Below are 56648 nucleotides of genomic sequence, written 5' to 3' on the forward strand. Positions count from 1 at the left end.
GGCTCAAGTTGCCTGCAACTTGAGCCTCGCCGGCGATTGAGGCGCGGGGGTCCGGGGGCGGAGCCCCCGGTTACGGGAAGGGGCGGGGTGGGGAACAAGCCCGCCGCAGGCGCACCCGCACCCGCCCCCTCAGACCACCCCCGTCTTCCCCCTCCATGGCCTGCACAGCAGCAAGAAGCACAGCATCGCCCCCACCCCGCACACCACCTGCACCACCGCCATCGGCACGGCCGTCGACTCGCCCGCGATGCCCACCAGCGGCGAGGCGACCGCGCCGACGAGGAAGGACGCCGTGCCGATCAGTGCCGACGCCGAGCCCGCCGCGTGCGGGGTGCGCAGCAGTGCCAGCGCGTTGGTGTTGGGCATCGCCAGCCCCATCGCGGACATCAGGACGAACAGGCCCGCCGCGACGGGGAACAGTCCCACCTCCCCGAAGACGCCGGAGGTCAGCAGCAGCAGCGCGGTCGCCGCGAGCATGATCACGGCCAGGCCGAAGCCGAGGGCCTTGTCCAGGCTGACCCGGCCGACGAGGAGTCGGCCGTTGATCTGGCCGACGGCGATCAGGCCGATCGAGTTGAGGCCGAAGAGGAGGCTGAAGGTCTGCGGCGAAGCGCCGTAGATCTCCTGCACGACGAACGGCGAGGCCGAGATGTACGCGAACAGCGCGGCGAAGGCGAGTCCGCCGGTGAGCATGTAGCCGGTGAAGACCCGGTCGGCGAGGAGGCCGCGCATGGTGCGCAGCGCCTGGCCCACTCCGCCGCTGTGCCGCTTCTCCACCGGCAGCGTCTCGTCGAGCCATTTGACGACCACGAGGGTGAGCACGACGCCGACGACGGTGAGGACCACGAAGATGCCGCGCCAGTCGGTGACCCGCAGCACCTGGCCGCCGATGAGCGGGGCGATGACGGGTGCCACGCCGGATATCAGCATCAACGTGGAGAAGAACTTGGCCATCTCCACGCCGTCGTAGAGGTCGCGCACCACCGCTCGGGCGATGACGATGCCGGCCGCGCCCGCGAGGCCCTGCAACAGCCGGAAGCCGATGAGCAGTTCGGCGGTCGGCGCGAAGGCGCACATCGCCGTGGCGACGACGTAGACGAGCATGCCGACGAGCAGCGGCCGGCGGCGTCCCCATTTGTCGCTCATGGGGCCGACGACGAGCTGGCCGAGGGCCATGCCGGCGAGGCAGGCGGTGAGGGTGAGCTGGACGGTCGCCGCGGGTGCGTGCAGCGAGTCGGTGACCGCGGGCAGCGCCGGGAGGTACATGTCCATGGACAGCGGCGGCAGCGCGGTGAGGCCGCCGAGGACGAGTGTGACGAGGAGCCCCGCCCGGCGTGCGGCGGCGACACCGGCGGCCGGACCACTGACAGCCGGACCGGTGACAGCCGGACCGGTGACGGCCGGACCGGTGACGGAACCCGAAACAGGGGCGGAGCCGGAACCAGGGGCGGAGCCGGAACCAGGGGCGGAGCCGGAAACAGAGGCGGAGCCGGCAACAGGCGTCGCGGCCGCGGCCGTTGCGCCATCCCGCGGCGCGGGAACCGCGGCGGAGACCGGGGGCGCGGATGCCGGTCCGGGATGAGTGGTTCGTCCTTGTTTGCTCTGGCCGCTCTCCGGCATCTACAGCTCCTAATCCTATTTTCAACATCTATGCTCTCAGCTCGTCCGGACTGATCGAGACCTTTTCGGCGTGAACAGGGGTGGGCAAGTGACGAGCGACACCGTGCGGTGGGGCGTACTGGCGACCGGCGGCATGGCCGCGAGATTCGTCGAGGATCTGACGGCCATGCCCGACGCCGAGGTCGTGGCGGTGGCCTCCCGCACCGAGGCGTCCGCCAAGACCTTCGCCGACCGCTTCGGCATACCGCGCGCGTACGGGGACTGGGCCTCGCTCGCCGCCGACGAGGACGTCGATGTGGTGTACGTCGCGACGCCGCACTCCGCGCACCGGGCCGCCGCCGGACTCTGTCTGGCGGCCGGGAAGCCGGTGCTGTGCGAGAAGCCGTTCACCCTGAACGCGGCCGAGGCGGCGGAGCTCGTCGAACTCGCCCGCCTCCACGGCACGTTCCTGATGGAGGCCATGTGGATGTACTGCCACCCGGCCGTCCGCCGCATCGCCGAGCTGGTCCGCGAGGGCGCCATCGGTGACGTCCGCACGGTGCAGGCCGACTTCGGGCTCGCGGGCCCGTTCGCCCCGGACCACCGGCTGCGGGATCCCGCACTCGGCGGCGGCGCGCTGCTCGATCTCGGCGTTTATCCGGTCGCGTTCGCGCTGCTGCTGCTCGGCGAGCCGGAGCGCGTCCAGGCGGACGCGCTGCTCTCCCCGGAGGGCGTGGACCTCAACACCGGGATGCTGCTCGGCTGGCCGGACAAGGGGGCGACGGCACTGCTGTCCTGCTCGATCACGGCCGGCACCCCGGTCACGGCGTCCGTGACCGGGACGGCCGGCCGGATCGACGTCCCTGACGGATTCTTCTTCCCCGAGCGCTTCGTCCTGCACCGCGACGGCAAGGAGCCGGAGGAGTTCCTCTTCGACGGCCGGCGGGACTCGCTGCACCACGAGGCGGCCGAGGTGATGCGTGCGGTGCGGGCGGGTGAGAAGGAGTCGCCCCTCGTCCCGCTCGAGGGGACGCTCGCCGTGATGCGGACGCTCGACGCGGTGCGTGAGCGCATCGGCGTCCGCTTCCCGGGCGAGCGTCACGGCGGATGACGGCACGCACCACCGCCTGACCCCGACGGCCGCACGCCACCGACGGGCCGGCCGGGCCGTCCGGCACATCGCACGCCACCGACGGACCGGCCGGGCCGTCCGGCACGTCGCACGACGTGCCGGACGGCGGCTCAGGCCTGCTGAAGCCCCGGGCTCCCCGCCTGCGTCACGAACGACGCGGTCGTGGTGACGGGCGCGCCCGGCGTCGTCACGGCGGCCACCGTACGGAAGTCGGCGCGTGCCTGCTGCTGCTCGAGGGTGACCGTCACATAGCCGCGGCGCCCGTTGTAGAACTTCATGTGCGGGTTCGCCGTGGTGTACGTCTCCCAGGTGGCCGGCCTGTCGGCACCGTCCTTGCCGCTGGAGATGGACGTGGCCACGATCTCGGTGCCGACGATCTCCGCGCCGGGCGTCTCGTAGTCGCGCTTGATGTCGTAGGCGTACGCGACGTGCACGTCGCCTGTGAGGACCATCAGGTTCTCCACGCCGGCGGACTTCGCGCCGTCCAGGACCCGGTCGCGGGAGGCGGGGTAGCCGTCCCACGCGTCCATGCTGAGCTTGGGGTCGTCGGTCAGGTCCAGCCCGCGCCGCGAGAAGTTGACCTGCTGGGGCACGACGTTCCAGACGGCGGTGGACGCACGCCAGCCGTCGATCAGCCAGCGCTCCTGCTGCGCGCCGGTCATCGTGCGCGACGGGTCCTCCGACTCGGGTCCCGAGACGTGCGCCCGGTCGCCGTACGCCTGGTCCGAGCGGTACTGGCGGGTGTCCAGCACGTCGAACTGGGCCAGCTGTCCGAAGTGCAGCCTGCGGTAGAGCTGCATGTCCGGTCCGGCCGGCTGCTGCGGGGCGCGCAGCGGCTGGTTCTCCCAGTACGCCCGGTAGGCGGATGCCCGGCGCAGCAGGAACTCCTCCGGCGGCACGCCGTTCTCGGGCGTCTCGTCGGCGTAGTTGTTCTCGGTCTCGTGGTCGTCCCAGGTGACGACGAAGGGGTGCGCGGCGTGGGCGGCCCGGAGGTCGGGGTCGGACTTGTAGAGGCCGTACCGCAGCCGGTAGTCCTCCAGGGTGACCGTCTCGCGGTTGAAGTGGGCCGGCAGGACGCGGTCGGTGTAGTTGCGGGCGCCGCCCGCCGAGTTCACGGCGTACTCGTAGAGGTAGTCGCCGAGGTGGAAGACGACATCGAGGTCCTCGTCCGCGAGGTGCCGGTACGCGGTGAAGTAGCCGTCGTGGTACGCCTGGCAGGACACGGCCGCGAGCTTCAGCCGGCCGAGGACGGCGCCGGGGGCGGGGGCGGTGCGGGTGCGGCCGGCAGGGCTGATCCACGTGCCCGTGCGGAAGCGGTAGTGGTAGACCCGGTCCGCCTCCAGGCCGGCGGCCTCGACGTGGACGCTGTGGTCGAACTCGGGGAAGGCGGTGACGCTGCCCCGCTTGGCGATCCGGGCGAACGCGGCGTCGTGGGCGACCTCCCACTGGACCTGGACCCTGGCGTCGGGCATGCCGCTGCCCGGCTCGTACGGCCTGGGCGCGAGGCGGGTCCACAGCACGACGGACCCGGGCTGGGGGTCGCCGGACGCCACGCCGAGCGTGAAGGGGTTCTCGGTGATCTTGCGGCCGTTGACCGTACTGGCGTGCGCGGTGCCGGGCAGGTTCACCGCGAAGGCGAGCGCGGCGGCGGCGGACGTGGCGGTGAGGAAGGTGCGTCGCCCGAAGTGTCGGGCGGCGGCTCTGAGCTCGGGCGAGTGGGTCGTGTGCGCGGGTGTCATGTGGCCCTCCCCTTACGGCTGTTGTCAGTCGCATTGCAGCCGGGGCCGACGAATCCGCGTTGTCGGGGACACAACATCCGCATGGCGGTCGGATGAGATCCGTGTACGACGCATGCGCGTACGCTGCGCAAGCATGAACGCTGTAGTGAGAATCGCGGTGGTGACAGGTGCGGGCTCCGGCATCGGCCGGAGCGTGGCACTGGAACTGGCCCGGGCAGGACAGGACACGGCCACCAGTTCGACCGTTCGCCCGAAGTGGGCACTGGCGCTCGCCGGTCGGCGTAACGAGTCGCTGGAGGAGACCGCGGCGCTGATCCGTGACGTCCGGCCGGACGCGGACGTGCTCTGCGTGCCGACGGACGTGACCGACCCCGACGCGGTGTCGGCCCTCTTCACCACGGTGCGCGAGCGCTACGGGCGGCTCGACCTGCTCTTCAACAACGCGGGCACGTTCGGGCCCGGCGGCATCCGCTTCGAGGACCTGGAGTTCTCGGCCTGGCGCAAGGTCGTCGACACCAACCTGAACGGCGCGTTCCTATGCGCGCAGGCGGCGTTCCGCCAGATGAAGGACCAGGACCCGCAGGGCGGCCGGATCATCAACAACGGCTCCGTCTCCGCGCACGCGCCGCGCCCGAACTCGGCGCCGTACACCGCGACCAAGCACGCGCTGACCGGCCTGACGAAGTCCCTGTCACTGGACGGCCGTCCCTACTCGATCGCCTGCGGCCAGATCGACATCGGCAACGCGGCGACCGAGATGACCGGTGCCATGCAGTCGGGCGTCCTCCAGGCCAACGGCGAACTGGCGCCGGAGCCGGTGATGGACGCGGCCGACGTGGCCCGGACCGTACGGCACATGGCGGAACTGCCGCTGGAGGCGAACGTGCAGTTCGTGACGGTGATGGCGACGAACATGCCGTTCATCGGGCGCGGCTGAAGGGACGGCCGGCGCCGCGAGGAGGTCGGGGCCGGCCTCCGCTTCTCCGCCACCGGCCGCCGCACCGTGGCAGTCTGCGGGTCATGGAGAAGACGGACACCGGCTGGGAGACGATCGGCCGCCTGCACGACTGGCTGCACGCGCACACCAAGTACCCGCCGGAGCAAGAGGTGCTGATGCGCGTGCTGAAGCTCTCCGAGGAGGTGGGCGAGGTCGCGCAGGCGGTCATCGGCGCGAAGGGCCAGAACCCGCGCAAGGGCACGACACACACCTGGCAGGACGTCGAGGCGGAGCTGTGCGACGTGATCATCACGGCCATGGTGGCACTGCGCACGCTCACGCCTGACGCGGCGGAGGTCTTCGCGTCACACCTCGACCGCGTGGCGTCCCGCTCGCTGGAAGCCTGAGCCGCACCGCGCCCGTACGCATGGTTTCGAAATCGTCACTCTCGGAAGACTTCTGGATGGGGAAGGAAAGCATCGCGCTGTAACCGAGCCTCGGGGGGCCGGAGTTGGGCTTTCGATGCGCTGCCTGTGACGGCCCGGACGCCCGCCTGGACGCCGGCCGCCGCGCCGCGCTGTGCGGGCGCTGCGAACACCCCACGAGGTCCGGCCGCGATCCCGTCCGGCTGGGTGACATCCTGACGGCCACGGGTGACGCGCTGACGTACCCGACCCGGACGGCCGCCGCCGCGCCGAACCCTGCGACCTGCCGTGAATGCGGCGGTACGGCCGAGTGGCACCGCACCGCGCACGGCCGCTGGATGCTCATCGAGCCCGGCACCCTCGCGGTCACCACGGTCCCGATCGGCCACCGCTGGCGTATCGCGGGCGACGGCACGGCGGTCAGCCTGCGATCGGCGTCCCCCTCCGACACCTGCCGGGTGAGCCACGTCGACGTCTGCCCGGCCCGCCCGGCGCCCGCGCACTCGCCGGCGTTGCACGCGGTGTGGAGGCGGAACGCCCGGCAGGGCGTGTGACGGACGACCGGGCGGCCTGGGCCCTTCAGCCATCAACTCGCCGTGTCAGAAACCTGGTTGACACCTGTTCGTCGGCAACGGTTTGATCTGGACGCCCATCGAACAAATGTCTTCGGAAAGGGAACACTTCATGACGCGCAGCAAGGCGGTAACGGCCGGCATGGCCCTCGTCGCGAGCGGTGCCCTCGTGGTCGGCATGGCAGGTTCCGCCTCCGCGAGCGGCCTCAACGTGAGTGTCAGCAGGTCCTGGGGTACGGCGACGTTCTACCCCGACGGCGACTGGCTGTATGTGACCGACACGTCCGCGGACGGCTACTCGGTGCAGGCCAAGATCGAGCGCTGGCAGAAGATCAACATTGACGCGTGGGGCTGGCGGGACCACCGGACCGGCTGCTATGACACGACCAGCATCGGCCAGCCGGGCACCGGCATCACGACGTGCAACTACGACCTGACCGAGAACGACACGGTGCGGGTCTGCATCGTCCGCAGCAAGGACGGCGTCCGCTACGGCGACTGGCTGTGCAGCGGATCGACCAAGGCCTGATCACGGGCAGGGCCTCCGACCGGGTCGGAGGCCCTTCGGGCACAACACGCGAGTGGGGGCAGACGAGTCGGGCTGTACGCCGGGTTCTGTGCCCCGGGACCTCGCGGTCGTCGGGGCGACGGCCATCCATCTAGGACCGGCGTTGCCGCCGGCCTCGTGCGGTCTACCCGCGGACTCGGGCGGGCAGCCCTCGAACGTCCGCGCAGGACCACCTTGCGGCGGTCCCTCTTGACCTTGCTCCAGGTGGGGTTTACCTAGCCGCCTGAGTCACCTCAGGCGCTGGTGGTCTCTTACACCACCGTTTCACCCTTACCGAGGACCGAGATCCCCGGCGGTCTGCTTTCTGTGGCACTGTCCCGCGGGTCACCCCGGGTGGCCGTTAGCCACCACCCTGCCCTGTGGAGCCCGGACGTTCCTCGGGAGGATCACTGCTGATCCCCACGCGGCCGTCCGCCCGGCTCGTCTGCCGTGGTGACCATGCTACCTGCCCGGCTGCGGGAAACCGGCCGCCCGGGCGGGACGGAACGGCTCCGGGCGAGCCCCCTCGCGGCCCGCCGGTCGGCGCTTGACCTTGTCGCGGCGTCAACGTTTCTACTGAAGTCATGCGTATCGGAGAGATCGCCGCGATGGTCGGTGTGACCACGCGGGCCGTCAGGCACTACCACCATCTGGGGCTGCTGCCCGAGCCCGTCCGGCTGGCCAACGGGTACCGGGAGTACACCGTCCGCGACGCCGTGCTGCTCGCGCGGATCCGGCGGCTCACCGAGCTGGGGCTCGGGCTCGACGAGGTGCGCGACGTGCTCGCGGAGGACGCGGGGCGGGATCTCGTCGAGGTGCTGGAGGAACTGGACGCCGACCTCGGTCGGCAGGAGGCGCTGGTCCATGAGCGGCGGGCGCGGCTGGCCCCGCTGCTCGAGCAGGCGCGGGAGGGGCGGTTGCCCGCCGAGGGGCCGGTGTCCCCGATGCTGGCGGAGCTGTTCGGGGACATGGCACGCGCGTCCGCGGCGCTGCCCGGGCCGGAGCCGGCGATCGCCGCCAAGGACAGGGAGCTGCTGGCGCTGCTGGACACGGTGGCGCCCGCGGCGGAGCAGGAGCGGCTGATGGGGGCGATGCGCCGGATGACCGAGGCACCGGGCGCCATGGAGCGGGCCTACGCGCTGTACGAGGAGCTCGACACGCTCGCGGACGCCGACCCGGCCGACCCGCGGGTGGAGCGGACGGCCCAGGGGCTCGCCGACCTGCTGCCCGACGAGATGGTGGCGCAGCTCGGCACGGACGGCCCGCCCCAGGAAGGGTTCCTGGACGCGTTCCTCGCGGACTTCTCGCCCGCGCAGGCCGCCGTCGTGGAGCGCGCCCTGCGGCTGGTCATGGAGCGTGCCCGGTGAACCGGCTGCTCAGCGCCCTGCGGGGCGTGGCCTACGCGGTGCTGCCCGCCGAGCTGCTGCTCGCCATGTGTCTGGTGGGCGGTGTGCGGATCCCGGCCGTCGTCCTCGCCGTCGCCGAGGTGGCCGTCGTGCTGCTGCTCGCCGCGGAGGTGTTCGCCTTTCTGCGGCTGCGCAGGCGCGGGCTGACGGGGCGGGAGGCGCTGGCCGAGCTCGTACCGCTGCCCGTGCTGCGGCTCATCGGCCATGAACTGCGGCTGATGTACAGCCTGGTACTCCGGGTCGCGCGGCGCCGTGACGGCGTCGGGCCGGACGACCGCGCTTTCGGGCACGCGCGGGACCAAGCGGCGCTGATGTACGGCTTCACCTTCGTCTGCGCCGTCGAGACGGTCGTCATGGCGGTGCTGTTCCGGAACTGGCCGGCCGTGCACGCCGTGCTGCTCGTCGTCGACGTCTACACCGTCCTGTTCATGCTGGGCCTCCAGGCCGCTTCCGTCACCCGCCCGCACGTCCTGTCGGCGGACACGCTGCGGCTGCGCCAGGCCGGCCATGTGGACCTGCGGATACCGCTGGAGCGGATCGCGTCCGTACGGTACGAGCTGATCTTCACGCACGAGAAGCAGGACGAGGTCCTCGATCTGAAGATCGCCGGGCAGACGTCGGTGACTCTGGAGCTGTCCGAGCCGGTGACGTACACCGGTCTACTGGGGCGGGAACGGCCCGTCCGGACGGTCCGCGTCCACGCCGACGACGCCAGGGCGTTCGCGAAGGCCCTGCGGGATGCGGTCGGCGGGGAGCGCCCGGCCACGGCGCCGGTCATGCCGGCGTGAACCGCACCCTCGCCCGCCCGGGATCGGCCTCGGTGAGCCGCACCCTCAGCCGCTCCCCCAGCGGCAGCGCGCCGTCGCCGCCTTCGACGCGCGCCACCACGGCCGGGTCCTCGAGGTGGACGGTGCCCGCCGCCGGGTCGTTCTCCAACACGTCGACGACGACCGCGTCGAAGACCTCGCCGATCCGGTCCCGCAGCACGATCGCTTCGACGATGTCGAGGCATTCGCGTTCGACGGTGTTGCCGCGCCGGCCTCCTTCGGCCATCTCCTTGGGGAGGGTCTCCAGGGCGGCGGTCACCCACTCCGGCGGCTCCCGCCCCGCGACGGCGGCGAGGCACAGCTCGCCCGCGTAGCGGTCGACGAGCCGGCGCAGCGGCGCGGTGCAGTGCGTGTACTCGGCGGCGACCGCCGCGTGGACGGCCGGTACCGGCAGCACCCCGCCGGTGAACGCCGTGTACCCGGCGCCGCGCAGCAGCGTCGTGCACTCCTGGAGGAAGGCCGCGTTGCGCGGCTCGCGCGGATCGAGGGAGCGGACGAGGTCGGCGTACGAGACGTGGTGGGGCCAGTCGACGCGCAGCGCCTTCGCCGAGCGGCGCAGCCGGGCCACGGCCCCGTCGGGGGCGGTCGGCAGGGTGCGCAGGATGCCGGTGCCGGACGCGGTCATGAGGCCGGCGGCGGCCATGCCGGTGAGGAGGGAGATCTGCGCGTTCCAGCCGTCCGCGGGGCGCGGGGCGCGGTACTCGAGGACGTACCCGCCGTCCCGCTCGGCGACCTCCTGCTCGGGGACGTTGAGGGAGATCCCGCCGCGTTCCACCTCGAGCGCCTCGCGCAAGGTGCCGATGTCCTTGAGCAGCGCCAGCGGTTCCTCCGCCGTGCCGGTGTCGATCTGCCGCTGCGCTCCCTCGTAGTCCAGCCTGGCCCGGCTGCGTACGAGCGCCCGGCGCACGTCCGTGGCGACCGTGCGTCCCTCCGCGTCGAGGTCGAGCCGCCACAGCAGCGCGGGGGCGCTCTGGCCGGGCAGCAGGCTGGCGGCCCCTTCGGAGAGACCGGGTGGGTGGAGGGGGACCTTCCCGTCGGGGAAGTACAGGGTCTGCACCCTCCGGTGGGCCTCTGCGTCGAGCGCGGAACCCGGCGTGACGAAGGCGGCGACATCGGCGATCGCGTAGTGGACGCGATAGCCCCCGTCGCGGCGGGCGAGGTGCATCGCCTGGTCGAGGTCGACGGAACCGGGCGGATCGATGGTGAAGAGGGGGATGTCCGTGGCGTCCTCGGCGGGCAGCCGCGGGGCCCTGACAGCGGTAGCGGCCTCGGCGAGGACCGCTGCCGGGAAGTCCCCCGGCACCTCGAGCGTCGTGCGCAGCTCACGCAGTGCGGCGCGCAGCGGGGCCTCGGCTGCGCCGGTCGCTTTCATGTGGCGGCGGGGCATGGACCGAGCGTAGGTCGCGGCGGGGGTGGTGGCATTTCGGCGGGGCGGGGCGGCCTTTGTACTCTGGCGCGGGGCCGCACCCCCACCCCGTGTCCGTACGAAGGAGACCTGCCGTGCTTGTGCTGTTGCCGCCGTCGGAGGGCAAGGCCGATTCCGGCCGCGGGGCTCCGCTGAAGCCGGAGTCGCTGTCCCTGCCGGGGCTCGCGGAGGCACGGGCGGCGGTGCTCGACGAGCTGGTCGAGCTGTGCGTCGCCGACGGGACGAAGGCGCAGGAGGTCCTCGGTCTGAGCGAGGGACTGCGCGGCGAGATCGCGAAGAACGTGGAACTGCGGACGGCGGGGACCCGGCCGGCCGGGGAGATCTACACCGGCGTCCTGTACGACGCGCTGGGCCTCGCCACGCTCGACGCGTCCGCGCGCCGGCGGGCCCGGCAGTCGCTGCTGGTGTTCTCCGGGCTGTGGGGCGCGGTCAGGATCGGCGACCGTATCCCGCCGTACCGCTGCTCGATGGGTGTGAAGCTGCCGGGCCTCGGCGCGCTCGGGGCGTACTGGCGCGGACCGATGGAGTCGGTACTCCCCGAGGAGGCCGGCGGCGGGCTGGTGCTCGATCTGCGGTCGTCGGCGTACGCGGCGGCGTGGAAGCCGAAGGGCGAGGTGGCGAGCCGTACGGCGACGGTGCGGGTGCTGCACTCCCGGATCGATGAAGCGACCGGGGTCGAGAAGCGGTCCGTGGTCAGCCACTTCAACAAGGCGACGAAGGGCCGGATCGTCCGCAGCCTGCTGGAGGCCGGGGCGGCGCCCAGGTCGCCGGCCGCGCTGGTGGAGGCGCTGCGGGACCTCGGACACGTGGTCGAGGCGGAGCCTCCGGCGAAGGCCGGGAAGGTGTGGGCGCTGGACGTGGTGGTCTCCGAGATCCACTAGGCGTTGCGCTGTGCGCAACGCGCGTTGCGCGTGATGCTCGGGCTGGGCAGGATGGGCGCATGACCTCCGTGCTCGGCCTCGCCCCCGTGATCCCTGTCGTCGTCGTCGACGACGCCACCACCGCCGTACCGCTCGCGCGTGCCCTCGTCGCGGGCGGCCTGCCGGCGATCGAGGTGACGCTGCGGACACCCGCCGCGCTCGACGCGATCAGCGCGATCGCGGCGGAGGTGCCCGACGCGGTCGTCGGCGCCGGCACGGTGATCTCACCGGCCGGCGTCTCCTCCGCGGTGGCGGCCGGAGCGCGCTTCCTCGTCAGCCCCGGCTGGACGGACACCCTGCTCGACGCGATGAAGGCGTCCGGCGTGCCGTTCCTGCCCGGTGTGTCCACGACGTCGGAGGTGGTGGCGCTGCTGGAACGCGGGGTGACGGACATGAAGTTCTTCCCCGCGGAGGCGGCGGGCGGCACGCCCTACCTCACCTCCCTCGCCGGCCCGCTCCCCCAGGCCCGCTTCTGCCCCACGGGCGGGGTGTCGCTCGCTTCGGCCCCGTCGTACCTCGCACTTCCCAACGTGGCGTGCGTGGGCGGCACGTGGATGCTGCCCGCGGACGCGGTGCGGGCCGGGGACTGGGCCCGGGTCGAGGCCCTGGCGCGGGAAGCCGCGGGACTGGGACAGCCGTCGGGGGAATAGCCGTCGCGCCCCGGCCCCTCCTTCTCCCGCGGTCCGGCGGTGACCGGCCTCCGCCGGACGTGTGATCGTCGCGGTTCCCCCGGGAGGGACACCGCGGCCCCGGACGACGCGATGCCATGCTCACCTCTGTCCGCTCCCGTGAGCACACGAGGCCCGCCTACCGGCGGGCCGGCGATGACGGGACGCGCACGGCCCGCTTTCGCGGCAGTTGCTTCCCGGCGCCTGCGGGAGGCTGCCGTCCTGGTCGCCCCCGGACGGCTGCGCCGCAGGTCAAGGAGGAGAAACGGCAGTGGACTTCGACAAGTTGGCGTCACCGCTCGCGGCGGCGTACGAGCGGTACGTGCAGGAAGGCGGGAGAGGTCCACTCGTCCGGCAGTCCCGGATGCTAGGGATCGTTTCCGTGCGCGAGCGCGCCAAGCCGGTTCGCGTCGTGGTCTCCCTGCTGTGCGATCCGGACGCCATGCCCGACGTCACCTGGGGCGAGGGGATCGAACTCAACCACGGCGGCCATGAGGTACGGACCGCCATCGTCACCCTGGACGCGCTGGACCGCTTGGCCGGCAACCCCGCCGTCAAGCGCATCGCACCCGCCACCCAGCTGCGTCCCTGCCTGCACGCGGCACAGACCCGGACGGGTACGACCGCCTTCCGGACGGACTCCGGCCTCACCGGCCGTGACGTGGTCGTCGGCGTGGTCGACACCGGCATCGATCCCAGGCATCCCGTCTTCGCCGGCCGGATCGAACGGATCTGGGACCAGACGATGCCCGGGACCGGAGTCGCGGAAGGGGGATACGGCGCGGAGTTCACCGGCGCCGACCTGACCACGGCCCCGCTCTCGCGGGACACGGAGGGCCACGGCACCCACGTCGCCGGCATCGCCGCCGGAAAGGAGGGCGTCGCGCCGGATGCCCGCCTCGTGGTGGTCAAGACCGACTTCATGGATGCCCACATCATCGACGGAATCCAGTACGTCTTCCGCGTCGCGGACGAGTTGGGGCTGCCGGCGGTGGTCAACCTCAGCCTCGGCGGCCACTTCGATCCGCACGACGGCACCGACCTGATGTCCCAGGCGATCGAGGAGGCGTCAGGGCCGGGCCGGATCGTGTGCTGCGCGGCCGGCAACGAAGGGGACGACGACATCCACGCGAGGATCACCGTGCCGGACGGGGCGAAACGCACCGTCCCCTGCCATCCGGGCATCCTCGACGGCGCCCCCGACGTCTTCGCCCTCAACGGCTGGTACTCCGGGAACGACCGGTTCGAGATCGCCATGGTCTCCCCGTCCGGTGCGTCGACCCCGTTCCAGGCCGTCCGGCCCTCGGGGTCGCCGGTGTCCCGTCACCACCTGCCGGAAGGCACGGTCGAGCTCGTCACCCCCGGACCGGACCGCGCCAACGGTGACCACAACTTCTACGTGGGGGTGGAACCGACCGGCCTCGGCCCCGCCACCGCGCCGGGCGGATGGCGGCTCGTGGTGCGGGCCCGGGAAGTGGCCAGTGGCGTGGTGGACGTATGGATGCTCGGCAACGCGGACGCCAGACCGCAGGCGCAGTTCAGCGGCCGTGCCGTGCACGACGCACTCAAGATCGGCTCGCCGGGCGCGGCATCCTCTGCCGTCACGGTCGCCGCCTTCACGTCGCGCACGGAGTGGGACGACATCGACGGCGTCCCCCGCGAGGCGAGCTGGCTGGTGGCCGACGACATCGCTAGCTTCAGCAGCGAAGGACCGCGCCGGGACGGCGAACCCAAACCGGACATCGCAGCTCCCGGAGCCATGCTGGTCGCCGCCCTGTCCCGGGACGCCATCGGTGTCCGCCGTGAGTTCATGACCGACACGAAGCATGTGGCGATGCAGGGCACCAGCATGGCCGCACCCTTCGTCACGGGCATCACGGCTCTGCTGCTGCAGCGCGACCCCGAGCTCGGTCCGGCAGGGCTGAAGGAGCTGCTCCGTGCCGACGCCACGGTCATCGGCGGGACGCCGGGAGTGTTCGACCCGAAGTGGGGACACGGACTCGTCAGCGCCACGGGGCTGTGAGAATCGGCGAGTGGACTACGGAAAGCTCGACGCCCCCCTGGCCTCCGCGGTCGAGGCGGCCGCGCGCGCCCCGGAGAGCCGGAGTCTCCTCGTGGTCCTTCGCCTTACGGGAACTCCCTCGGACCGGGAGGTCGCCCGGCTCCGCGAGGCCGGCCTGGAAGCACCACCGCCGGCGGCCACGGTGCTGACCGGGGTCCTCTCACCCCGGGAGGTGGACGAGCTGTCCGAGGAGCCGTTCGTGATGTCGCTGTCCCTGTCGAGCAGCCGGCGTCCGCTGTCGGACGGGTAGCCGCCGTCGGGGCCGTACGGCCCCGGCCACGCGTCTCTCAAGGGGGCCGGGGGTGGCCGCTGCGCGGGGCGTTTTCCCCTACCCGCCCCTTCCCGAAACCGGGCTCCGCCCGGGCCCGGCACCGCGCTGCGCGCGGTGTTTCCGTGGGCTCCGCCCCCGGACCCCCGCGCCTCAATCGCCGGCGGGGCTGATTTCGCGGAGCGAAATCCAGCCCGCCCGGCGTTTGAGGGCACCGCGCGGAGCGCGGTACGCCGCCCGCAGGGCGGCACGGGGTCCGGGGGCGGAGCCCCCGGTTCGGGAAGGGGCGGGTAGGGGAACAGCCCCGCGCAGCGGCTACGCCCCCGCCGTCACCGCAAGTGCGACGTGTCGTTCAGCAGCCGCAGCGACGCGTTGCCGTCCGCGTAGTACGCCACCGCCGACAGCGACGCCGCCGACAGTTCCATCCGGAACAGCGACTCCGGCGGGGCGCCGAGGGCCAGGCGGACCAGGGTCTTGACCGGGGTCACGTGGGTGACGAGGAGGATCGTGCGGCCCTGGTGCAGGGCGAGGAGCTTGTCGCGCGTCGCGGCGACCCGCCTCGCCACCGTGGCGAAGCTTTCGCCGCCGCCCGTCGGCGCGGCCTTCGGGGAGGCGAGCCACGCTTCGAGGTCGTCGGGGTAGCGCTCCCGTACCTCCGCGTAGGTCAGGCCCTCCCACGCCGCGAAGTCGGTCTCGCGCAGGCCTTCCTCGATGCTCACGCCGAGGCCGAGCTTCGCCGCGACGGCGTCGGCCGTCTCACGGCAGCGCCGCAGCGGGGAGCTGACGATCGTCTGGATCGTGCCGCGCTCGGCGAGCGCCGCGGCGACGGCGTCGGCCTGGCGGCGGCCCACGGCGGAGAGCACCGGGTCGCTGCCGCCGCTGCCGGAGAAGCGCTTCTCGGGGGTGAGCACCGTCTCGCCGTGGCGGAGCATGACGAACGTGGCGGGCAGGCCCAGGTCTGGGGCGCCCCACCCGGCGGACGGGGCCGCCGGCGTCGCCAGAAGCTCCGCCCCCGCGACCGCGTCGGAGACGACGGGAGCGGCGGCCGCGGCCGCGCCCCCGGTGCGGACCAGCGCCGCCCGGGCCTTCGCCGCGCCGGCCGCCGCGTCGCCCACCACCCGCGCCGCCTCCGCGTCGCGTGCGTCGAGGGCCGCGGTGGAGCGCGACGGCTCCCACTGCTTGCCCCGCTTGCCCGCGTCCATCGCCTCGTTGGCGAGCCGGTCGGCGTGCTTGTTGCGCTCGCGGGGGATCCACTCGTAGGTGACCTGCGCGGGCGGGAAGACGCGTGCGGCCTCCGCGGCCAGCGGCTTCATGTCGGGGTGCTTGATCTTCCAGCGGCCCGACATCTGCTCGACGACCAGTTTCGAGTCCATCCGTACGCGGACGAGCGCCTCCGGGTCCAGGGCGTGGGCCGCCTTGAGACCGGCGACGAGGCCCTTGTACTCGGCCACGTTGTTGGTCGCCACGCCGATGTACTCCGCGGCCTCGGCGAGCGTCTCGCCGGAGACCGGGTCGAGGACGACCGCGCCGTAGCCGGCGGGGCCGGGGTTGCCTCGTGAGCCGCCGTCGGCCTCGACGACGAACTCGCGCGGTACGGGCACTACAGCCCCGATTCGGACGTGCGGACGAGGATCCGGCGGCAGTTCTCGCAGCGCAGGACCGTGTCGGGCGCGGCGGCGCGGACCTCGTTCAGTTCGGTGATGTTCAGCTCGAGCTGGCAGCCCTCGCAGCGGCGCTGGAACAGCCGGGCGGCGCCGACGCCGCCCTGCTGGGCACGGAGCTTCTCGTACAGCTTCAGCAGGTCGGCGGGGACGGAGCCGGCGACGAGCTCGCGCTCCTTGGTGACGGACGCGGCCTCGCTGTCGAGTTCCTGCTCGGCGGCGTCCCTGCGGGCGATGGCGGCGTCGGCCTTGGCCTGCACGGAGGAGACCCGCTCGGTCAGTTCGGCGACACGCTCCTGCACGGACTCACGGCGCTCCATGACCTCGAGGACGATGTCCTCCAGGTCGCCCTGGCGCTTGGCGAGGGAGACGATCTCCCGCTGCAGGTTCTCCAGGTCCTTGGGCGAGGTGATCGCACCGGAGTCGAGCCGCTGCTGGTCGCGGGTGGCGCGCTGGCGCACCTGGTCGACGTCCTGCTCCGCCTTGATCTGCTCGCGGGCGGTGTCGCTCTCCTCGGTCTGCGCGGCGACGAGCAGGTCCCGCAGCTGCGTGAGGTCCTTGGTGAGCGACTCGATCTCGGCGTGCTCGGGCAGCGACAGGCGCTTGTGCTCGAGCTGCGACAGGCGCCGGTCGAGGGACTGGACGTCGAGGAGTCGGATCTGGTCGGCGGGCGCGGCGTTCAGTTGGGGGCTCCAGAGGAATCGTGGTGGGAGGACCAGGGGTCGGTGACCGTCGTGGAGACGTGGACCCGCAGGTCCCAGCCGTTCCGGTCGGAAATGGCGTCGAGCTGCGCGGCGGCCTGCTCGCACCAGGGCCACTCGGTCGCCCAGTGCGCGGCGTCGACCAGGCCGAGCGGCGAGTGCTGGGTGGCCTCGGACGCCGGGTGGTGGCGCAGGTCCGCGGTGAGGAAGGCGTCCACACCGGCGGCGCGCACGTGGTCGAAGAGGCTGTCGCCGGAGCCGCCGCTCACCGCGACGGTGCGGACCGTCGCGTCGGGGTCGCCGGCGAGGCGGATGCCCTGCGCGGTGGCGGGCAGCCGCTTCGCGGCGCGTGCCGCGAACTCGCGCAGTGTCTCCGGATGGTCCAGCTCGCACACGCGGCCGAGGCCGCGGCGGCCGTTCGGGTCCGAGGCGTCGGGCACCAGGGGCCGTACGACGCGCAGGTCCAGCGCACCGGCGAGGGCGTCGGAGACGCCGGGGTCGGCGGTGTCGGCGTTGGTGTGCGCGACGTGCAGGGCGATGTCGTTCTTGATCAGCGTGTGCACGACCCGGCCCTTGAAGTGGCCGGCCGCGACCGTCGTGGTGCCGCGCAGATAGAGCGGGTGGTGGGTGACGAGCAGGTCGGCACCGAGCCGCTGCGCCTCTTCGACGACGTCCTGGACGGGGTCCACGGCGAACAGCACCCGGAGGACCTCGGCGTCGGGGTCTCCGCAGACGGTGCCGACGGCGTCCCACTGTTCGGCCCGCTCTGGGGGCCAGAGGGCGTCGAGCGCGGAGATGACTTCAGACAGACGGGGCACGCAGCAAAGGCTACCTGCCCCGCCCGCCTGTGCGGCCGTGCCCTACTTGACGAGGAAGCCGCGCAGGTCGTCGAGGACCTCGCCGGCGGCGGTGACGCCGAGACCCAGGTACCAGGTCTCGTCGGGAACGTCCTTGGCCTGCCCGGCCTTCACGGCCTTCAGGTCCTTCCACAGCGGGTTGGACTCGGCGGTGTCGCGCTTGGTCTTCGACGGGTCGCCGTAGACGCCGGTGAAGATCCAGTCGGCGTCGGCCTCGTCCATCTTCTCGGGGCTGATCTCGGCGGCCAGGTCGTTGATCTGCTGGTTCTTCGGCCGCGGGACGCCGGCGTCGTCGAGGATCGTGCCGATGAAGGACGCCTTCGCGTAGAGGCGGATCTTGCCCGGCATGTAACGGAGCATGGTGACCGTCGGCTTGTTCTCGCCGAGGTCGGTGCCGAGCTGCTTCGCCTTCTTCTCGTACTCGGCGAGCTTGGCCTGCGCCTCCGCGGTCCTGTCGAGCGCCGCGGCGTTGAGGAGGTAGTTCTCCTTCCAGGTGAAGCCCGGGCGGATGGAGAAGACCGTCGGCGCGATCTGCGACAGCTCCTTGTACTTGTCGCTCGCGCGCAGCTGGCTGCCGAGGATCAGGTCCGGCTTGAGGGCGGCGATGGCCTCGAGGTTGAGGCTGTTGATGGTGCCGACGCTCTTGGGGCTGCCGGCTTCCTTCTTCAGGTAGCCGGGGATGCCGTCGTCGCCTTCGGTGGGCGCGTAGCCGACGGGCCGGATGCCGAGGGAGGCGACGTTGTCCAGCTCACCGACGTCGAGGACGACGACCCGCTTGGGCGCGGCCTTGATCTCGGTCTTGCCGAGGGCGTGGGTGATGGTGCGGGGGAACTCGCCGGCCTTGGCGTCCGTGCCCATCGCCGCCGTCTTGGCGGCGGCGTCGCCGAAGTCCTTGCCGCCCTGGGCCACGGCCTTCTTGCCGCCGTCGTCCGCCTTGGCGCCCGCGTCCTTGTCCGCACCGCCGTCGGCGCCGCAGGCGGCGAGGGAGAGAGCGGCTGCGAGGGCGACTGCGGCGGCTGTGCCGCGGCGGCGTAGGGACATGACGTGCTCCTGATCCGGTACTTAGGTGGGCCTTACCTTAAGCACGGGCAGGCCGGGGAGCACAACCGCCCCCTCAATCACAGGCGAATCAGGGCATGGCCACCCATATGTGTGAAGAGACCTCTCACGTGTTGTTCGGCAGGAAGTGCGATACCTAGCTTCGGAGTCCGGAGGTGAGGCATCGATGACAGCCTGTGCCATCGAGACCGCCGCGGCAGACGGGGCGGTGACGAGTACGGACGGTACGGACGGTTCGGACGGCGCGCGGACCACGAGCGACGCGGAGGTCCCTCGCGGCGCGGCGGCCCCGGCGATCACGATCACCGCGGACGGCACGTACGGAGCCCGCCTGGCGGGGAGGGGCGACGCGCTGTTCCCCGAGCGCTGGACCCTCGACGGCCTCGAGCCCTACGCCGTTCCGCTTCCGCTCGACCAGCCGGAGGAGCGCGACGCACAGGTGCTGCCGCTCTCCGACGGCCGGGTGCTGATCAGTCGCCGGGTCGCGGAGCGGCACACCTTCTCGCTGCTGTACCCGACCGGTCCGGCGACGGGCGAACTGCCCCTCGGGGCCGTCCCCACCGAGGAGTTGACACTGCTGCCGCCGTCCCCGGACGGCGTCCTCGCCTACGCCCTGGTGCCGAACGCGCATTCCACCGGCATCTGGCTGGTGGCGGGCGGGGCCCGCGGCCCCGAGCGCGTCGCGGAGGTTGCCGGGCACTGCTCGGGCGGCGCGTGGCTGGACCGTGCGGGACGACTGCTCGCGCTGGACCGCAGGCGGCCGGACGGCGGCCCGGTCAAGACGGTCGTGGTCGACCTGGCGCGCGGCGGCGAGGTGACGCCGCTGCTCCAGATCACCGACGAGAGCGACGACCGGCTGCTGCTCGCGGACGCCGACAGCGGTCTGCTGCTGATCCGTTCGAACGCGCCCGGGCCCGGACAGGACCGGCTCGGCTGGGGCGTGCTGGGCAGCGCCCGGCCGGTGCGTTTCCCCCGGAGCCTGCGGCTGCCGGACGCACTGGTGACGCCGTTCGCGGTACAGCCGGGGCAGGTCCTGATGCCGGAGAGCTGTGCGGTGGCGCTGCGGATCGACGGCGCGGCCGGCAGCTGGGTGGGCCTGTGGCGCCCCTCGGCCCGCCGGATGATCCAACTCGCCCCTCCGGAGGGCTGGTTGGCGGGCGCCGGAACCTGGAACCGGGACGGCGTGCTGCAACTGCCGTACGCGACGGAGCCGGTGCCGTGCGGGGTGATCCGTACGGAGGTTCCGGAAGCGCTCGGCGCCTCTGCAGAAACCTTCGGTCACATGGCGGCCACAGAACCGGCACAAGCGGAAGCCGCAGGTGGGGAACCGTGCGAGGGCTCCGAGGGTCCTGTTGTGTGCAGGCCCGTTCCGTTGCAGCAGGCGCCGCTCACCGGGCGCGGTTCCCGTGGCTAGACTCACGGGCCGGGGCGACCGGGCCACGGTTCCGGCCGGCGGCCGGGGGGCCTGCGACACGTGTAAGCAGCGATTTTCTACGGGGTGACTTCCCACATGTCAGAAGCCCGAACCGACACGACCCACACGCGCCCGCGTCCGCAGTCCGCGACGCCGGGGCGGGGCGAAACCGGTGGCGGTGGCGGTAGCGCGAGTCCGGGTGCCGGCAGGCACCGGGGCGGTGCGGCGGCGAAGGACGATTCGCCGGCGCCGGGGCGGGGGCGGCATCGGAGGCCGTCGGGGGGCGATGGAGCGTAAGGGGGCGGCGCGGGTAGCGCGGGTAGCGCCTGCGGCGGGCTTGTCCCCTACCCGCCCCTTCCCGAAACCGGGGCAAGCCCCGGACCCCGTACGGCCTTCGGCCGTGCCCTCAATCGCCGGGCGGGCTGACTTTGTCAGCCCCGCCGGCGTTTGAGGCGCGGGGGTCCGGGCGGAGCCCGGTTCGGGAAGGGGCGGGGAGGGGAACAGGCCCCGCGCAGCGGCCACCGCCACCCCTACCCCCGCCTCAGCCCCAGCACCTCCCCCGCCGCGAACGTCTCGCCCCGCGGCTTCGCGTCGAAGTACGGCGTCAGGACCCCGTCCAGCTCCTCGAAGCCGAACGTCGGGCCCTTCGACAGGGACGCGTCGAACTTCGCCGCCACCCGAGGGCGTTCCACCACCGCCACCATCCCGCCGTGCACGACCAGCAGTTGGCCGTTGACGACGGCCGCGGCCGGTGAGGACAGGTAGCCCACCAGAGGCGCGACGTGCTCCGGCGACAGGGCGTCGAAGCCGCCCGGTTCCGCCTCCGCGAAGCCCGCGAAGACGTCCTCGGTCATACGGGTCCTCGCCCGGGGGCAGATCACGTTCGCCGTGACGCCGTACTTCGCGAGGGCGTGCGCCGTCGAGGTCGTCAGGCCGACGATGCCGCCTTTGGCGGCCGCGTAGTTGGGCTGGCCCGCCGATCCGGCGAGGAACGCCTCGGAGGAGGTGTTGACGATCCGTCCGTACACCTGGCCGTCCGCCGCCGCCTTGGCGCGTTCTCTCCAGTGCGCGGCCGCGAATCGCGTGGTGTTGAAGTGGCCCTTGAGATGGACCCGGATGACCGCGTCCCACTCGTCCTCGCTCATCGAGAAGACCATCCGGTCGCGCAGGATGCCCGCGTTGTTGACGAGGATGTCCAGCTTGCCGTACTCGCGGACCGCCAGGTCGACCAGGGCGCGGGCCGTGCGGAAGTCGGCGATGTCGCCCAGGTGGGCCACGGCCCGGCCGCCCGCCGCGCGGATCTCGTCGGCGACCGACCCGGCGGCCGACCCGTCCCCTCCCGGCGGCCCGTAGTCGTTGACGACGACGGCCGCACCCAGCCGCGCCAGTTCCAGCGCCTCGGCCCGGCCGAGGCCGCGGCCCGCGCCGGTGACGATCGCGCTCAGGCCCTCCAAGGGAAGTGACATGCCGCCCGTCCCCTCAGATCTCGATGCACGTGCGCAGGGCCTCGCCGCTGCGCATCTGCGCCACCGCGTCGTTGATGCCGGCGAGCGGCACCCGGTGGGTGATGAGGCCCGCCAGGTCGATCCGGCCGGCCCGCCAGAGCTCGATGGCCCGTTCGTATGAGCGCAGCACGTCCCCGCCGCCGTACATGGACGGGAGGATGCGCTTCTCGTCGAAGAACAGCTCGAACATGTTGAACCGCAGGTGGTCGTCCATCGCGCCGGCGCCGACGACGCACAGCGTCCCGCCGCGCCGGGTCGTCTCGTAGGCCGTGCGGGCGGTCGCCGACTTCCCGACGACCTCGAAGACGTAGTCGAAGCCCTCCCCCGCGGTGATCCGCTGCTTGGCGTCGACGAGCGCCTCCGGCTCCACCGCTTCCGTCGCGCCGAACCGCAGGGCCGCCTCGCGCCGGGACGCGACGGGATCGACGGCGACGATCTGGGCCGCGCCCCGCAGTTTCGCGCCCTGGATCGCGGAGATGCCGACGCCGCCGCAGCCGATGACGGCGACGGAGGAACCGGTTTCCACCTTCGCCGTGTTGATGGCCGCGCCGAGTCCGGTGGTGACGCCGCAGCCGATGAGTGCGGCGATGTCGAAGGGCACGTCGTCGGGTATCGGCACCGCGCAGCCCGCGGCGACGACGACTTCCTCGGTGAAGGTGCCGGTGCCCGCGAAGCCGAAGACGTCGCCGCCGGGGCGGCGGAAGTTGGGCGTGCCGGCGTTCATGAACCCGGCCAGGCACAGATGGCCCTGCCCCCGCTTGCAGGAGGGGCAGGCTCCGCAGGCGGGCAGCCAGCACATCAGGACCCGGTCGCCCGCGCCGAGTCCGACGACGCCGTCGCCGACGTCGAGGATCTCGCCGGCGCCCTCGTGGCCGGGCACGAAGGGGGCGGGCTGCGGCAGCACACCGTTCATGGCGGAGACGTCGGAGTGACACAGGCCGGTGGCCCTGATCCGGATCCGCACCTTGCCGGGGCCGAAGCCCACCGCCTCGACGTCATCGAGGACTTCGAGTTTGTCCTGGCCGATCTCGTGCACTACGGCTGCGCGCATGGTGCGGCTCCCTTCACACGGTTTCTACAAGGGTGTCGGCGAGGACGGGTGCGTCGTCCCGGTCGGCGGCGGTCACCACCACCTGGACGCGGCCGGGCAGGTCCCACATCCGGATACGGAGGGTCTCGCCGGGGAAGACGACGCCCGCGAAGCGGGCGCGGTACGAGCGGACACGGGTGACGTCCCCGCCGAGCAGGGTGTCGACGACGGCCTTCAGGGTCGTGCCGTACGTGCACAGGCCGTGCAGGATCGGCCGGTCGAAGCCGGCGAGTTTTGCGAAGTCGGGGTCGGCGTGCAGGGGGTTGAGGTCGCCGGAGAGCCGGTAGAGCAGGGCCTGGTCCTCGCGGATGTGCCGCTCCACGGTCGCGTCGGGGGCACGGTCCGGCAGGTCGAGGCGCTCGGACGGCCCGCGTTCCCCGCCGAAGCCGCCCTCGCCGCGGACGAAGAGCTGGGAGTCGCTGGTCCACAGCGGCCCGTCGTCGTCGGCCGCCTCGGTGCGCAGGACGAGGACCGCCGCCTTCCCCTTGTCGTACACGGCGGCGATCCGTGAGGAGGAGGTGGCCGTGCCGGTGACGGGGATCGGGCGGTGCAGTGTGATGCGCTGGCCGCCGTGGAGGACCGACGCGAGCGCGATGTCGAGTCCGGGGAGCGTGATGCCGCTGACGACGCCCCTGCCCGCGCCTGCCACGGTGGCGAAGCTCGGCAGCACGTGGAGCCGGGACTCGAGGGTGTAGCGCAGCTCGTCGGGATCGGTGGCGGGGCGGCCGGCGCCCACGCCGAGGTGGTACAGCTGGATGTCCTTGTGGTCCCAGGTGACGGTGGTGGAGCGGGGCTCCGCGGCGACGGCCCTGGCGGCGTCAATGGGCATGGGGCTGCTGCTCCTCGGTGAGGTGAAGACCTCGGCACGGCCGTCCGCACCGTCGGCCGCACCGAGGTCGTACGGGACCGGCCAGGCGAGCTGTTCTAGAACGCGTTCTAGGCCGATGGCCCTATGTATAGCGCGGCCTCGAAAGGTTGTGAAGACTGCTGACACCACGTCAGTTCCGTCCAATGGCCGCGCGCACCCGGGACATTTGTCACCGGCGGCTCCGTACATACGGCTCTGCCGGGCGGGCCGGCCGATCCGTAGCGTCGGAGCCATGAACAGCTCAAGGACACGTCAGTGCGGTGGGCCCGTGGCAGCCGGCCCGCCAGGCGGATTCGCGATGCTGCCCTGGCTGCTGATGGGGCTCGGCGCCGTCGCCAATCTCGTCAAGGGCGAGACCCCCAACCCCTGGGTCGGCGCCCTCGGGGTGCTCGCCTTCAACTCGCTCTACCTCGCCGTCGTCTTCCGCGCCTTCGACGACGCCAAGCGCGACTCCGCCGCGACCCGGGGCGCCCTGGTGGCGCTCGCCGCGGTCACCTTCTGCCTCGCCGCCGGCTACGGCGGTGACTGGCTGCTCTTCTTCCCGCTCCTCGGCCTGGCCGTGGGCGCGGTACTGCGGGGCCGTCTGCTGATGGGGGTCGTGGTGCCGCTGTGCGTGGCCGCGGGCGCCGTCGCCGTCTGGCGGGACGGCTGGGTCGCGATCAGCGTCGTGTACGGCACGTTCCTCTCGTCGATGGTGACCGCCGCCGTCTTCAAACTCTCCGAGACGGTGGGTGAACTGCGCGCAGCCCGCGAGGAGCTGGCCAGAAGCGTCGTCGAACAGGAACGGCTGCGCTTCTCGCGTGACCTGCACGACCTGCTGGGCCACACCCTCTCGGTGATCGTCGTCAAGGCGGAGGCCGCCCGCCGCCTGGGCGAGGGCGACATGCGGGCGGCGCTGACGCAGATCACCGACATCGAGGCGGTGGGGCGCCAGGCCCTCACGGAGATCCGCGAGGCGGTCACCGGCTACCGCGAGGGCAGCCTGACCGCCGAGCTCGCCCGCGCCCGCGACACCCTGACCAGTGCCGGCATCGACCCCCTCGTGCGCCTGTCGGGCCCGCTGCTGGAACCGGAGGCGGAGACCCTGCTCGGCTGGGTGGTACGGGAGTCGGTGACCAACGTCGTACGCCACTCAGGGGCGTCGCGCTGCGAGATCGCCCTCACGGGCGCCGCCGGCCACGCCCGCCTCACGGTCACGGACGACGGCCGCGGCCCCGGCCCGTCACCGAGGTCGCCCGGCAGCGGACTGCGGGGACTCTCGGAGCGGCTCGCCGCGGCGGGCGGCACGCTGGAGTCGGGCCCGGCCCCGCAGGGCGGCTTCCGCGTGACCGCCGAAGTGCCGGTCACGGTCGTAGCCTGAGTCCGTGAACGAGATGCCGCGGGACCACAGACCGGCGAAGTCCGTGCGTGTCCTTCTCGCGGAGGACCAGGGCATGATGCGGGGCGCACTCGCCCTGCTGCTCGGCCTGGAGGCCGACATCGACGTGGTCGCGCAGGTGGGGCGCGGCGATCAGATCGTGGACGCGGCGCTCACGTCCCGGCCGGACGTGGCGCTGCTCGACATCGAACTCCCGGGGTGCAGCGGCCTGGACGCCGCCGCCGACCTGGCGCGGGAGGTGCCGGACTGCCGGGTGCTGATCCTCACGACGTTCGGCAGGCCGGGCTATCTGCGGCGGGCCATGGAGGCGGGAGCCGCCGGGTTCCTCGTCAAGGACGGGCCGGTGGAGGAACTGGCCCAGGCGATCCGGCGGGTGCTGACCGGCGAGACGGTCGTCGATCCGGCTCTGGCCGCGGCGGCGCTCGGCGCCGGGCCGAACCCGCTGACGGCCCGGGAACGGGACGCTCTCGGCGCGTCGGTGGACGGGGCGACGGTCGCCGACATCGCGGAGACACTGCACCTGTCCGAGTCGACCGTACGGAACTACCTGTCGTCGGCGATCGGCAAGACCGGCACCCGCAACCGCATGGAAGCCGTCCGGGCCGCCCGGCAGCAGGGCTGGCTCTGACGACCGCACCCGGCGTGCCCCACCGTCGTCATGCCCGGTCCGCCGCGGGCCGCGGCAGCCACAGCAGCATGAGCACCGCGCCCGCGAGGAGCACGCCCGCCCCCGTACGGAAGGCCAGCGCGTAACCGGCCGTCAGGTCCTCCGGCCCGGTGCCGCCGCCGGAGCGCGCGGCGGCGACCGTCGACAGGATCGACAGGCCGAGCGCGCCGCCCATCGTGCGGGAGGTGTTGATGAGGCCGGAGACCAGGCCCGCGTCGTCGGGGTCCGCGCCCGAGGTGGCGAGAGCGGCGAGCGGCGTGGCGGCCAGACCGATGCCCGCCATCATCAGGATCCCGGGGCCCGCGATCGCCGTGAGGTACGTGCCGTCGGCGGTCATCGTGGACTGCCAGCCGAATCCGGTCGCCGCGATCAGGGTGCCGAGGACGGCGACGTTGCGCGCGCCCCCTCTGGCCATCAGCGACGGCGCCAGTTTCGAGCCGACGATGACGCTGACGGAGCTGGGGACGAGGGCGAGGCCGGCCTCCAGCGGTGTGTAGCCGAGCACGTTCTGGGCGTACACCGTCATGAAGAACCACATCGCGAAGGACGCGGAACCGGTCACCAGCATGGACACGTTGGCGGCCGACACGGCCCGCGACCGGAACAGCTTCAGCGGCATGAGCGGCGCCTTCGTCCTGGCCTCCACCACCAGGAACAGGCCGAGCAGCGTGAGCCCGCCGAGCAGCGGCAGCAGCGTCCCGCCGGCGCCCCAGCCGGACTCCTCCGTCTGCACGATGCCGTACGCGACGGCGGCCAGACCGCCCGTCACCAGGACCGCGCCGGGCAGATCGAGCCTGCGGCTGCCGCCGGTGCGGCTCTCCGTCAGCCACAGGACGGCGGCGGCCAGCACCACCACGCCGACGGGGACGTTGATGAGCAGAACCCACCGCCAGGACAGCAGGTCGGTCAGTACCCCGCCGACGAACCCGCCCGCCGCGCCGCCCGCGGCTCCGACGGCCGCCCAGGTGGCGATCGCGCGGGTCCGCGCCGGGCCCGGCGGCACGGCGGAGGTGATGATGGTCAGGGTCGCCGGCGCGAGGACGGCCGCGCCGAGCCCCTGCACCGCGCGTGCGGCGAGCAACTGCCAGCCCTCCTGGGCGAGTCCGCCCGCGACGGAGGCGGCGGTGAACAGGCTCAGCCCGACGATGAACATCCGCTTGCGGCCGAATATGTCCGCCGCCCGCCCGCCGAGGAGCATGAACCCGGCGAACGCGATCGAGTACGCGTTGAGCACCCATTGCAACCCCGTCGCCGAGAGCCCGAGGTCGGCGCGCATCGAAGGCAGCGCCACGTTCACCACGGACACGTCCAGCACGACGAGGAAGGCGCCGGCGCACGCGGCGAGGACCACCGCCCACGTACGGGGCGAGGGCGCGGTGGGCGCGGGGGCGAGCGACGTCTGCGCGTTCGAGGGGGCCTGGGGCATGCCTGTCATGGTCGCAGCGACAGGTCGGTCCGTACATCCTGATTTCGATGTACGGCTCATGTGGCAGGGACCAGGACCAGGGACCTAGGAGGGCTTCGTCTCCGTGGCGGCGGCGACGGCATTTCCGGGGGCGGGGGTGCGCGGGCTCGCGGGTGGTCTCATCCCACTTCGGCCGGACGGGTGCCGTGGTGGGTGTTGTGCCGCCACCGGGCACCGGCCCGCGGGCGGCGGCCGCGGTGGCCCGATTGATCCCCGTCGTCTCGTGGAAGTGCTGTTGCACGTGACGCTGGTGCCCAATGAGGAGGAGGAAGTGCGATGACCATCGCTCCTGAGATTTCCGTCCGGCGTGAACGGTCGGCGGCGGTCCCTGTCGTGGTGGCCGCGGCCGTGGCTCCGCTGCTGGTATGGCTGGTGGCCGACCCGCTGCTCGGCGCCCGGCTGGAGGTGTTGACACCGCGGGGCGCGGTGGAGCTCGGCGCCCCGCCGATTCTGATCGCCGGCGTCCTGTCCGCACTGGCGGGCTGGGGTCTGCGCGGTCTCCTGGACCGGTTCGCACCGCGGCGGGGCCGGACGATCTGGCTCGTGACGGCCGTGCTGGTGCTGGTGCTGTCGTTCCTGCCGCTGACGGATCCCGCCATCAGCACCTCCACCCGCCTGTGGCTGGGCCTGATGCATGTCGTCGTGGGAGCCGTGCTGATCGCCGGGCTCGGTCGCCGCGGGGGTGACCGGCGGGCCGTCGCCGGAAGGCGTGCCTGACGGTCGGTCCGGTGGCGAAGGAGACGGCGGGACGGCACCGGACCGTCCGCGTCTGCCTCACGTTCCCCGCGGGAAAGGGCCGTCAAAGCCGCCCGGCTCCGGCGGCGGCGACGAACGTCGCGAACGCGGCGGGTGTGGTGGTGAGGGCGGGACCGCCGGGGTTCTTGGAGTCGCGGACGGCGACGTGGGGGGTGAGGTCGGCGACCTCGACGCAGTCGCCGCCGGTGTCGCCGCTGTACGAGGACTTGCGCCAGGCGGCGCCCGCGAAGGGGGCGCATTCGATGCATTCGCCGCCGGTGGTTCCGCTGTAGGACGACTTACGCCACTGCACTCCCGTGCCCATAACGTTCCTCCATTACGCGAGACATCAGCGCCGCCGAGTCCTCGGGGGAGAGGGCCATGGCTTGCAGCCGAGCGTAACCGACCGAACGCTCCCGGATCACTTGCGGGTTGGCCGTCATGTGCCCGGCATCGTAGCCCTCCGTGTAGAAGAGGTCCGGATCGTCGTCGGAGCGAAGGAGCGTGAAGGACCCCAACATTCCTGTGTGTTGGCCACCGGAGAAAGGCAACACCTGAACCTGCACCCATGGCCGGTCATGGAAGGACAGCAGGTGTGCGAGTTGCGCTCGCATGACCTCGCGGCTGCCCACCTCTCGGTGAAGGACCCCCTCGTCGAGGACCACCCAGAGGACGGGCGGCTGCTCGCGCTCCAGGATCCGCTGCCGTTCCAGCCGAGCAGCGACCAGCTCGTCCACCTGATCCGGCCGGTCGACACCGAGCAACGCTCTCGCGTAGGACTCCGTCTGCAGCAGCCCGTAAACCAACTGCGCCTGATACGTCGAGATGTACGCCGCCTTCGCCTCCATCTCCGCGTACGCCTGGAACCAGTGCGGTAGTTGGCTCCGTAGCACCAGCCCGACCAGCCGCGAGAACATGCCGTCCGTGCCCAGCGCCGCGTCGACCCGTTCGCTGAAGTCCCGGGTGGGGACCTTCTTCGCCGTCTCGATCTGGCCGACCAGCGAGCCCGTGACGAAGATGCACGAGCCCAACTGGACCTGGTTCATGCCGGTCGCTTCCCTGCGGCGGCGCAGTTCCGCGCCGTAGTAGTCCAGCGGCGACGCGCCGGGGTCGAGGTTGCGCATGTGGACCATCGCGTCGGCCCCCCGTTCGTTGTGGCTCCCGGCCGACCGTAAGCACCCCGGCGCACCCGGGTGAGGTGAATCACGCAGGACACCTCGAACGGGGGACCTACCGGCGCGTAGGGCACGATGGCCTGATCCGTACGACCCGCCCAGGAGGACCCCCATGGCGCCCGCCACTCCCCAGCCGGAGATCCTTGCCGCCTTCGAGGCCGCCAAGGGCTTCATGCCCGTGGGCGAGGGCCTCGCCCTGTACGCGGCCGCCGCGGAGGCGGGGGCGCTCGGGCTGCCGCTGCTCGAGGTGGGGACCTACTGCGGGCGCTCGACGATCCTGCTGGCGGACGCGGCGCGGGAGGCCGGCACGGTCGCCGTGACCGTGGACCACCACCGGGGCAGCGAGGAGCAGCAGCCGGGCTGGGACTACCACGACCCGGAGACGGTGGACCCCGAGGTGGGTCTCATGGACACGCTGCCCACCTTCCGCCGCACGCTGCACAAGGCCGGTCTCGAGGAGTACGTCGTCGCGGTCGTCGGCCGGTCGCCGCAGGTGGCGAAGGTGTGGGGCGGGCAGGCGGGGCTCGTCTTCATCGACGGCGGCCACACCGACGAGCACGCGACGAACGACTACGAGGGCTGGGCCCCGCATGTCGCGGAGGGCGGTCTGCTGGTGATCCACGACGTCTTCCCCGACCCGGTGGACGAGTGGACGGGACAGGCCCCGTACCGCATCTATCTCCGTGCCCTGGCGTCCGGCGCGTTCACCGAGGTCTCGGCCACGGATTCGCTGCGCGTCCTGCGCCGCACCGGCCCGGGCATCTGACGGGCGCCCCGGGACCGGGGCCGTACGCCCGTGGCGGAGGTCCGGTCGGGTGCGACACCGTCGACCAGGCCGACCGGCGGACCCGCCGCCCGCTAGCATCGCGACCGTGTCGTACGACGAGAACCAGCACCGTGATCCCCGGCCGCGCCCCTCCCGGCGCGGTCTCGTCGCCGTGGTCGCGGGCGCGGCGCTCGTGGTGGGCGGTGCGGGCGGGTGGCTGGCGTGGCAGGCCGACGGTTCCGGGAGCGGTAGCGCCCCCACCGGGTCCGCCACCTCCGCGGGCAAACCGGGCGGCTCCAAGGCCCCGTCGCCGTCTCCGCCCCCGTCCGGTTCGAAGACCGTCGCGCCGCCCGCCTCGTCCGCCGCGCCTTCCCCTTCCAAGAAGGCCGGTCCGCTCGCGGGAAAGGTCGTCGTGGTGGACCCGGGGCACAATCCCGGGAACTTCTCGCACACCCGCGAGATCAACCGCCAGGTGGACATCGGAACCAACCGCAAGGAATGCGACACGACAGGCACGGCGACCGCCGCCGGTTACCGTGAAGCGGATTTCACCCTCGATGTTTCACGTCGTCTTCGCACTCTGCTCGAAGAGCAGGGCGCAACGGTCGAATTCACCCAGGACGACGATCGTCCGTTCGGTCCGTGCATCGACGAACGGGCACGATTCGGCAACGAAGCACGGGCGGACGCGGTCATCTCGGTCCATGCGGACGGCTCGGCCGTGGGCAACCGCGGATTCCACGTGATCCTCCCCGATCGGGTCAAGGCGGGCGCCGCCGACACCTCGAAGATCGTGGGCCCTTCGCGTGAACTCGGCGAACGCATCGCCGGCCGGTTCCTGCGCGCCACCGGAAGCTCCCCGTCCAATTACGTGGGTGACGGAACCGGCCTCGACGTGCGCAAAGATCTGGGCGGACTGAACCTTTCGACCGTGCCCAAGGTCTTCATCGAATGCGGCAATATGCGGGATCCTGAGGACGTCGCTCTGCTCACCAGCCCGAGCTGGCGGCAGAAGGCGGCCCAGGGAATGGCGGACGGCATCAGCAGCTACCTACAACGGTGAGTGCGATACCGGGCGGACGTCCGGAACCGGCAGACGATAGATTCACCTCTACGATGGGGAGTCACCCCCGAGCTCCGCGTCAGCGCACACCGCCCGAACAGGCGGCAGCGAAGACCGCCCCGATGATGAGACGACGACAAAGGATCTTTACGTGAACATCCGCTCCCTCACTCGAGGCGACGGCGTGGTGATCGGAGCAGCGGTGGTGCTGTTCATCGCCTCGTTCCTCAGCTTCACCAGCTACGAATGCCCCGGCGGTGGCGACTGCGGCCCCACTTTCAACGCCTGGGACTCCCTGAGCACGGTGATGTCCATCTACATCGGCGGCATCATCGGCGCCGCGCTGCTGATCCTCAGCCGCAGCATGCCGGGCCGCAAGGTCGCGGGGCTCGACATCGGCCAGTTCGGCGTCGCGCTCACCATCTTCGCGCTCTGGACGATGTTCTGGACGATCATCGACATGAACAGCGCGGGCGCCGGCGCCATCCTCGGTCTGCTGGGCACCATCGCCCTGGCCGGCGGCGCCATCGCCACCCCGCTGGTGCCGGCTCTCAAGGCACCGCTCGTCGGCGCCCCGAGCCCGGCCGCCGTCCAGCAGCCGTACGGCATGCAGCCCCAGCCGCAGGGTGGTTACGGCTACCCGGGCGCGGGCGCCGGCCAGCCGCCGTACGGCGGCCAGCCGGGTCAGCCGCAGCCTTACGGTGCGCAGGGCGGGCAGCCGCAGGCCGCCGCCCAGCCGGCCGCCGCGGCCCCGGCCGACGCCTCCCAGGGCGGCGCCCCGTCGGACTTCACCCCGTTCTGGTTCGCCGTGCCGGTGGCCCGTCCGCTGTACGGCGAGGACGGTTCGCCCACGCCGATCGCCGAACTGGCGCCCGGCACCTGGTACCTGGCGGTGGAGCAGCGCGGTCCCGGTCTGGTCGCCCAGACGCAGGACGGCCGTCGTGGCGTGCTGCAGGACACCTCGGGCATTCAGCGCGGCTGATCTCTCTCGCACACAGCGCGGCCCCTCGCCCTTCCGGGTGGGGGGCCGTTGCCGTACCCTGACGCACCGTCAGGGGACCTCCGGGCGGGGGAAGGACGGACGGGTATGCGACTCGGACTCGCCCTCGGCTACTGGGGCCGCGGCCCGGACCCCGGTCAGCTGGAGCTGGCCCGTGAGGCCGAGCGCCTCGGCTACGACTCCGTGTGGACGGCGGAGGCGTGGGGGTCGGACGCGTTCACCCCGCTCACGTGGATCGCGGCGCACACGTCCCGCATCCGGCTGGGCACCGCGGTGGCCCAGATGGCCGCGCGCACGCCGACGGCGACCGCCATGCACGCGCTGACGCTCGATCATCTCTCCGGCGGCCGGATGATGCTGGGGCTGGGCCTGTCGGGACCGCAGGTGGTGGAGGGGTGGTACGGCCGCCCCTTCCCCGCCAGTCCGCTCACCGCGACCCGCGAGTACGTCGATGTGATCCGCCAAGTCCTGGCCCGCGAGGGGCCGGTGGAGTTGGCCGGCCGCTTCCACCGCCACCCCTACACGGGCGGCGACGGCACCGGCACGGGCAAGCCCCTGCGGCCCATCACCCACCCGCTGCGCGCGGATCTGCCCGTACTGCTGGGGGCGGAGGGGCCGAAGAACATCGCGCAGACGACCCGTATCGCCGACGGGTGGCTGCCCCTTTACTGGTCCCCGCTGCGGACGGACGTCTACGCGGCGTCCCTCACGGACCTCCCGGCGGACTTCATGGTCGCCCCGATGGCCCGGGCGCGGGTCTGCGACGACATCGCTGAGGGCCTGCTGCCCGTGAAGGCGATGCTCGGCTTCTACATCGGCGGCATGGGACACGCGACCCGCAACTTCCACGCCGGCCTGATGGCTCGGATGGGCTTCGAGGCGGAGGCACGCCGGATCCAGGAACTCTTCCTCGCGGGCCGCAGACAGGAGGCGGTGCTCGCCGTGCCCGACGACTTCGCGGACGAGATCTCGCTCGTCGGACCGCGTGAACGCATCGCGGAACGGCTGGAGCTGTGGCGGACGGGCCCGGTCACGGACCTGCTGGTCACCGCACCGGACCCGCACACGCTGCGGGTGCTGGCCGAGCTGAACGGGTAGCCGTGGCCTCAGCCGCCGAGTTCCGAGGTGGACGGCACCTTGTCCTTGACGGGCGCGCCCGCGCTCTTGCCGGCGTCCTTCACATCGGTGATGACGGACTCGAAGCTGTTGACGTCCTTCTCGTCGATGGTGCCGTCGCGCAGCTTGCCGCCCATGGTCCTCAGCTTCTCGATGCCCTTGTCGAGCGGCGCGACCGCCTTCGAGAGCAGCGGGTCGCCCTTGGCGTTCCGCACCGCCGCCTTGAGCCTGTTGTACGTGAAGGCGCCCGCCAGCCCGGCCTTCACCAGGGCGAACGTCCGTCCGTCGGCGCCCTTCCTGAACCTGCCCTCGCGGTACGGCTTCACGATCCACTGGTACGTCGCCCCGGCCGCGAGCCCGGCGTTGGCGACGAAACGGGTCTTGGCGTACTTCTGCTTCTCCGCCGTCGACGAACCGGTGGGGGTCGCGGCGGCGGTCGTCGTGTCCGCCTCGTCACCCCCACAGGCCACCGCGCCGCCCAGCAGGGAGCAGCACAGGACCGACGCGACCAGTGCACGACGCAGGGGGCCGGCGGACGATCCGGATACGGGAACGGACACGGGAACCTCCAGGCAGACTGCCCCGAGCCTCACCCGGCGCCCCCGGTGCCGCCACTTGGGCGAGCCCGAACGGGTTTCACACAGTCACAAGCGGCAACACGCTGAGCATGACAACACGCACGAGCAGTACCACCACCGTGGCGAGAGTCGTCGCCGTCGTAGCGGACGTCATGGCCTTCGTCATCGGCCTGTGGATCCTGATGTACCTGCTGGACGCCAACAGGGCCAACGACCTGGTCGAGTTCGTCCGCGAGACGGCCCGCTGGCTGGCCGGCTGGTCCCACGACCTGTTCACCTTCGACAAGGAATGGGCGCGGGTGGTGGCGGGCTACGGGCTGGCGGCGGTCGTCTACCTCTTCATCGGCCACGCGGCGGCGGGCGCGCTGCGCCGCCGCTGACCGCGCTGCGCGCGGTGTTTCGGGGGCTCCACCCCCGCACCCCCGCGCCTCAAACGCCGGCGAGGCTGGATGCCGCGCAGCGGCATTTCCAGCCCGCCCGGCGATTGAGGGCACCGCGCGAAGCGCGGTACGCCGCCCGCAGGGCGGTACGGGGCCCGGGGCTTGCCCCGGTTTCGGGAAGGGGCGGGGAGGGGACAGAGCCCGCGCAGCGGTCACGCCCCCGGTCAGCCCACCTCGCAGCAGTCCGGCGCCAGCCCCTTCGGCAGACGCTCCCCGCCGAACACCGCCGTCGTCGCCTCGTCACCACCGAGCGCCGCCACGGCGAGCAGCAGCGAGCCCGCCGTCCATGTCGTCTGTTCCTCGGGCCATATCGCGCGCTCGCCCTCGAAGACGTAGCCCGTCCAGTACAGGCCGCCCTCCGCGCGGAGGTGCTGGATGGACTGGAGGATCTCCAGGGCGCGGTCGGACTCGCCCACCGCCCACAGCGCGAGCGCCAGTTCGCAGCTTTCGCCGCCCGTGACCCACGGGTTCGGCAGGACGCATCGCACGCCCAGGCCGGGCACGACGAAGTCGTCCCAGCGCGACTCGATGCGGGCCTTGGCCTCGTCGCCGGTCACCGCGCCGCCGAGGACGGGGTAGTACCAGTCCATCGAGTAGCGGTCCTTGTCGAGGAAGCGCTCGGGATGGTGGCGGACGGCGTGGGCGAGCGCGCCGGCCGCGAGTTCCCAGTCGGGCTGGGGCTCCTCGCGTTCCTCCGCGACGGCGAGCGCGCAGCGCAACGCGTGGTGGATGGAGGAACTGCCGGTCAGGAGGGCGTCGTCGACCGCCGTCCCGTCCGGCTCGCGCTTCCAGCCGATCTGGCCGCCGGGCTGTTGGAGCCCCAGGACGAATTCGACGGCCGCGTACACGACCGGCCACATCCGGTCGAGGAAGAGTTCGTCGCCGGTGGCCAGGTAGTGGTGCCACACGCCGACCGCGATGTAGGCGCAGAAGTTGCTCTCGCGGCCGTGGTCCGTGACGGCGGCCGGGTCGCCGTCGTGGTAGGCGGCGTACCAGGAGCCGTCGTCGTTCTGGTGCCGGGCGAGCCACTCGTAGGCGCGGGCGGCGGCGTCGTGCTCACCCGCGGCGTCGAGCGCCATCGCGGCTTCCGTGTGGTCCCACGGGTCGAGGTGGTGACCGCGGAACCAGGGGATCGCGCCGTCGGGGCGCTGCACGGCGAGGATCCCCGCGACGGTCTCCACGGCCTCCTCGGCGCTCAGTACCCCGGGCAGGACAAGGTGTTCGGTACGTCCTGGCAACGTCACTTGGCGGCGTCCACGGGAAGGTGCGGCTTGGTCGCGTACGCCACGAAGCTCTTGCCGATCAGCGGGTTCAGAGCCTGCTCGGCGACGCGGGTGGCCAGCGGCTTCTTCATGATGTCCCAGACGAGGAGCTTGTGGTACGCCTTCACCGGCAGCGCCTTGTCGTTGTCGACGCCGAAGGCGCACTTGAGCCACCAGTACGGCGAGTGCAGCGCGTGGGCGTGGTGGGTGCCGTACGGTCGCAGGCCCGCCTGCTTCATCTTGGCGAGCAGTTCGTCGGCCTTGTAGATGCGGATGTGGCCGCCCTCGACCTCGTGGTAGGCGTCGCTGAGCGCCCAGCAGACCTTCTCGGGGCCGTAGCGCGGCACGGTGACCGCGATGCGGCCGCCGGGCCGCAGGACGCGGACCATCTCGGCGAGCACTCCCTTGTCGTCGGGGATGTGCTCCATCACCTCGGAGATGATGACGACGTCGAACGACTCGTCGGGGAAGGGCAGGTTGAGGGCGTCGCCCTCCATGGCGGTGGCGGTCGCGCCGGCGGGGGCCTCTCCGGCCTCCTTCATCGCGGCGAACCACTTGGCGACCTCGCGGATCTCCTCGCCGTTCTGGTCGAGGGCAACGACCTGCGCTCCGCGCCGGTAGCACTCGAAGGCGTGCCGGCCGGCGCCGCAGCCCAGATCGAGCACTCGGTCGCCCGGGGCGAGCGGAAAGCGGGAGAAGTCGACGGTCAGCACGGGGGGTCTGCCTTCCTGGGGGCGGAGCTCGGGTCTTCCTGGTGGAGCTGGGGTCAGTGGGTGCGCGCGGAAGCGGCGATCGCCTCGCGGTAGCGTTCCGCGGTGCCGATCGCGGCCTGCTTCCAGGTGAAGCGGGCCAGCACCCTGGCCCGTCCGGCGTCGCCGAGCCGGGCCCGCAGGTCCGGATCGCCGAACAGCCGGCGCAGTGCGGCGGCAAGGGCCTCCGCGTCGCCGGGCGGCACGGCCAGGCAGGTCTCGCCGTCGGGGCCGGCGACCTCGGGGATCGCGCCGCCGGTGGTGGCGACGAGCGGTGTGCCGGTGGCCATGGCCTCCGCGGCGGGCAGCGAGAAGCCCTCGTACAGCGACGGCACGCAGGCGATCTGGGCGCTGCGCACCAGGTCGACCAGTTCGGCGTCGGTGATGCCCTTGACGAACCGGACGGCGTCGTCGAGGCCGTAGCGCTCGATGAGCTGCGCCACCGGGCCGTCCTCGGCGCGCTTGCCGACGACGACGAGGTGGGCGTCCGGGTTCTCGGTGCGGAGTTTGGCGAGCGCCTCGACGAGGTGGACGAGTCCCTTGAGGGGGACGTCGGCGCTGGAGGTGGTGACGATCCGGCCGGGGACCTCGGCGACGGAGGGATCCGGTGAGAAGAGGTCCGTGTCGGCGCCGATGTGGACGACGTGGACGCGGTCGCGCCGTACCCCGAGGTGGTCGACGATCTCCTGCTGAGAGGAGCCGGAGACGGTGAGCACGGAGGGCAGCCGGCGGGCGACGCGCTTCTGCATGCGGGTGAAGCCGTACCAGCGGCGCACGGACGCGCGGCGCTGCCAGCTCTCGGCGGCGTCGAGGTCCAACTGCCGGTCGACGGTGATCGGATGGTGGATCGTCGTGACCAGCGGGGCGCCGATGTCGCCGAGAAGACCGTAGCCGAGGGTCTGGTTGTCGTGGACGACGTCGAACTCGCCGCGCCGGGCCAGCAGGTGGCGGCGGGCGCGGAGCGAGAACGTCAGCGGCTCCGGGAAGCCGCCGGTCCACATGGTGGCGACCTCGACTGCGTCGATCCAGTCCCGGTACTCGCCGCGGCCGGGCGTGCGGAACGGGTCGGGGCTGCGGTACAGGTCGAGGCTCGGCAGTTCGGTGAGCGGCACGCCTTCGTCGAGGACCGGGTAGGGCTGGGCGCCGATCACCTCGACGCGGTGGCCGAGCCGGGCGAGTTCGCGCGACAGGTGGCGTACGTAGACGCCCTGTCCGCCGCAGAACGGGTTCCCCTTGTACGTCAGGAGGGCGATGCGCAGCGGGGCGTCACCGCTGCCGGACGTGCCTGACGTGCCCGCTCGGGGGCCGGCCTCTATGGCCTCTGCGGTCACCCGGGGCCCCCTTCTCACTGCGTTTCGGCGGAGCCTAATCGGTCGCGCTAATCTAGAACAAGTTTCAGAGTTGATGGTTCAAGGGACTTCGAATCTACCGGGCGGTAGCGCGACTGTGACCGGCGGATCAGGTGATTCCCGCCACGGCGGGCGGGTGAAGGAACGGACACCGGGACTATGACAGCGCAAGGAAGGCCGACGATGCCCGCGACGCCGCCGCTCACCGAACGGCAGGAGGCGCGCCGCCGCCGCATCCTGCACGCGAGCGCCCGGCTCGCGAGCCGCGGCGGGTTCGACGCGGTGCAGATGCGGGAGGTCGCCGAGTCGTCGAGCGTCGCGCTCGGCACGCTGTACCGCTACTTCCCTTCCAAGATCCATCTGCTGGTCGCGACCATGCAGGACCAGCTCCAGCAGATGCACACGACGCTGCGCAAGCGCCCGCCGGGCGGGGAGAGCCCCTCCGAGCGGGTCGCGGAGACGCTGATGCGGGCCTTCCGGGCGCTCCAGCGCGAGCCGCACCTCGCGGACGCGATGGTGCGGGCGCTGACCTTCGCGGACCGCAGTGTGAGCCCCGAGGTGGACACCGTCTCGCGGCAGACGACGGCGATCATCCTGGACGCGATGGGGATCGAGCACCCGACGCCGGAGCAGCTCTCCGCCGTCCGTGTCATCGAGCACACCTGGCACTCGGCGCTGATCACCTGGCTGTCGGGACGCGCCTCGATCGCCCAGGTGAAGATCGACATCGAGACGGTCTGCCGGCTGATCGACCTGACGTCGCCCGACGCCGCAACGGACCATGGGGCACCGGGCCGTGGGACACCGGGCCGTGGGACACCGGACACGGTGCCGGACCGGTCGACGCCCGACACGGTGCCGGACCGGTCGACGCCCGACACGACGCCGGGCCGTGCGACGCCAGGTCGTGCGACGCCGGGCCGTGCGGCGCCGAAGGCCCGGCGCGGCACGGGCTAGGACCCTGCGGATCTCCGGGCGCAGCGGTTACTCCTCCGGTGGGAAGACGGGCTCGCCGCTGTCCGCCGCGGTGAGCGTGATGGCCTCCACCGGGCAGTTCTCCGCGGCCGCGAGGAGCTTCTCGTCGGCGTCGGACGTGGTGGCGCGCGCGTGCGACTGGCGCGCCGCGTCGAGGTCGAAGCCGTCCGGGGCGTGGCCGACGCACATGCCCGAGCCGATGCACAGGGTGCGGTCCACCTCGACGCGCCAGCGGTCCCCCATCAGTGGCTCCCGTGTCCGGCGGGCAGGTGGATCATCTTGTGCTCGAGGAACGCGCCGTAGCCCTCGGGGCCGAACTCCCGCCCCACGCCGCTGTTCTTGTAGCCGCCGAAGGGGCCGAGCATGTCAAGACTGAAGGTGTTGACGTTGTAGGTGCCGGTCCTTACCCGCCGTGCGAAGTCGATGCCGTGCTCGACGTCGGACGTCCACACACTGCCGCTGAGGCCGTAGTCGGAGTCGTTCGCGATCGCGGCGGCCTCGTCCTCGTCGCCGTACGGCAGCAGGCAGATGACCGGGCCGAAGATCTCCTCGCGGGCGATGCGCATGGAGTTGTCGACGCCGCCGAAGAGGGTCGGCTCCACGTACCAGCCGCGCTCCTGCCCGGCCGGACGGCCGCCGCCGCACAGGATCTTGGCGCCCTCCTCCTGGCCGACGCGTATGTAGTTCAGGGAGCGCCGCTGCTGGCGCTCCGCGACCAGCGGGCCGACCTGGGTGGCCGGGTCGAGGGGGTCGCCGACGACGAGCGCGGAGGCCGCGGCGGCGAACGCCTCCGCGATCTCGTCGTAGCGGCTGCGCGGCGCGAGGATGCGGGTCTGGGCCACGCAGGCCTGGCCGTTGTTCATCCAGGCGGCCGGGACGATCCCGGCGACCGCGGTGGCGAGGTCGGCGTCGGGCAGGATCACGGCCGCCGACTTGCCGCCGAGTTCGAGGGTGACGCGGGTGAGGTTGCGCGAGGCGACCTCCATGACCCGGCGGCCGGCCTCGACGGAGCCGGTGAAGGAGACCTTGTCGACGCCCTTGTGCCCGACCAGGTACTCGCTGACCTCCCGGCCCGCCGGCAGGATCGACAGGACTCCCTCCGGCAGCCCGGCCTCCCGGGCGATCTCGCCGAGGATGTACGAGTCGAGGGGCGTCTCGGGCGACGGCTTGAGGACGACGGTGCAGCCCGCGAGCAGCGCCGGGGCGAGCTTGGCGGCGGCGGTGAACTGCGGGACGTTCCACGGCACGACGGCCGCGACGACCCCCACCGGCTCGCGCCGCACCAGGATCGGGCCGAGGACACCGTCGCGCCGCTCCTCGTGGGTGAAGTCCCGGGCGACGGAGATCGCCGAGTCCCACACCATCATCGCGCCGAGCGCCTGGGCGAGGACGCTCCACGAGTAGGGGGAGCCGTTCTGCGCGCTGATGGACCGCGCTATCTCCTCGTGCCGTACGGCGACGGCGTCCTTGATCCGGCCGACGACCTCGATCCGCTCCTCGAGCGTCGTACGCGGCCAGGGCCCTTCGTCGAAGGCCCGGCGCGCGGCGGCCACCGCCCGGTCCACGTCGGCGCGTGAGGCGTGCGGGACACGGCCGAGGACCTGTTCGGTGTGCGGGGAGATCACCTCGATCACTTCCGTGCCGAGCGGGGCCGTCAACTCGCCACCGATGAACAGTTCTCCGTGTTCCACGAGCTCGGTCATGACTGCTGCCTCCCGCCGGGGCGCACTATCTGACACAGTTTCAGAACTGATATCAGTTCCAGTTACAGGGGGCAATGGCCATGGCGCCGACGGACGAGGCAGCGGCTGGGCATGTGACCGACCACGGCGGCGGCGTCCGCTCCCTGCGCGTCCCCATCCCGGACAACCCGCTCGGCCACACGCTGGTCCACCTCCTCGACACCGACCGGGGTCCGGTCCTCGTCGACACCGGCTGGGACGACCCGACCGCATGGGACACGCTCTCGGCGGGGCTGGCCGCCTGCGGCACCTCGCCCGCGGAGATCCACGGCGTCGTCGTCACCCACCACCACCCCGACCACCACGGCCTGTCCGGCCGCGTCCGCGAGGCGTCCGGGGCGTGGATCGCGATGCACGCCGCCGACGCCACCGTCGTGCGCCGCACCCGCGAGGCCGAACCGGGGCTGTGGCTCGACTACCTCGCCGGCAAACTTGCCCGCGCCGGGGCGCCCGAGGCGCACATCGCACCGCTGAGAGCCGCGCGCGCCGCCGGTGGCGGGGGCGGGCTGCCCGGCCTGCGCCCGGCGCTGCCCGACCGGGAGATCGTGCCGGGCGAACTGCTCGACCTGGCCGGCCGCCGGCTCCGGGCCGTGTGGACGCCCGGCCACACCCCGGGCCATGTCTGCCTCCACCTCGAGGAGGCCCACCCGGCGGGCCGTCCGGGCAACGGCCGCCTCTTCTCCGGCGACCACCTGCTGCCCGGCATCACTCCCCACATCGGCCTGTACGAGGACCCCGACGACGCCACCGTCACCGACCCCCTGGGCGACTACCTCGACTCCCTGGAACGCGTCGGCCGTCTCGCCCCCGCCGAAGTGCTCCCCGCCCACCAGCACGCCTTCACCGGCGCCCAGGACCGGGTACGGGAACTGCTCGCCCACCACGAGCAGCGGCTCACCGGACTGCTGACGCTGCTGGCCCGGCCGCTCACCCCGTGGCAGGTCGCCGAGCGGATGGAGTGGAACAGGCCCTGGGAGCAGATCCCGTACGGCTCCCGCAACATCGCCGTGTCCGAGGCCGAGGCGCATCTGCGCCGGCTGGTGAAGCTCGGCCGCGCGGAGGTAGCGGCGGGCGGCGGGCCGGCCCGGTACGTGGCGGTGTGACGGCGGGGAGCCCGGCCGGGTACGCGGCGGTGTGACGGCGGGGAGCCGGCCCGGTACGTGGCGGTGTGACGCGGGGAGCCCGGCCGGGTACGCGGCGGTGTGACCGGTGCCCCACGTCCGGGTGGGTGACCGGCCGGTAGAGTGGCGCCGTCGTCATCATTACCCGTACGGGGGGAAGCCGGTGCGAATCCGGCGCTGACCCGCAACCGTGAGCCGCCCTCCATGGCGGCAAGTCGGAATGCCCCGTACGAGGTCGTGACCGGCTCGTGTCACCGGCAGCCCGCCGGTGACCGGCACCGTCGAGGCATACGGAGCCGGAGCCCAGGTGCCTGAGCGTGCCCGTGCCCGGATCCCGCCGGAGTACCGCAGGAGAGGCACCGCCCGCCATGACCACCGTTCGCCGCGGCGCAGCCGCGCTCGTCGCCTCCGCCGTGCTCGGCCTGTCCGCCGCACCCGCCGCCTTCGCGGCCCCCTCCGCCCCCTCCCCCACGCCGTCCGCCGAACTGCCCGCCGGCCTCTACGGCAAGGGCGACCCGACCTACGACGGTGTGTGGCGGCAGTCGCTCGCCCTCCTCGCCCAGGACACGGCCGGGGTGAGGCCCGCGGACGCGGCGGTCGCCTTCCTGACCGGGCAGCAGTGCGCGGGCGGCGGCTTCCCCTCGTACCGCGCCGACACCGCGAAGGACTGCGACGCCAAGCTGCCGCTCGACACCAACGCCAGTGCCGCCGCCGTGCAGGCGCTCGCCGCGCTCGGCGGGCAGGACGCCGTGGTCGACAAGACCGTCGGCTGGCTGAAGTCCGTGCAGAACGAGGACGGCGGCTGGGGCTACAACCCGGGCGGCGCGAGCGACGCGAACTCGACCTCCGTCGTCATCGGCGCGCTCGCCGCGGCCGGCGAGCAGCCCGCCGCCGCGAAGTCCAAGGGCGGCAAGACCCCTTACGACGCGTTGCTGACGTTCGCGAAGCCCTGCGGCAGCGAGGACGGCGGCGCGTTCGTCTACCAGGTCGCGTCCCCCGGCATCGTCGCCGACTCCACCGCGGCGGCCGTGCTCGCAGCCCACGGCAAGGGCCTGGCGGCGACCGGCGCCGGCGCCGAGGACGCCAAGGGCACGGCCTGCGAGAAGGCCACCGACATCGAGGGCGCGGCGCACAACGGCGCGGCGTACCTCGCGAACGGGCTGGCGAAGAAGGGCCACTTCGACACTCCGCCGATGCCCGGCGCCGACGACTCCTCGCCCGCGCCGGACTTCGGCAACACCGCCGACGCGGTCGTCGCGCTGTCCGCGCAGGGCCTGGCCGAGCAGGCGAAGAAGCCGCTGGCGTGGCTGCAGCAGAACTCGGCGGCCTGGGCGAAGCAGAACGGCCCCGCCGCGTACGCCCAGCTGATCTTCGCCGCCCGCGCGGCCGGCGCCGACCCGAAGTCCTTCGGCGGCCAGGACCTGGTCGCGGCCCTGAACGCGACCGGTCCCGCCCCGCAGAAGGCCGCCTCGCCGTCCGCCTCCGCGAAGAGCGAGAAGGACTCCTCCGACTCCTCGGACTCGTCGTCCTCCACGTGGTGGATCGTGGGCGTGTTCTTCGTCGCGGCCGTCGGTGTCGGATTCCTGTTCAGCGGCCGCCGGAAGAACCAGAGCTGATGCGCGCCCGCTTCCTCGCCCTCCTCGGCCTCTGCGCCCTGCTCATGGTGGCCGTCGCGGCTCCCGCACAGGCCGCGGGCTACCGCTACTGGTCGTTCTGGAAGAGCAGCGGCGGCGAGTGGACGTACGCCACGGAGGGCCCGGCGACCGCCCGCCCGGCCGACGGGTCCGTGAACGGCTTCCGCTTCTCCGTCAGCGAGGACAGCGGGGACGCGGCGACCCCGCGCACGGCGCCCGACTTCGCCACGATCTGCGCGGGCACGCCCGCGAAGGACGGCACGAAGCGGATCGCCCTCGTCATCGACTCCGGCACGGCGGCGGACGCACCCCGGGGCGAGACGCCCCCCGCGCAGCGCACGGCGTGCGCGCGGGTCGCCCCGGCGGCGACGACGGCGGAGGCACTGGCTCAGGTGGCGAAGCCGCTGCGCTACAACAGCGAGGCGCTGCTGTGCGCGATCACGGGCTACCCCGCCTCGGGCTGCGGCGACCAGGCCCTGCCGGCCGCCGACACGAACGCCACGAACGCCACGAAGGATCCGGCCGGGGACGACGGCCCGTCGGTGGGCGTGTACGCGGGCATCGCGGCGGTCCTGACCCTGGCCGGAGCGGCGGTGTGGCGCTCCCGCCACACCACCCGATGACCGCCCGCGCCAACGGGCCCGTTCCGCCCCGGGGGTCAGCTACCACGCACGGTGCGCCCGCGGAACGACCCCCGGGCCCGACTCCCACGCCAGACGCCGGGGCACATCAAGCCCCGCCGGCGATTGAGGCGCGGGGCCCGGGGCAGCGCCCCGGCGTATCGCACGGGGCCGTCGCACCCCACGGCCCGGCCACCCCCAAGACCCCCGCGCCGCGAGCGCACGCCGACGACCCGGCCGACCCAGCCCCGCCGGCGATCGAGGCGCGGGGTCCGGGGCAGCGCCCCGGCGTACCGCACGGGGCCGTCGGACACCGCGCACACCGCCAGGCGGCCCGGCCCGTACCGCACGGGGCCGCCGCATCCAACGGCCCCGGCCACGGAACGCACCCCCTGCTCGACGCGCTCCGCGCGACCCGCGCCCCCGTCGCGAGCCGGAGCAACGCCCTGCACGCCGGCGCCTGGTGGCTGTGGGCGCTGGGACTGGCCGTCGCCGCGTCGCGGACGACGAACCCGCTCCTCCTCGGGCTGCTCGTCGGCGTCGCCGGCTACGTCGTGGCCGCACGCCGCACCGACGCGCCGTGGGCCCGCTCCTACGGCGCCTTCGTCAAGCTCGGGCTGCTCGTCATCGGCGTACGCGTCGTCTTCTCCGTCGCCCTCGGCTCCCCCATCGCCGGTACGCACGTGCTGTTCACGCTCCCCGAGGTGCCGATGCCCGGCTGGGCGGACGGCGTGCGGATCGGCGGACGGGTGTTCGCCGAGCAGATCGTGTTCGCGCTGTACGACGGCGCCAAGCTGGCGGCCCTGCTCATCTGCGTCGGCGCGGCGAACGCGCTCGCCAACCCCGCCCGGCTGCTCAAGTCGCTGCCGGGCGCGCTGTACGAGGCCGGCGTCGCGGTCGTCGTCGCGATGACGTTCGCGCCGAACATGGTCGCGGACGTCCTGCGGCTGCGCACGGCGCGCCGCCTTCGGGGCCGACCGACCGGCGGTGTGCGGGCCGTCGCCCAGATCGGACTGCCGGTCCTGGAGGGCGCGCTGGAGCGGTCCGTCGCGGTCGCCGCGTCCATGGACGCCCGCGGGTACGGCCGCACCGCCCAGGTGCCGCCCGCCGTGCGGCACACCACGACGGCGCTCACCCTCGGCGGGCTGCTCGGGGTGTGCGCCGGATCGTACGGGCTGCTCGCGGCGGAGGGCGCGCGCTACGGCGTACCGCTGCTGGTCGCCGGGCTCGTCGCGGCGGCCGGTGGCCTGTGGCTGGGCGGCCGGCGTTCGGTCCGCAGTCGCTACCGCCCGGACCGGTGGGGCGTGCGGTCCTGGCTGGTGGCCGGTTCCGGCGCGGCCGTCGCCGCCCTGATGATCCGGGCGGCGACCGTACCGGGCGGCGAGGCGCTGCACCCCGGCGTCGTACCGCTGACGGCGCCCGAACTGCCGCTGTGGCCCGCACTGTCCGTGCTGATCGGCCTGCTCCCGGCGTTCGTCGCGCCGGTCCCCGCAGGAGCCGCCCCCGCAGGAGCCGTCCCCGCAGGAGCCAAGGAGTCGACCCGGTGATCCGCTTCGAGAACGTCTCCGTGACGTACGAGGGCGCTGCCGCCCCGACACTGGAGAACATCGACCTCACCGTCCCGGAGGGTGAACTGGTCCTCCTCGTCGGCCCGTCCGGCGTGGGCAAGTCGACCCTGCTCGGCGCGGTGTCCGGGCTCGTCCCGCACTTCACGGGCGGAACGCTGCGCGGCCGGGTCACGGTCGACGGCCGGGACACCCGCACCCACAAGCCGCGCGAACTCGCGGACGTGGTCGGCACGGTGGGCCAGGACCCGCTCGCCCATTTCGTCACCGACACGGTCGAGGACGAACTCGCGTACGGCATGGAGTCGCTGGGCCTCGCGCCCGGCGTGATGCGGCGCCGGGTCGAGGAGACGCTCGACCTTCTGGGTCTGGTGGAGCTGCGCGACCGGCCCATCGCGACGCTGTCCGGCGGCCAGCAACAGCGTGTGGCGATCGGCTCGGTGCTGACCACGCATCCGAAGGTCCTCGTGCTCGACGAGCCGACGTCGGCGCTGGACCCGGCGGCGGCAGAAGAGGTCCTCGCAGTGCTGCAACGCCTCGTCCACGACCTGGGCACGACGGTGCTGATGGCGGAGCACCGCCTGGAGCGGGTCGTCCAGTACGCCGACCGCGTCGTGCTCCTGCCCGCGCCCGGGGCCGGGCCGGTCGTCGGCGATCCGGCCACGGTGATGGCCGACTCGCCGGTCCGCCCGCCGGTGGTGACACTGGCCCGCCTGGCGGGCTGGTCCCCGGTCCCCCTGTCGATACGCGACGCCCGCCGCCGCGCGGGCGCCCTGCGCGACCGCCTTGCGGCCACGGGTGCGCTGCGAACTCCAGCCCGCCCGGCGTTTGAGGGCACCGCGCGAAGCGCGGTACCGGGTCCGGGCGGAGCCCGGTTCGGGAAGGGGCGGGGAGGGGAACAAGCCCCGCGCAGCGGCCCTGCCCACCGCGGCCCCACCCACCGCCCCGCACACCGCCTCCTCGCCCGCCTCCTCCGCACCACCCCACCCCCCGCGGCCTCGGCACCGGAGTCCACCCCCACCCACCTCGTCACCACCACCGCCCTCTCAGTCCGCCGCGCCCGCGTCGAGGCACTCCGGCGGGTCGACCTGGCCGTCGCCCCTGGCGAGACCGTCGCCCTCATGGGCCGTAACGGCGCCGGCAAGTCGACCCTGCTCAACGCCATCGTCGGCATGGTCGAGCCGACGGCGGGGACGGTCACGGTCAACGGCCGCACCCCCCACCGCACGGACCCGCGCGAGCTGATCCGGCAGGTCGGGCTCGTACCGCAGGAGCCCCGCGACCTGCTCTACGCGGACACGGTGGCCGCCGAATGCGCGGCCGCCGACGCGGACGCGGGCGCGGCCCCCGGCACCTGCCGGGCGCTGGTCACCGAGCTGCTGCCGGGCGTGGCCGACGCGACGCACCCCCGTGACCTGTCGGAGGGTCAGCGTCTGGCGCTCGCGCTGGCGATCGTGCTCACCGGCCGCCCTCCGCTGCTGCTCCTCGACGAGCCGACCCGTGGTCTGGACTACGCGGCGAAGGCCCGGCTGGTGGCCGTGCTGAGAGGTCTCGCCGAGGACGGGCACGCCATCGTCCTGGCGACCCATGACGTGGAGCTGGCCGCCGAACTGGCGCACCGGGTGGTGATCCTGGCGGGCGGCGAGGTGGTCGCGGACGGCCCGACGGCCGACGTCGTGGTCTCTTCGCCCGCCTTCGCCCCGCAGGTCGCCAAGATCCTGGCGCCGCAGCCGTGGCTGACCGTCTCCCAGGTCGAGGCGGCCCTGGAGGCGGCCCCGTGACCACGCCCGTCCCGCCCACCGAGGTCCCGCCGAGGGCCCAGGCCGAGGCCACCCGTCCCGTCCGCCCGGTCCGCCTCGGCCCCCGTTCGATCGCCGCGCTCGTCCTCATCAGCGCGATCGGCGCTGTCTTCTTCGGCTGGCCGCTGCTCGCCGGGGAGAGCTCGGGGCTCGCGGCGCACGCCGGCGACGCGCCGTGGCTGTTCGGCGCGCTGCTCCCGCTCCTCGTCGCCGTCGTCGTCGCGACGATCGCCGACAGCGGCATGGACGCGAAGGCCGTGGCGATGCTCGGCGTGCTGGCCGCGGTGGGGGCGGCGCTGAGACCGCTCGGCGCGGGAACGGCCGGGCTGGAGCCCATGTTCTTCCTGATGGTGCTGAGCGGCCGGGTCCTCGGCCCGGGCTTCGGGTTCGTGCTCGGCGCCGTCACCATGTTCGCGTCCGCGCTGCTGACGGGCGGGGTGGGGCCGTGGATGCCGTTCCAGATGCTGTCCATGGGCTGGTTCACCATGGGCGCGGGCCTGCTGCCGGGCCCGGAGCGGCTCCGGGGGCGGGCGGAGCTGTTGATGCTCGCCGCGTACGGGGCACTCGCGGCGTTCGCGTACGGCACGGTCATGAACCTGTACGGCTGGACGATCATCAGCGGCATGTCGTCCGGGATCTCGTTCCACGCCGGTGATCCGGTGCACGAGAACCTGGTCCGTTTCCTCGCGTACTGCGCGGCCACATCCCTCGGCTGGGACCTCGGCCGTGCGCTGCTCACGGTAGTGCTGACGTTCACCCTCGGCGCGACGCTGCTCAAGGCGCTGCGGCGGGCGACGCGGCGGGCGGCGTTCGAGGCACGGGCCACGTTCGAGGCGCCGGGGGCCGCCCCGCGCCCGTGAGCCGCCCCCGAGACGCCGGGGGCGCGCGGGTACGGCCCGGGGCCGGCCCCGACGTCCCGAGCCCGACCCTCCGCCAAAGCCCGGCGGCCCGCCCACGGCCGGGCCACAACCGTCCCGGAGCCCGACCTCACGTCAAGGCCCGGAGTAGCCCCACGGCCCGGCCACGATTGCCGGTACCGCGGCCCGCCCTGGGCGACCGGTCCGCTGCCGGGCCCGGCAGCCCGCGCGGCAGCCGGACCCCGCGCCGCACCGCCGGCGACCCGCGCTGCGGGCCCACCCTCGGATCCGCTGAGAGGCGGGCCGTCTCAGATCCGCTGGATGATCGTGCCGGTCGCCTGCGCGCCGCCCGCGCACATGGCGATCAGGGCGAACTCTTTGTCCTGGCGTTCCAGTTCGTGGAGCGCCGTGGTGATGAGCCGGGCGCCCGTCGCGCCGACCGGGTGCCCGAGCGCTATACCGCCGCCGTTCACGTTGACCTTCTCGAGGTCCTGGTCGAAGACCTGCGCCCAGCTGAGCACCACGGACGCGAAAGCCTCGTTGATCTCGATGACGTCGATGTCCTTGAGCGACATGCCTGCCCTGCCCAGCACCGCCCGCGTCGCGTCGATCGGGCCGTCGAGGTGGTAGTGCGGGTCGGCGCCGACGAGGGCCTGCGCGACGATACGGGCCCGTGGCTTCAGCTTGAGCGCCCGCGCCATGCGCTTGGACGCCCACATGAGGGCGGCCGCGCCGTCGGAGATCTGTGACGAGTTCCCGGCCGTGTGCACGGCGGTCGGCATGACCGGTTTCAGACCCGCGAGCGCCTCCGCCGACGTGTCGCGCAGTCCTTCGTCCCGGTCGACGAGCCGCCACATCCCCTGCCCCGCCGCCTGTTCCTCCTCCGTCGTCGGCACCTGCACGGCGTACGTCTCGCGCTTGAAGCGCTCCTCGCTCCAGGCGATCGCCGCCCGCTGCTGGGACAGCAGTCCGAGGCGGTCCACGTCCTCCCGCGTCAGTCCGCGGCGGCGGGCGATGCGCTCTGCGGCCTCGAACTGGTTGGGGAGGTCGACGTTCCACTCGTCGGGGAACGGTTTGCCGGGCCCGTGCTTGGACCCGCTGCCGAGCGGCACCCGCGACATCGCCTCGACGCCGCAGCTGATGCCGATGTCGATGACCCCGGCCGAGATCATGTTGGCGACCATGTGGCTCGCCTGCTGCGAAGAGCCGCACTGGCAGTCGACGGTGGTGGCCGCGGTCTCGTAGGGCAGGCCGACGGTGAGCCAGGCGGTGCGCGCCGGGTTCATGGACTGCTCGCCGGCGTGGGTGACCGTGCCGCCGACGATCTGCTCGACGCAGTCGGCGTGGATGCCGGTGCGCGCGAGGAGTTCCCGGTAGGTCTCGCCCAGCAGGTAGGCGGGATGGAGGTTGGCGAGGAGTCCTCCCCGCTTGCCGATGGGGGTACGTACGGCTTCGACGATGACGGGTTCCGCGGCCATGAGCTCGTCCTCTCCTCGCGGCCGTCCGGGCGTCCCGGCGCCCTTCAGGGCCGAACTCTCGAAACTGTGGAACTCTCCGGACTCTCGAACTTCGCGAACTCGCGAACCGGTGAACCGGCGAACACGGCGAACCGGCGAACTGGTACGCGTTCTAGTTCTGCAAGAAGTCTTATGAGTGCTACCGCCGGTACGCAAGGGTCTTGCACGCCTCTTACTGCGACCCGCGCAGGCAACAGTTCCGACCGTGAGCCTTGCTACTTGTAGAACTCGTTACTACCTTTCGGCCACTTCCTGATGGCCCATCAGACCGTCAGACCGCGACCCGAAGCGAAGCGGGAGCTGCCGATGTCCTGCCCCCACCTGCCCCCAGGGTTCGACTTCACCGACCCCGACCTCCTCCAGGCTCGCGTCCCCCACCCCGAGTTCGCCGAGATGCGGCGCACCGCGCCCGTCTGGTGGTGCGAGCAGCCCGCCGGCATCTCCGGCTTCGACGACGAGGGCTACTGGGTCGTCACCCGGCACGCGGACGTCCGGCACGTCTCCACGCACCCGGAGCTCTTCTCCTCCTGGACCAACACGGCCGTCATCCGCTTCAACGAGTCCATCAGCCGCGACCAGATCGAGGTCCAGAAGCTGATCATGCTCAACATGGACCCGCCCGAGCACACCCGGGTCCGCCAGATCGTCCAGCGCGGCTTCACCCCGCGCGCCGTGCGCTCCCTGGAGGCCGCGCTGCGCCGGCGGGCGCGCTCGATCGTCGAGACGGCCCGGAGCGGCGCGAAGCCGGACGGCAGCTTCGACTTCGTCACCAACATCGCCGTGGAACTCCCCCTCCAGGCCATCGCCGAACTCATCGGCGTCCCCCAGGAGGACCGGTCCAAGATCTTCGACTGGTCCAACAAGATGGCCGCGTACGACGACCCCGAGTACGCGATCACGGAGGAGGTCGGCACGGAGGCGGCGATGGAGATCGTCTCGTACGCGATGAACCTGGCGGCGGCGCGGAAGGAGTGCCCTGCCGAGGACATCGTCAGCCGGCTCGTCGCCGCGGAGGGCGAAGGCAACCTGTCCTCCGACGAGTTCGGCTTCTTCGTCATCCTGCTGGCGGTGGCCGGGAACGAGACCACCCGCAACGCGATCAGCCACGGGATGCACGCCTTCCTGACCCACCCGGAGCAGTGGGAGCTCTACAAGCGGCTGCGCCCCGACACGACGGCGGAGGAGATCGTGCGCTGGGCGACGCCCGTCGTCTCCTTCCAGCGCACCGCGACCCAGGACGTCGTCCTGGGTGGCGCCCGCATCAAGAAGGGCGACCGCGTCGGCCTCTTCTACTCCTCCGCCAACAACGACCCCGCGGTCTTCGACCACCCGGAACGCTTCGACATCACCCGCGACCCCAACCCCCACCTGGGCTTCGGCGGCGGCGGTCCGCACTTCTGCCTGGGCAAGTCCCTGGCCGTCATGGAGATCAACCTGATCTTCGACGCGATAGCCGACACCCTCCCGGACCTCCGCCTCTCGGGCGACCCGCGTCGGCTGCGCTCGGCGTGGCTGAACGGCATCAAGGAACTGCGGGTCACGACGGGGTGAGCGCCCTCGGCCCACAGGGCGCATGGTGCTGTTCGCTGGTCGGCCATGGCAACCGTGAGGAGCTGAACCGGATGTCACAGCCTGTTGCCGACGCATAGGAAGGGAAGCGCAAGGGCAGGACGTGGTCGGCGGTACTGCTTCCGACGGCTCCATGTTTCTCGACTGCCGTGTTCCTAGGAACGGCTACCGCATTGAGGTGGACCGGCCCGGGTGGCCGCTCGGGCATGACCTTGCGGCGGCGGGCCCGGATCCTGGGACACGGCGGGATCCGGGCTGTCGCGCGGGCGGCCGGGGTCAGCGAGACCACTGTCCGCACGGGTGTGGCCGAGCTGGAAACGGGGGCGGAACCGCTGGGCCGGGTCCGCCGGCCCGGGGCCACCGCGTCTCGGCGGATACCGTCGCTGGCCTGCTACGGGAGGAGGGGTTCAGTCTCCAGGCCAACGCCAAGACCCTCGAGGGCGCCCAGCATCCCGACGGGGACGCCCAATTCCGCTACATCAACGCCTGGGCCAAGGAGCATATGGACGCCGGCGACCCGGTGATCAGCGTGGACACCAAGAAGAAGTAGCTGGTCGGCCAGTACAGGAACGGAGGCCGCGAGTGGCATCCGAAGGGACTGCCGACCCGGGTCAGGACCCATGACTTCCTTGACCGGCAGGGGCCGGGCAAGGCGATCCCGTACGGGATCTACGACATCGCCGCAAACACCGGCTGGTTCAGTGTCGGCACCGATCACGACACCGCTGCCTTCGCCGTGGAATCCATCCGCCGCTGGTGGCAGGCTCGGGGCCGGCACGACTACCCGGGCGCCACCCGTCTGGTGATCACCGCGGACGCCGGCGACTCCAACGGCTACCGCACCCACGCCTGAAAGAAGGAACTCGCCGCCCTGGCCGCCGAGACGGGTTTGGCCATCACGGTCTGCCACATGCGTCCGGGCACTTCGAAATGGAACAAGATCGAGCACTGGCTGTTCTCCCACAGCTCCATGAACTGGCGTGGCCGCCCGCTCACCAGCCACGACGTCATCGTGAACAGCATCGTGGCAACCACCACCCGCACCGGGCTGACCGTCCACGCCGAACTCGACCCGGGCACCTACGACACCGGCATCAAGGTCACCAACCGCCGGTGGACCACGACCTGCCGCCGTCTGGTCCGAGCGAATCGAACCGCTGACCCGACGATGCCTGGCGTATGCCCTGCACTGCCTGAAGTCGGCGTCGGTCGACGGGCCCGCCGTGAAGGCGTACGTCAGCGTGTCCGAGTCCTGGACGGATGAGGGCACGGTCACGGCGCACGTGACGTTCTGCCGTCCGCACCCGGGCCTGCGGCCGTACATCACAGACCGGAGGACTTCCGGCACGAGGCGCTGCTGGAACTGGAAAGCGGGGACGGTGGTCAGTTGTGAGTGAGTTCGTCACCGGCGATCCCCAACTGCTGGTCAACACCTTCGCCGTCGAACCGGAGATGACGGGCGAGGATGTGACGTTCTCCTACGACGACGCCCGGCGATCCGTGGCGTTCTCCTGGTTCTCGGACTCGGGAGAGGTCAGCATGCGTCTCTTTCGGGAAGGGGCACGGCGGCTCCGAGTTGAGGAGGAGGGCGGCAGGACCGGCCTCTTGACGGAGTTCGGGACAGCGGACACGTGGGTGAACTGAGGGTGCAGATCTTTCCTGTGGTGAGTGTCACCGAGAGCCTGTTGCTCGCGTGAGTCGCGGCGAGCGGTGACCCCGTAGCGCTCTGGGTGTACGAGAAGCTGCACCAACGCTCGTCGGTTGTGAAGGTGTTGGGGCTCACTATTCGTTGCTGATGGGAAGATCCACATGGCAGCATTCGCGGGTGACTGACAACGGGGATGAGATACCGAAGCCTCGACCGGCTTCCCGGTTGGCCGACTTGGGGGACGTACCGGGTCCGACCGCATTGTTTGAGCCGTCAACGAACTCAGCGGTGGCTCCATCTGTCGCTGAGCGGGATGAACCGCTCGATGAGGTGGCGGCTGCGCGGCGGGGGGTTGCGCGTTTGCTGGGGGAGTTTCGGCGGTCGGCGGTGTTGGTGCCGTTCGATACGCAGGACAGTTTGTGGACGGCGGATTTCAACGGAGTGCGGTGGATCTGTGCGTTCTCGGACGAGGAGGCGTTGGCGCGATTTGCTCATGCGCAGGGGGGTGCGGGGCGTGAGTGGGCGTACCGGACGATTCTGGGCGCCCGGCTACTGGATGTGATGGTGCCGATGCTGCCGGGTCCGGGTGGTGTTGCGCTGGACGTGGGCAGTGAGGACGGGATGGTGTTTCCGCCGGTGGCGGGGATCGTTCCGGATGAGGTGGCGGTGGATCTCGGGGGTGTGCGGTGAGTGTTGGTGAGCCTGAGCTTGCGGCGGCGGCGTCGGGGCTGGCGGAGATCGCGAAGGGGATCAATCTGGCGCATGCCGAGCTGAAGGAGCTCGGCATGATCGGCGAGGCGTCGGTCGGCCGGGGGTTCTCGGATCTCGCGCTGTCGGGGCTGGAGCTGGGACACGGCGGTTTGACGGCGGAGGTCGAGACGTTCTGCAGCCGCTGGGAGTGGGGGGTCCGGACGCTGACGCTGAAGGGCAACGCCTTCGCGCAGGGCGTGGGGTTGTCGGCGGGCTCGTTCGCGGAGCAGGAGCAGTACGTCAAGGACGCGATCAAGATCGGTGTGAACTCGCTGAACGGCAATCCTCATCTGTCGGAGGACGAGGTCAAGCAGATGAGCTGGGACACGATTCGTGACCAGCACGCGTGGGACAACGCGGACTGGAGCGCGGAGTCGATGCGTGAGGCGCACGGCGAGGTCAAGCAGATGTGGAAGAACACCACGTATGACGTGATGGACGCGCAGATGGACTCGATGGAGCGTTCCGGCTTGATCGACCCGAAGATCCGGGACGCGATGGACGAGCAGTTGAAGGAAGACCTCGATCCTGACCAGGCCACGATCGATCAGGCCGAGCAGCCGCGGTGGGGGGAGATTCGCTGATGGTGGACTGGCGGGGGTGGGGCGACAAGCTCGTCGACGGTGCCGACCGGGCGATCGACAAGGGCAAGGAAGTCGTCGGCGAGGGCGTCGACTATGTGACCGACAAGGCCGGCGAGGGCCTGGAGAAGGTCGGTGCGCACGAGTGGGCGGACGCGGTCGAGGACTGGGGGGATGAGACCGCTTCTTCGCTGGGTGCGGAGGTCGGGGAGAAACAGCTCGGGCAGACCGAGGAGGCCAATGAGCTGATCCACGGACGGCCGGAGAAGATCGCCTCGGCGGTGAAGAACCTGCGGGACTTCCAGAAGGCGTTCGACCTGGTCGGCGGTGGGATGCAGAAGCTGGACTCCCAGCACTGGAAGGGCGAGGCGGCTGACACCTTCCGGAAGAAGTTCGACACGCTGCCCAAGGACTGGCTGCGCGCGGCGGACGCGTTCGAGGACGCGGCCAAGGCGCTGGAGACGTATTCGACGGCCGTCGTCACTGCGCAGGGCAAGGCGCGTGAGGCGATCGCCCTGTACAACGAGGCGAAGAAGGACTACGAGAAGGCGGCTGCGGAGTTCAACAAGAAGGCCGACGCCTACGACGCCGCCCGCAACAGCGACAACCCGCTGCCGCACCCGGGGGAGTTCAAGGACCCGACCACGGCCAAACGCAAGCGCGCGCAGGAGATCCTGGACGACGCCCGCGCCGCGCGGAACCAGGCCGGCGACACCGCCAAGACCGCGGTTCACGCCGCCATGGCGCACGCGCCGAAGGACAAGACCGGCCTGGACAAGCTCCAGACCGAGCTCATGGACTACGGCCTGGGCCAGAGCATCGAGCTGGCCCACTTCGGCGGCGGCATCATCAAGGGCACCGCGGGCCTGGTCAATTTCGTGCGGTCGGTCAACCCGATCGACGTCTACAACCTGACCCACCCCGCCGAGTACTACAAGGGCGTCAACATGACGCTCGCCGGCCTCGCGTCAACAGTGGCGAACCCGGACCGCGCTCTGAAGAACGCGTGGGACGCGGCGAAGGGCGACCCCGCCGAATTCCTCGGCCGCCTCGTCCCCGAACTCCTGGGAACCAAGGGTGCGGGTGTCGTCAAGGGCGTGGCCACAGCGGGCCTGCGCAGCGGTGCGAAGCACGCGGTCACCGAAGCCGCCGAGTCAGGGGCGCGCAAGGCCCTGGACGACCCCGCTCAGACCTCCCGCCCCAAGGACGCCGTCGAGAGCGACAACACGGACCCGATCGACCTCGCCACCGGTGTGATGTACCTGCCGCAGACGGACATCCGTTTGCCGGGCTCGCTGCCGCTCGCCTTCAGCCGCCGGGTGGCGTCCGACTACCGGGCCGGGCGCTGGTTCGGACCGTCCTGGTCCTCCACCGCCGACCAGCGGCTGGAGATCCACCCAGAGGGCGTCCTCTTCGTCTGCGAGGACGGCCTGCTGCTGTCCTACCCGCACCCGGCCCCGGGCGTCGCCGTCATGCCGAGCCATGGCCCGCGCCGGCCGCTCGACCGCGACATCGACGGCGACTACACGATCACGGACCCGGATATCGGCCGCGTGTGGCACTTCACCACGCGCCACGACGACGTGGCCCTCCTCACCCAGATCGACGACCGCAACGGCAACTGGATCACCTTCGAGTACGACGAGTCCGATGCGCCGACCTCGATCGTCCATCACGGTGGTTACCACCTGAAGCTCACGGCCAGCGAAGGCCGGATCACCGCCCTGCACCTGGCAGGGGCGGCTGCCGACGGCTCTGACCAGGAAATCCTGCGTTACGGCTACACCGACGGCCACCTCACATCCGTCACCAACTCGTCCGGCCTGCCCTTGCGGTTCAGCTACGACGAGCGCGGCCGCGTCACCTCCTGGACGGACACCAACGGCAGCGCGTACACGTACGAGTACGACGACCAGGACCGCTGCACCGCCGAAGGCGGCTCGGCCGGCCACATGGCCCTGCGGCTCGCCTACAGCGACCCGGATCCGGAGACCGGCCTGCGCGTCACCACGGCGACTACCGGCGGCGGAGCTGTCCGCCGGTACGTCGTCAACGACGCCCACCAGGTCATTGAGGTGACTGACCCGCTCGGCGCGGTCACCCGCTACGAACGTGACCGCTTCAACCGTCTACTGAGCCAGACCGACCCGCTCGGCCGCACCGCCCGCTTCACGTACGACGAATCCGGCCTCCTGACCACCGTGGTGCGACCTGACGGCCGCGAAGCCACCGCGGAGTACAACCAGCTGGGGCTCCCGATACGTGTCGTGAACCCGGACCGGACAGCCATCCGGCAGAAGTACGACGAGCGCGGTAACCGCATCAGCGTGACAAGCCCGTCCGGGACCGTCACCCGCTACACGTACAACGATGCCGGGCACGTCACAGCCGTCACGGACGGCCTTGGGAACACCAGCCGCATCCGTTGCAACACTGTCGGTCTGCCCGTCGAGGTCACCGACCCCCTCGGTGCGACCACCCGGATCGACCGAGACGCCTTCGGCCGAGCGGTCACCCTCACCGGCCCGCTCGGCGCGGTCACCCGCCTGGAATGGACGCCCGAGGGCAAGCTCGCCCGCCGCATCGACGCCGACGGCAGCGAGCAGTCATGGACGTACGACGGTGAGGGCAACTGCCTCACCCATACCGACGCCATGGGGCAGGTGTCCCGCTTCGAGTACACCCACTTCGACCTGCTCACCGCCCGCACCGGCCCGGACGGCATTCGCTACGAGTTCAGCCACGACCATGAGCTGCGCCTCACCCAGGTCCTCAACCCGCAGGGCCTGACGTGGGACTACGCGTATGACGCGGCCGGTCACCTCATATCCGAGACCGACTTCG

At 72.1% G+C, this 56648-nt stretch carries 51 protein-coding genes, 1 other RNA gene, 2 pseudogenes and 1 riboswitch (1 of these 55 running past the window's edge); of the genes and pseudogenes, 33 read left to right on the plus strand and 21 right to left on the minus strand.

What is annotated here, in order from left to right:
* Positions 1–129: 129 nt before the first annotated feature.
* Positions 130–1620: a Bcr/CflA family multidrug efflux MFS transporter gene (locus tag AB0K36_RS20695; RefSeq protein WP_364596342.1), complete on the minus strand. Its 1491-nt coding sequence runs from the start codon at positions 1618–1620 to the stop codon at positions 130–132.
* A gap of 88 nt (positions 1621–1708) precedes the next feature.
* On the opposite strand from AB0K36_RS20695, the gene AB0K36_RS20700 reads away from it, so the two are divergent.
* A complete protein-coding gene (locus tag AB0K36_RS20700) occupies positions 1709–2710 on the plus strand; it encodes a Gfo/Idh/MocA family protein (RefSeq protein WP_364596345.1) in 1002 nt (333 codons plus the stop codon).
* A 131-nt stretch (positions 2711–2841) separates the two neighbouring features.
* On the opposite strand, the gene AB0K36_RS20705 is transcribed toward AB0K36_RS20700, so the two are convergent.
* Positions 2842–4470 carry an alkaline phosphatase D family protein gene (locus AB0K36_RS20705; protein ID WP_364596348.1) on the minus strand — a complete coding sequence of 543 codons (1629 nt, stop codon included), beginning with the start codon at positions 4468–4470 and terminating at the stop codon, positions 2842–2844.
* Positions 4471–4603: 133 nt separating this feature from the next.
* On the opposite strand from AB0K36_RS20705, the gene AB0K36_RS20710 reads away from it, so the two are divergent.
* The 4 genes from AB0K36_RS20710 (at position 4604) to AB0K36_RS20725 (ending at position 6933) form a co-directional block, all read left to right on the plus strand.
* The gene (locus AB0K36_RS20710) at positions 4604–5407 is read left to right on the plus strand and encodes an SDR family oxidoreductase (RefSeq protein ID WP_364596351.1); all 804 of its coding nucleotides are present in this window, start codon (positions 4604–4606) and stop codon (positions 5405–5407) included.
* Positions 5408–5490: 83 nt separating this feature from the next.
* A complete protein-coding gene (locus AB0K36_RS20715) occupies positions 5491–5814 on the plus strand; it encodes a MazG-like family protein (protein WP_364596354.1) in 324 nt (107 codons plus the stop codon).
* A gap of 104 nt (positions 5815–5918) precedes the next feature.
* Positions 5919–6386: a DUF6083 domain-containing protein gene (locus AB0K36_RS20720; protein ID WP_364596356.1), complete on the plus strand. Its 468-nt coding sequence runs from the start codon at positions 5919–5921 to the stop codon at positions 6384–6386.
* 130 nt (positions 6387–6516) lie between these two features.
* A complete protein-coding gene (locus tag AB0K36_RS20725) occupies positions 6517–6933 on the plus strand; it encodes a hypothetical protein (RefSeq protein WP_189473980.1) in 417 nt (138 codons plus the stop codon).
* 59 nt (positions 6934–6992) lie between these two features.
* Here AB0K36_RS20725 and rnpB read toward each other — a convergent pair.
* Positions 6993–7395: RNase P RNA component class A (gene rnpB / locus AB0K36_RS20730), an RNA gene on the minus strand.
* A gap of 140 nt (positions 7396–7535) precedes the next feature.
* Between rnpB and AB0K36_RS20735 the strand changes: the two genes are divergently transcribed.
* Positions 7536–8318 (plus strand): MerR family transcriptional regulator, encoded by a 783-nt coding sequence (locus AB0K36_RS20735; RefSeq protein WP_364596359.1) that lies wholly within the window; start codon positions 7536–7538, stop codon positions 8316–8318.
* Positions 8315–9145, plus strand: coding sequence for a hypothetical protein (locus AB0K36_RS20740; RefSeq protein WP_364596362.1), 831 nt, complete (start codon positions 8315–8317; stop codon positions 9143–9145). Before AB0K36_RS20735 ends, AB0K36_RS20740 begins: the two co-directional genes overlap by 4 nt.
* Here the strand turns inward: AB0K36_RS20740 and AB0K36_RS20745 are convergent.
* On the minus strand, positions 9132–10571 hold the full coding sequence (locus AB0K36_RS20745) for an RNB domain-containing ribonuclease (RefSeq protein WP_364596365.1): 1440 nt from the start codon (positions 10569–10571) through the stop codon (positions 9132–9134). The genes AB0K36_RS20740 and AB0K36_RS20745 overlap by 14 nt on opposite strands.
* A gap of 113 nt (positions 10572–10684) precedes the next feature.
* On the opposite strand from AB0K36_RS20745, the gene yaaA reads away from it, so the two are divergent.
* From yaaA to AB0K36_RS20765, 4 genes are all read left to right on the plus strand, one after another.
* On the plus strand, positions 10685–11491 hold the full coding sequence (yaaA, locus tag AB0K36_RS20750) for a peroxide stress protein YaaA (protein ID WP_364596368.1): 807 nt from the start codon (positions 10685–10687) through the stop codon (positions 11489–11491).
* Positions 11492–11550: 59 nt separating this feature from the next.
* Positions 11551–12180, plus strand: coding sequence for a bifunctional 4-hydroxy-2-oxoglutarate aldolase/2-dehydro-3-deoxy-phosphogluconate aldolase (gene eda / locus AB0K36_RS20755; protein WP_364596370.1), 630 nt, complete (start codon positions 11551–11553; stop codon positions 12178–12180).
* A 400-nt stretch (positions 12181–12580) separates the two neighbouring features.
* Complete coding sequence (locus tag AB0K36_RS20760; protein ID WP_364596373.1) at positions 12581–14221, plus strand: S8 family serine peptidase; 1641 nt, start codon at positions 12581–12583, stop codon at positions 14219–14221.
* Between the two features lie 10 nt (positions 14222–14231).
* Positions 14232–14510, plus strand: a complete 279-nt coding sequence (locus AB0K36_RS20765) for a hypothetical protein (protein WP_364596375.1) — start codon at positions 14232–14234, stop codon at positions 14508–14510.
* Positions 14511–14857: 347 nt separating this feature from the next.
* On the opposite strand, the gene AB0K36_RS20770 is transcribed toward AB0K36_RS20765, so the two are convergent.
* The 4 genes from AB0K36_RS20770 to AB0K36_RS20785 are packed head-to-tail and all read right to left on the minus strand — an operon-like array spanning position 14858 to position 18788.
* On the minus strand, positions 14858–16129 hold the full coding sequence (locus tag AB0K36_RS20770) for a bifunctional RNase H/acid phosphatase (protein WP_364596377.1): 1272 nt from the start codon (positions 16127–16129) through the stop codon (positions 14858–14860).
* Entirely contained in the window at positions 16129–16872 is a 744-nt protein-coding gene (locus AB0K36_RS20775; RefSeq protein ID WP_364596493.1) for a zinc ribbon domain-containing protein, read from the minus strand. Before AB0K36_RS20775 ends, AB0K36_RS20770 begins: the two co-directional genes overlap by 1 nt.
* Entirely contained in the window at positions 16869–17708 is an 840-nt protein-coding gene (locus AB0K36_RS20780; RefSeq protein ID WP_189473989.1) for a Nif3-like dinuclear metal center hexameric protein, read from the minus strand. The genes AB0K36_RS20775 and AB0K36_RS20780 overlap by 4 nt, the downstream gene beginning before the upstream one ends.
* A gap of 42 nt (positions 17709–17750) precedes the next feature.
* Positions 17751–18788, minus strand: a complete 1038-nt coding sequence (locus tag AB0K36_RS20785) for an ABC transporter substrate-binding protein (RefSeq protein ID WP_364596379.1) — start codon at positions 18786–18788, stop codon at positions 17751–17753.
* A 184-nt stretch (positions 18789–18972) separates the two neighbouring features.
* Between AB0K36_RS20785 and AB0K36_RS20790 the strand changes: the two genes are divergently transcribed.
* Positions 18973–20220 carry a hypothetical protein gene (locus AB0K36_RS20790; protein WP_364596381.1) on the plus strand — a complete coding sequence of 416 codons (1248 nt, stop codon included), beginning with the start codon at positions 18973–18975 and terminating at the stop codon, positions 20218–20220.
* Between the two features lie 530 nt (positions 20221–20750).
* Here the strand turns inward: AB0K36_RS20790 and AB0K36_RS20795 are convergent.
* Genes AB0K36_RS20795 through AB0K36_RS20805 form a run of 3 tightly spaced genes read right to left on the minus strand, consistent with a single transcriptional unit; the run spans position 20751 to position 23644 of the window.
* On the minus strand, positions 20751–21686 hold the full coding sequence (locus tag AB0K36_RS20795; RefSeq protein ID WP_364596383.1) for a 3-oxoacyl-ACP reductase: 936 nt from the start codon (positions 21684–21686) through the stop codon (positions 20751–20753).
* 13 nt (positions 21687–21699) lie between these two features.
* Positions 21700–22776 carry a Zn-dependent alcohol dehydrogenase gene (locus AB0K36_RS20800; RefSeq protein WP_364596386.1) on the minus strand — a complete coding sequence of 359 codons (1077 nt, stop codon included), beginning with the start codon at positions 22774–22776 and terminating at the stop codon, positions 21700–21702.
* 13 nt (positions 22777–22789) lie between these two features.
* Positions 22790–23644, minus strand: a complete 855-nt coding sequence (locus tag AB0K36_RS20805) for a MaoC/PaaZ C-terminal domain-containing protein (RefSeq protein WP_364596389.1) — start codon at positions 23642–23644, stop codon at positions 22790–22792.
* Between the two features lie 271 nt (positions 23645–23915).
* On the opposite strand from AB0K36_RS20805, the gene AB0K36_RS20810 reads away from it, so the two are divergent.
* Positions 23916–25043: a sensor histidine kinase gene (locus AB0K36_RS20810; protein ID WP_364596392.1), complete on the plus strand. Its 1128-nt coding sequence runs from the start codon at positions 23916–23918 to the stop codon at positions 25041–25043.
* Positions 25044–25056: 13 nt separating this feature from the next.
* Entirely contained in the window at positions 25057–25689 is a 633-nt protein-coding gene (locus tag AB0K36_RS20815) for a response regulator (protein ID WP_364596495.1), read from the plus strand.
* Positions 25690–25717: 28 nt separating this feature from the next.
* Here the strand turns inward: AB0K36_RS20815 and AB0K36_RS20820 are convergent, their stop codons facing one another.
* Positions 25718–27163, minus strand: coding sequence for an MFS transporter (locus AB0K36_RS20820; protein WP_364596395.1), 1446 nt, complete (start codon positions 27161–27163; stop codon positions 25718–25720).
* A gap of 306 nt (positions 27164–27469) precedes the next feature.
* Here AB0K36_RS20820 and AB0K36_RS20825 point away from each other — a divergent pair, with 306 nt between their 5' ends.
* A complete protein-coding gene (locus AB0K36_RS20825) occupies positions 27470–27910 on the plus strand; it encodes a DUF6069 family protein (RefSeq protein WP_364596398.1) in 441 nt (146 codons plus the stop codon).
* Positions 27911–27992: 82 nt separating this feature from the next.
* Here the strand turns inward: AB0K36_RS20825 and AB0K36_RS20830 are convergent, their stop codons facing one another.
* Both AB0K36_RS20830 and AB0K36_RS20835 read right to left on the minus strand, forming a co-directional pair.
* Positions 27993–28253, minus strand: coding sequence for a DUF397 domain-containing protein (locus tag AB0K36_RS20830; RefSeq protein ID WP_364596401.1), 261 nt, complete (start codon positions 28251–28253; stop codon positions 27993–27995).
* Positions 28228–29061 (minus strand): helix-turn-helix domain-containing protein, encoded by an 834-nt coding sequence (locus AB0K36_RS20835; RefSeq protein WP_364596404.1) that lies wholly within the window; start codon positions 29059–29061, stop codon positions 28228–28230. Before AB0K36_RS20835 ends, AB0K36_RS20830 begins: the two co-directional genes overlap by 26 nt.
* 154 nt (positions 29062–29215) lie before the next feature.
* On the opposite strand from AB0K36_RS20835, the gene AB0K36_RS20840 reads away from it, so the two are divergent.
* From AB0K36_RS20840 to AB0K36_RS20855, 4 genes are all read left to right on the plus strand, one after another.
* On the plus strand, positions 29216–29869 hold the full coding sequence (locus tag AB0K36_RS20840; RefSeq protein ID WP_364596406.1) for a class I SAM-dependent methyltransferase: 654 nt from the start codon (positions 29216–29218) through the stop codon (positions 29867–29869).
* Between the two features lie 106 nt (positions 29870–29975).
* Positions 29976–30932 carry an N-acetylmuramoyl-L-alanine amidase gene (locus AB0K36_RS20845; protein ID WP_435877897.1) on the plus strand — a complete coding sequence of 319 codons (957 nt, stop codon included), beginning with the start codon at positions 29976–29978 and terminating at the stop codon, positions 30930–30932.
* Between the two features lie 151 nt (positions 30933–31083).
* Positions 31084–31914 (plus strand): hypothetical protein, encoded by an 831-nt coding sequence (locus AB0K36_RS20850; protein WP_189474004.1) that lies wholly within the window; start codon positions 31084–31086, stop codon positions 31912–31914.
* A 105-nt stretch (positions 31915–32019) separates the two neighbouring features.
* Positions 32020–33030 carry an LLM class F420-dependent oxidoreductase gene (locus AB0K36_RS20855; RefSeq protein ID WP_364596411.1) on the plus strand — a complete coding sequence of 337 codons (1011 nt, stop codon included), beginning with the start codon at positions 32020–32022 and terminating at the stop codon, positions 33028–33030.
* A gap of 8 nt (positions 33031–33038) precedes the next feature.
* On the opposite strand, the gene AB0K36_RS20860 is transcribed toward AB0K36_RS20855, so the two are convergent.
* Positions 33039–33608, minus strand: a complete 570-nt coding sequence (locus AB0K36_RS20860; RefSeq protein ID WP_364596413.1) for a hypothetical protein — start codon at positions 33606–33608, stop codon at positions 33039–33041.
* A gap of 107 nt (positions 33609–33715) precedes the next feature.
* On the opposite strand from AB0K36_RS20860, the gene AB0K36_RS20865 reads away from it, so the two are divergent.
* Complete coding sequence (locus AB0K36_RS20865) at positions 33716–34006, plus strand: hypothetical protein (protein ID WP_189474006.1); 291 nt, start codon at positions 33716–33718, stop codon at positions 34004–34006.
* A gap of 224 nt (positions 34007–34230) precedes the next feature.
* Here the strand turns inward: AB0K36_RS20865 and AB0K36_RS20870 are convergent, their stop codons facing one another.
* The 3 genes from AB0K36_RS20870 to AB0K36_RS20880 are packed head-to-tail and all read right to left on the minus strand — an operon-like array spanning position 34231 to position 37408.
* Positions 34231–35310 (minus strand): prenyltransferase, encoded by a 1080-nt coding sequence (locus AB0K36_RS20870; RefSeq protein ID WP_364596416.1) that lies wholly within the window; start codon positions 35308–35310, stop codon positions 34231–34233.
* Positions 35307–36041, minus strand: a complete 735-nt coding sequence (locus AB0K36_RS20875; RefSeq protein ID WP_307706178.1) for a class I SAM-dependent methyltransferase — start codon at positions 36039–36041, stop codon at positions 35307–35309. The genes AB0K36_RS20870 and AB0K36_RS20875 overlap by 4 nt, the downstream gene beginning before the upstream one ends.
* A gap of 53 nt (positions 36042–36094) precedes the next feature.
* Positions 36095–37408: a glycosyltransferase family 4 protein gene (locus AB0K36_RS20880; protein WP_364596419.1), complete on the minus strand. Its 1314-nt coding sequence runs from the start codon at positions 37406–37408 to the stop codon at positions 36095–36097.
* 177 nt (positions 37409–37585) lie between these two features.
* Here AB0K36_RS20880 and AB0K36_RS20885 point away from each other — a divergent pair.
* Positions 37586–38206, plus strand: a pseudogene (locus tag AB0K36_RS20885) (TetR family transcriptional regulator); the annotation flags it as partial.
* A gap of 204 nt (positions 38207–38410) precedes the next feature.
* Here AB0K36_RS20885 and AB0K36_RS20890 read toward each other — a convergent pair.
* The gene (locus tag AB0K36_RS20890) at positions 38411–38644 is read right to left on the minus strand and encodes a ferredoxin (protein ID WP_364596422.1); all 234 of its coding nucleotides are present in this window, start codon (positions 38642–38644) and stop codon (positions 38411–38413) included.
* On the minus strand, positions 38644–40104 hold the full coding sequence (locus AB0K36_RS20895; RefSeq protein ID WP_364596425.1) for an aldehyde dehydrogenase: 1461 nt from the start codon (positions 40102–40104) through the stop codon (positions 38644–38646). Before AB0K36_RS20895 ends, AB0K36_RS20890 begins: the two co-directional genes overlap by 1 nt.
* Before the next feature lie 80 nt (positions 40105–40184).
* On the opposite strand from AB0K36_RS20895, the gene AB0K36_RS20900 reads away from it, so the two are divergent.
* The 6 genes from AB0K36_RS20900 (at position 40185) to AB0K36_RS20925 (ending at position 47742) form a co-directional block, all read left to right on the plus strand.
* Entirely contained in the window at positions 40185–41246 is a 1062-nt protein-coding gene (locus AB0K36_RS20900; RefSeq protein WP_364596428.1) for a Strvi_7410 family MBL fold metallo-hydrolase, read from the plus strand.
* Positions 41247–41417: 171 nt separating this feature from the next.
* A riboswitch (cobalamin riboswitch) is annotated at positions 41418–41490 on the plus strand.
* Positions 41491–41632: 142 nt separating this feature from the next.
* Positions 41633–42880 carry an SCO2321 family membrane protein gene (locus tag AB0K36_RS20905; protein ID WP_364596431.1) on the plus strand — a complete coding sequence of 416 codons (1248 nt, stop codon included), beginning with the start codon at positions 41633–41635 and terminating at the stop codon, positions 42878–42880.
* Positions 42880–43521 (plus strand): SCO2322 family protein, encoded by a 642-nt coding sequence (locus tag AB0K36_RS20910; RefSeq protein WP_364596434.1) that lies wholly within the window; start codon positions 42880–42882, stop codon positions 43519–43521. The genes AB0K36_RS20905 and AB0K36_RS20910 overlap by 1 nt, the downstream gene beginning before the upstream one ends.
* A gap of 389 nt (positions 43522–43910) precedes the next feature.
* Positions 43911–45065 (plus strand): energy-coupling factor transporter transmembrane protein EcfT, encoded by a 1155-nt coding sequence (locus AB0K36_RS20915; protein ID WP_364596498.1) that lies wholly within the window; start codon positions 43911–43913, stop codon positions 45063–45065.
* Positions 45062–46864, plus strand: coding sequence for an ABC transporter ATP-binding protein (locus tag AB0K36_RS20920; RefSeq protein WP_364596437.1), 1803 nt, complete (start codon positions 45062–45064; stop codon positions 46862–46864). The genes AB0K36_RS20915 and AB0K36_RS20920 overlap by 4 nt, the downstream gene beginning before the upstream one ends.
* Positions 46861–47742 (plus strand): ECF transporter S component, encoded by an 882-nt coding sequence (locus AB0K36_RS20925; protein WP_435877895.1) that lies wholly within the window; start codon positions 46861–46863, stop codon positions 47740–47742. Before AB0K36_RS20920 ends, AB0K36_RS20925 begins: the two co-directional genes overlap by 4 nt.
* A 305-nt stretch (positions 47743–48047) precedes the next feature.
* Here AB0K36_RS20925 and AB0K36_RS20930 read toward each other — a convergent pair whose 3' ends face one another.
* Positions 48048–49217, minus strand: a complete 1170-nt coding sequence (locus AB0K36_RS20930) for a steroid 3-ketoacyl-CoA thiolase (RefSeq protein ID WP_189474027.1) — start codon at positions 49215–49217, stop codon at positions 48048–48050.
* Positions 49218–49562: 345 nt separating this feature from the next.
* Here AB0K36_RS20930 and AB0K36_RS20935 point away from each other — a divergent pair, with 345 nt between their 5' ends.
* The 6 genes and pseudogenes from AB0K36_RS20935 to AB0K36_RS20960 form a co-directional block, all read left to right on the plus strand.
* The gene (locus AB0K36_RS20935) at positions 49563–50807 is read left to right on the plus strand and encodes a cytochrome P450 (protein ID WP_364596441.1); all 1245 of its coding nucleotides are present in this window, start codon (positions 49563–49565) and stop codon (positions 50805–50807) included.
* 224 nt (positions 50808–51031) lie between these two features.
* A pseudogene (locus tag AB0K36_RS20940) lies at positions 51032–51927 on the plus strand (ISAzo13 family transposase); the annotation flags it as partial.
* Between the two features lie 287 nt (positions 51928–52214).
* Positions 52215–52469: a hypothetical protein gene (locus AB0K36_RS20945; RefSeq protein ID WP_364596444.1), complete on the plus strand. Its 255-nt coding sequence runs from the start codon at positions 52215–52217 to the stop codon at positions 52467–52469.
* Positions 52470–52650: 181 nt separating this feature from the next.
* Positions 52651–53163: an SseB family protein gene (locus AB0K36_RS20950; RefSeq protein ID WP_364596447.1), complete on the plus strand. Its 513-nt coding sequence runs from the start codon at positions 52651–52653 to the stop codon at positions 53161–53163.
* Positions 53160–53807: a hypothetical protein gene (locus AB0K36_RS20955; protein ID WP_364596450.1), complete on the plus strand. Its 648-nt coding sequence runs from the start codon at positions 53160–53162 to the stop codon at positions 53805–53807. Before AB0K36_RS20950 ends, AB0K36_RS20955 begins: the two co-directional genes overlap by 4 nt.
* A protein-coding gene (locus AB0K36_RS20960) for a putative T7SS-secreted protein (protein ID WP_364596453.1) crosses the window boundary here: on the plus strand, positions 53807–56648 show its 5' portion. Its footprint extends 1841 nt past the window's final position; only the first 2842 of its 4683 coding nucleotides appear in the window; the start codon lies at positions 53807–53809; its stop codon lies beyond the right edge, outside the window. Before AB0K36_RS20955 ends, AB0K36_RS20960 begins: the two co-directional genes overlap by 1 nt.

Origin of the sequence: Streptomyces kurssanovii, assembly GCF_040677245.1 — a bacterium.
GTDB classification, from domain to species: domain Bacteria; phylum Actinomycetota; class Actinomycetes; order Streptomycetales; family Streptomycetaceae; genus Streptomyces; species Streptomyces kurssanovii.

What these genes read in the sequence shown, in the direction of transcription:
- AB0K36_RS20695 (WP_364596342.1), bottom strand. Translation starts at nt 1,620, where the DNA reads ATGCCGGAGAGCGGCCAGAGCAAACAAGGACGAACCACTCATCCCGGA.
- AB0K36_RS20705 (WP_364596348.1), bottom strand. Translation starts at nt 4,470, where the DNA reads ATGACACCCGCGCACACGACCCACTCGCCCGAGCTCAGAGCCGCCGCC.
- AB0K36_RS20710 (WP_364596351.1), top strand. Translation starts at nt 4,604, where the DNA reads ATGAACGCTGTAGTGAGAATCGCGGTGGTGACAGGTGCGGGCTCCGGC.
- AB0K36_RS20715 (WP_364596354.1), top strand. Translation starts at nt 5,491, where the DNA reads ATGGAGAAGACGGACACCGGCTGGGAGACGATCGGCCGCCTGCACGAC.
- AB0K36_RS20725 (WP_189473980.1), top strand. Translation starts at nt 6,517, where the DNA reads ATGACGCGCAGCAAGGCGGTAACGGCCGGCATGGCCCTCGTCGCGAGC.
- AB0K36_RS20735 (WP_364596359.1), top strand. Translation starts at nt 7,536, where the DNA reads ATGCGTATCGGAGAGATCGCCGCGATGGTCGGTGTGACCACGCGGGCC.
- AB0K36_RS20745 (WP_364596365.1), bottom strand. Translation starts at nt 10,571, where the DNA reads ATGCCCCGCCGCCACATGAAAGCGACCGGCGCAGCCGAGGCCCCGCTG.
- eda (WP_364596370.1), top strand. Translation starts at nt 11,551, where the DNA reads ATGACCTCCGTGCTCGGCCTCGCCCCCGTGATCCCTGTCGTCGTCGTC.
- AB0K36_RS20785 (WP_364596379.1), bottom strand. Translation starts at nt 18,788, where the DNA reads ATGTCCCTACGCCGCCGCGGCACAGCCGCCGCAGTCGCCCTCGCAGCC.
- AB0K36_RS20790 (WP_364596381.1), top strand. Translation starts at nt 18,973, where the DNA reads ATGACAGCCTGTGCCATCGAGACCGCCGCGGCAGACGGGGCGGTGACG.
- AB0K36_RS20795 (WP_364596383.1), bottom strand. Translation starts at nt 21,686, where the DNA reads ATGTCACTTCCCTTGGAGGGCCTGAGCGCGATCGTCACCGGCGCGGGC.
- AB0K36_RS20800 (WP_364596386.1), bottom strand. Translation starts at nt 22,776, where the DNA reads ATGCGCGCAGCCGTAGTGCACGAGATCGGCCAGGACAAACTCGAAGTC.
- AB0K36_RS20805 (WP_364596389.1), bottom strand. Translation starts at nt 23,644, where the DNA reads ATGCCCATTGACGCCGCCAGGGCCGTCGCCGCGGAGCCCCGCTCCACC.
- AB0K36_RS20810 (WP_364596392.1), top strand. Translation starts at nt 23,916, where the DNA reads ATGAACAGCTCAAGGACACGTCAGTGCGGTGGGCCCGTGGCAGCCGGC.
- AB0K36_RS20815 (WP_364596495.1), top strand. Translation starts at nt 25,057, where the DNA reads ATGCCGCGGGACCACAGACCGGCGAAGTCCGTGCGTGTCCTTCTCGCG.
- AB0K36_RS20820 (WP_364596395.1), bottom strand. Translation starts at nt 27,163, where the DNA reads ATGACAGGCATGCCCCAGGCCCCCTCGAACGCGCAGACGTCGCTCGCC.
- AB0K36_RS20825 (WP_364596398.1), top strand. Translation starts at nt 27,470, where the DNA reads ATGACCATCGCTCCTGAGATTTCCGTCCGGCGTGAACGGTCGGCGGCG.
- AB0K36_RS20830 (WP_364596401.1), bottom strand. Translation starts at nt 28,253, where the DNA reads ATGGGCACGGGAGTGCAGTGGCGTAAGTCGTCCTACAGCGGAACCACC.
- AB0K36_RS20835 (WP_364596404.1), bottom strand. Translation starts at nt 29,061, where the DNA reads ATGGTCCACATGCGCAACCTCGACCCCGGCGCGTCGCCGCTGGACTAC.
- AB0K36_RS20840 (WP_364596406.1), top strand. Translation starts at nt 29,216, where the DNA reads ATGGCGCCCGCCACTCCCCAGCCGGAGATCCTTGCCGCCTTCGAGGCC.
- AB0K36_RS20855 (WP_364596411.1), top strand. Translation starts at nt 32,020, where the DNA reads ATGCGACTCGGACTCGCCCTCGGCTACTGGGGCCGCGGCCCGGACCCC.
- AB0K36_RS20865 (WP_189474006.1), top strand. Translation starts at nt 33,716, where the DNA reads ATGACAACACGCACGAGCAGTACCACCACCGTGGCGAGAGTCGTCGCC.
- AB0K36_RS20890 (WP_364596422.1), bottom strand. Translation starts at nt 38,644, where the DNA reads ATGGGGGACCGCTGGCGCGTCGAGGTGGACCGCACCCTGTGCATCGGC.
- AB0K36_RS20895 (WP_364596425.1), bottom strand. Translation starts at nt 40,104, where the DNA reads ATGACCGAGCTCGTGGAACACGGAGAACTGTTCATCGGTGGCGAGTTG.
- AB0K36_RS20900 (WP_364596428.1), top strand. Translation starts at nt 40,185, where the DNA reads ATGGCGCCGACGGACGAGGCAGCGGCTGGGCATGTGACCGACCACGGC.
- AB0K36_RS20905 (WP_364596431.1), top strand. Translation starts at nt 41,633, where the DNA reads ATGACCACCGTTCGCCGCGGCGCAGCCGCGCTCGTCGCCTCCGCCGTG.
- AB0K36_RS20910 (WP_364596434.1), top strand. Translation starts at nt 42,880, where the DNA reads ATGCGCGCCCGCTTCCTCGCCCTCCTCGGCCTCTGCGCCCTGCTCATG.
- AB0K36_RS20930 (WP_189474027.1), bottom strand. Translation starts at nt 49,217, where the DNA reads ATGGCCGCGGAACCCGTCATCGTCGAAGCCGTACGTACCCCCATCGGC.
- AB0K36_RS20935 (WP_364596441.1), top strand. Translation starts at nt 49,563, where the DNA reads ATGTCCTGCCCCCACCTGCCCCCAGGGTTCGACTTCACCGACCCCGAC.